At 70.3% G+C, this 44,632-nt stretch carries 42 protein-coding genes; 24 read left to right on the top strand and 18 right to left on the bottom strand.

All coding sequences use genetic code 11. The features are described from left to right. From EJK15_RS37995 to EJK15_RS37975, 4 genes are all read left to right on the top strand, one after another. A partial coding sequence (locus tag EJK15_RS37995; protein WP_138715313.1) for an N-6 DNA methylase occupies positions 1 to 1,598 on the top strand: 1,598 nt, incomplete at its 5' end. Positions 1,599 to 1,636: 38 nt separating this feature from the next. Next, entirely contained in the window at positions 1,637 to 2,524 is an 888-nt protein-coding gene (locus tag EJK15_RS37990; protein ID WP_138715312.1) for a serine/threonine-protein kinase, read from the top strand. Between the two features lie 373 nt (positions 2,525 to 2,897). After that, the gene (locus tag EJK15_RS37980; RefSeq protein ID WP_138715311.1) at positions 2,898 to 3,893 is read left to right on the top strand and encodes a LacI family DNA-binding transcriptional regulator; all 996 of its coding nucleotides are present in this window, start codon (positions 2,898 to 2,900) and stop codon (positions 3,891 to 3,893) included. A gap of 49 nt (positions 3,894 to 3,942) precedes the next feature. Then, complete coding sequence (locus EJK15_RS37975; protein ID WP_138715310.1) at positions 3,943 to 4,581, top strand: hypothetical protein; 639 nt, start codon at positions 3,943 to 3,945, stop codon at positions 4,579 to 4,581. Between the two features lie 210 nt (positions 4,582 to 4,791). Here the strand turns inward: EJK15_RS37975 and EJK15_RS37970 are convergent, their stop codons facing one another. The 5 genes from EJK15_RS37970 to EJK15_RS37950 all read right to left on the bottom strand — a co-directional run bounded on the left by EJK15_RS37970 (position 4,792) and on the right by EJK15_RS37950 (position 10,538). Beyond that, the gene (locus EJK15_RS37970; RefSeq protein ID WP_138715309.1) at positions 4,792 to 6,306 is read right to left on the bottom strand and encodes a glycoside hydrolase family 13 protein; all 1,515 of its coding nucleotides are present in this window, start codon (positions 6,304 to 6,306) and stop codon (positions 4,792 to 4,794) included. Positions 6,307 to 6,310: 4 nt separating this feature from the next. Beyond that, entirely contained in the window at positions 6,311 to 7,219 is a 909-nt protein-coding gene (locus EJK15_RS37965) for a carbohydrate ABC transporter permease (RefSeq protein WP_138715308.1), read from the bottom strand. Further along, positions 7,216 to 8,082 carry a carbohydrate ABC transporter permease gene (locus tag EJK15_RS37960; RefSeq protein ID WP_138715307.1) on the bottom strand — a complete coding sequence of 289 codons (867 nt, stop codon included), beginning with the start codon at positions 8,080 to 8,082 and terminating at the stop codon, positions 7,216 to 7,218. The genes EJK15_RS37965 and EJK15_RS37960 overlap by 4 nt, the downstream gene beginning before the upstream one ends. A 5-nt stretch (positions 8,083 to 8,087) precedes the next feature. Beyond that, the gene (locus EJK15_RS37955; protein ID WP_240777470.1) at positions 8,088 to 9,332 is read right to left on the bottom strand and encodes an extracellular solute-binding protein; all 1,245 of its coding nucleotides are present in this window, start codon (positions 9,330 to 9,332) and stop codon (positions 8,088 to 8,090) included. 189 nt (positions 9,333 to 9,521) lie between these two features. Then, on the bottom strand, positions 9,522 to 10,538 hold the full coding sequence (locus EJK15_RS37950) for a LacI family DNA-binding transcriptional regulator (RefSeq protein ID WP_276615471.1): 1,017 nt from the start codon (positions 10,536 to 10,538) through the stop codon (positions 9,522 to 9,524). Positions 10,539 to 10,750: 212 nt separating this feature from the next. On the opposite strand from EJK15_RS37950, the gene EJK15_RS37945 reads away from it, so the two are divergent. Then, a complete protein-coding gene (locus EJK15_RS37945) occupies positions 10,751 to 14,002 on the top strand; it encodes a discoidin domain-containing protein (RefSeq protein WP_138715304.1) in 3,252 nt (1,083 codons plus the stop codon). Here EJK15_RS37945 and EJK15_RS37940 read toward each other — a convergent pair. Then, positions 13,999 to 14,871: a sugar kinase gene (locus tag EJK15_RS37940; RefSeq protein ID WP_138715303.1), complete on the bottom strand. Its 873-nt coding sequence runs from the start codon at positions 14,869 to 14,871 to the stop codon at positions 13,999 to 14,001. The two genes, EJK15_RS37945 and EJK15_RS37940, sit on opposite strands and share 4 nt — an antisense overlap. 189 nt (positions 14,872 to 15,060) lie before the next feature. Here EJK15_RS37940 and EJK15_RS37935 point away from each other — a divergent pair, with 189 nt between their 5' ends. The 4 genes from EJK15_RS37935 to EJK15_RS37920 all read left to right on the top strand — a co-directional run bounded on the left by EJK15_RS37935 (position 15,061) and on the right by EJK15_RS37920 (position 17,634). Next, entirely contained in the window at positions 15,061 to 15,798 is a 738-nt protein-coding gene (locus EJK15_RS37935; RefSeq protein ID WP_138715302.1) for a hypothetical protein, read from the top strand. A gap of 139 nt (positions 15,799 to 15,937) precedes the next feature. Beyond that, positions 15,938 to 16,642 (top strand): DUF4344 domain-containing metallopeptidase, encoded by a 705-nt coding sequence (locus tag EJK15_RS37930; protein ID WP_138715301.1) that lies wholly within the window; start codon positions 15,938 to 15,940, stop codon positions 16,640 to 16,642. Positions 16,643 to 16,658: 16 nt separating this feature from the next. Then, entirely contained in the window at positions 16,659 to 17,363 is a 705-nt protein-coding gene (locus EJK15_RS37925; RefSeq protein WP_138715300.1) for a maleylpyruvate isomerase family mycothiol-dependent enzyme, read from the top strand. Between the two features lie 13 nt (positions 17,364 to 17,376). After that, complete coding sequence (locus EJK15_RS37920) at positions 17,377 to 17,634, top strand: DUF6343 family protein (protein ID WP_138715299.1); 258 nt, start codon at positions 17,377 to 17,379, stop codon at positions 17,632 to 17,634. Here EJK15_RS37920 and EJK15_RS37915 read toward each other — a convergent pair. After that, positions 17,605 to 17,844: a DUF3040 domain-containing protein gene (locus tag EJK15_RS37915; protein WP_138715298.1), complete on the bottom strand. Its 240-nt coding sequence runs from the start codon at positions 17,842 to 17,844 to the stop codon at positions 17,605 to 17,607. The two genes, EJK15_RS37920 and EJK15_RS37915, sit on opposite strands and share 30 nt — an antisense overlap. Before the next feature lie 197 nt (positions 17,845 to 18,041). On the opposite strand from EJK15_RS37915, the gene EJK15_RS37910 reads away from it, so the two are divergent. Both EJK15_RS37910 and EJK15_RS37905 read left to right on the top strand, forming a co-directional pair. Next, entirely contained in the window at positions 18,042 to 18,509 is a 468-nt protein-coding gene (locus tag EJK15_RS37910) for an SRPBCC family protein (protein ID WP_138715297.1), read from the top strand. A gap of 38 nt (positions 18,510 to 18,547) precedes the next feature. Next, positions 18,548 to 19,228, top strand: a complete 681-nt coding sequence (locus tag EJK15_RS37905; protein ID WP_206061344.1) for a TetR/AcrR family transcriptional regulator — start codon at positions 18,548 to 18,550, stop codon at positions 19,226 to 19,228. On the opposite strand, the gene EJK15_RS37900 is transcribed toward EJK15_RS37905, so the two are convergent. Genes EJK15_RS37900 through EJK15_RS37890 form a run of 3 tightly spaced genes read right to left on the bottom strand, consistent with a single transcriptional unit; the run spans position 19,225 to position 21,052 of the window. After that, entirely contained in the window at positions 19,225 to 19,965 is a 741-nt protein-coding gene (locus tag EJK15_RS37900; RefSeq protein ID WP_138715295.1) for a DUF1152 domain-containing protein, read from the bottom strand. The two genes, EJK15_RS37905 and EJK15_RS37900, sit on opposite strands and share 4 nt — an antisense overlap. Positions 19,966 to 19,995: 30 nt before the next feature. Next, on the bottom strand, positions 19,996 to 20,262 hold the full coding sequence (locus tag EJK15_RS37895) for a type B 50S ribosomal protein L31 (RefSeq protein ID WP_138715294.1): 267 nt from the start codon (positions 20,260 to 20,262) through the stop codon (positions 19,996 to 19,998). A gap of 28 nt (positions 20,263 to 20,290) precedes the next feature. Further along, positions 20,291 to 21,052, bottom strand: a complete 762-nt coding sequence (locus EJK15_RS37890; protein WP_138715293.1) for an SDR family NAD(P)-dependent oxidoreductase — start codon at positions 21,050 to 21,052, stop codon at positions 20,291 to 20,293. 168 nt (positions 21,053 to 21,220) lie between these two features. Here EJK15_RS37890 and EJK15_RS37885 point away from each other — a divergent pair, with 168 nt between their 5' ends. Together EJK15_RS37885 and recQ are read left to right on the top strand one after the other, a co-directional pair. Next, positions 21,221 to 22,378 carry an MFS transporter gene (locus tag EJK15_RS37885; RefSeq protein ID WP_138715292.1) on the top strand — a complete coding sequence of 386 codons (1,158 nt, stop codon included), beginning with the start codon at positions 21,221 to 21,223 and terminating at the stop codon, positions 22,376 to 22,378. A gap of 111 nt (positions 22,379 to 22,489) precedes the next feature. After that, the gene (gene recQ / locus EJK15_RS37880) at positions 22,490 to 24,307 is read left to right on the top strand and encodes a DNA helicase RecQ (protein ID WP_138715291.1); all 1,818 of its coding nucleotides are present in this window, start codon (positions 22,490 to 22,492) and stop codon (positions 24,305 to 24,307) included. A 333-nt stretch (positions 24,308 to 24,640) separates the two neighbouring features. On the opposite strand, the gene EJK15_RS37875 is transcribed toward recQ, so the two are convergent. Next, complete coding sequence (locus EJK15_RS37875; RefSeq protein ID WP_138715290.1) at positions 24,641 to 25,255, bottom strand: TIGR03086 family metal-binding protein; 615 nt, start codon at positions 25,253 to 25,255, stop codon at positions 24,641 to 24,643. Positions 25,256 to 25,415: 160 nt separating this feature from the next. Between EJK15_RS37875 and EJK15_RS37870 the strand changes: the two genes are divergently transcribed. Beyond that, positions 25,416 to 25,940: a hypothetical protein gene (locus EJK15_RS37870; protein ID WP_138715289.1), complete on the top strand. Its 525-nt coding sequence runs from the start codon at positions 25,416 to 25,418 to the stop codon at positions 25,938 to 25,940. A gap of 48 nt (positions 25,941 to 25,988) precedes the next feature. Here the strand turns inward: EJK15_RS37870 and EJK15_RS37865 are convergent, their stop codons facing one another. Then, positions 25,989 to 26,804 carry an alpha/beta hydrolase gene (locus EJK15_RS37865; protein ID WP_138715288.1) on the bottom strand — a complete coding sequence of 272 codons (816 nt, stop codon included), beginning with the start codon at positions 26,802 to 26,804 and terminating at the stop codon, positions 25,989 to 25,991. 108 nt (positions 26,805 to 26,912) lie between these two features. On the opposite strand from EJK15_RS37865, the gene EJK15_RS37860 reads away from it, so the two are divergent. Together EJK15_RS37860 and EJK15_RS37855 are read left to right on the top strand one after the other, a co-directional pair. Further along, the gene (locus EJK15_RS37860) at positions 26,913 to 27,014 is read left to right on the top strand and encodes a 2OG-Fe(II) oxygenase (RefSeq protein ID WP_240777469.1); all 102 of its coding nucleotides are present in this window, start codon (positions 26,913 to 26,915) and stop codon (positions 27,012 to 27,014) included. A 10-nt stretch (positions 27,015 to 27,024) separates the two neighbouring features. Next, complete coding sequence (locus tag EJK15_RS37855; protein WP_138715287.1) at positions 27,025 to 27,666, top strand: alpha-ketoglutarate-dependent dioxygenase AlkB family protein; 642 nt, start codon at positions 27,025 to 27,027, stop codon at positions 27,664 to 27,666. On the opposite strand, the gene EJK15_RS37850 is transcribed toward EJK15_RS37855, so the two are convergent. The 3 genes from EJK15_RS37850 to EJK15_RS37840 are packed head-to-tail and all read right to left on the bottom strand — an operon-like array spanning position 27,650 to position 30,676. Then, positions 27,650 to 28,339: a helix-turn-helix domain-containing protein gene (locus tag EJK15_RS37850; protein WP_240777468.1), complete on the bottom strand. Its 690-nt coding sequence runs from the start codon at positions 28,337 to 28,339 to the stop codon at positions 27,650 to 27,652. The genes EJK15_RS37855 and EJK15_RS37850 overlap by 17 nt on opposite strands. 60 nt (positions 28,340 to 28,399) lie before the next feature. Next, a complete protein-coding gene (locus EJK15_RS37845; RefSeq protein WP_138715286.1) occupies positions 28,400 to 29,443 on the bottom strand; it encodes an alpha/beta hydrolase in 1,044 nt (347 codons plus the stop codon). 18 nt (positions 29,444 to 29,461) lie between these two features. After that, the gene (locus tag EJK15_RS37840; RefSeq protein ID WP_171074753.1) at positions 29,462 to 30,676 is read right to left on the bottom strand and encodes an amidohydrolase family protein; all 1,215 of its coding nucleotides are present in this window, start codon (positions 30,674 to 30,676) and stop codon (positions 29,462 to 29,464) included. Positions 30,677 to 30,862: 186 nt separating this feature from the next. On the opposite strand from EJK15_RS37840, the gene EJK15_RS37835 reads away from it, so the two are divergent. Beyond that, positions 30,863 to 31,330, top strand: a complete 468-nt coding sequence (locus EJK15_RS37835; protein WP_138715284.1) for an SRPBCC family protein — start codon at positions 30,863 to 30,865, stop codon at positions 31,328 to 31,330. Here EJK15_RS37835 and EJK15_RS37830 read toward each other — a convergent pair. Beyond that, on the bottom strand, positions 31,299 to 34,469 hold the full coding sequence (locus tag EJK15_RS37830) for an AfsR/SARP family transcriptional regulator (protein ID WP_138715283.1): 3,171 nt from the start codon (positions 34,467 to 34,469) through the stop codon (positions 31,299 to 31,301). The genes EJK15_RS37835 and EJK15_RS37830 overlap by 32 nt on opposite strands. Positions 34,470 to 34,566: 97 nt before the next feature. After that, on the bottom strand, positions 34,567 to 34,929 hold the full coding sequence (locus tag EJK15_RS37825) for a nucleotide pyrophosphohydrolase (protein WP_138715282.1): 363 nt from the start codon (positions 34,927 to 34,929) through the stop codon (positions 34,567 to 34,569). 147 nt (positions 34,930 to 35,076) lie between these two features. On the opposite strand from EJK15_RS37825, the gene EJK15_RS37820 reads away from it, so the two are divergent. Continuing rightward, positions 35,077 to 36,687 (top strand): serine/threonine-protein kinase, encoded by a 1,611-nt coding sequence (locus EJK15_RS37820; RefSeq protein ID WP_138715281.1) that lies wholly within the window; start codon positions 35,077 to 35,079, stop codon positions 36,685 to 36,687. Between the two features lie 85 nt (positions 36,688 to 36,772). Here the strand turns inward: EJK15_RS37820 and EJK15_RS37815 are convergent, their stop codons facing one another. Next, entirely contained in the window at positions 36,773 to 37,783 is a 1,011-nt protein-coding gene (locus tag EJK15_RS37815; protein WP_138715280.1) for a LacI family DNA-binding transcriptional regulator, read from the bottom strand. 142 nt (positions 37,784 to 37,925) lie between these two features. Between EJK15_RS37815 and EJK15_RS37810 the strand changes: the two genes are divergently transcribed. The 6 genes from EJK15_RS37810 to efeO all read left to right on the top strand — a co-directional run bounded on the left by EJK15_RS37810 (position 37,926) and on the right by efeO (position 44,473). Then, a complete protein-coding gene (locus EJK15_RS37810; protein WP_138715279.1) occupies positions 37,926 to 39,215 on the top strand; it encodes an extracellular solute-binding protein in 1,290 nt (429 codons plus the stop codon). Then, positions 39,212 to 40,171: a carbohydrate ABC transporter permease gene (locus tag EJK15_RS37805; protein ID WP_138715278.1), complete on the top strand. Its 960-nt coding sequence runs from the start codon at positions 39,212 to 39,214 to the stop codon at positions 40,169 to 40,171. Before EJK15_RS37810 ends, EJK15_RS37805 begins: the two co-directional genes overlap by 4 nt. Further along, positions 40,168 to 41,010, top strand: coding sequence for a carbohydrate ABC transporter permease (locus tag EJK15_RS37800; RefSeq protein WP_138715277.1), 843 nt, complete (start codon positions 40,168 to 40,170; stop codon positions 41,008 to 41,010). The genes EJK15_RS37805 and EJK15_RS37800 overlap by 4 nt, the downstream gene beginning before the upstream one ends. Before the next feature lie 4 nt (positions 41,011 to 41,014). Then, the gene (locus tag EJK15_RS37795) at positions 41,015 to 42,382 is read left to right on the top strand and encodes a glycoside hydrolase family 5 protein (protein WP_138715276.1); all 1,368 of its coding nucleotides are present in this window, start codon (positions 41,015 to 41,017) and stop codon (positions 42,380 to 42,382) included. A 103-nt stretch (positions 42,383 to 42,485) separates the two neighbouring features. Then, on the top strand, positions 42,486 to 43,322 hold the full coding sequence (gene efeU, locus EJK15_RS37790; protein WP_138715275.1) for an iron uptake transporter permease EfeU: 837 nt from the start codon (positions 42,486 to 42,488) through the stop codon (positions 43,320 to 43,322). An 11-nt stretch (positions 43,323 to 43,333) separates the two neighbouring features. Next, positions 43,334 to 44,473: an iron uptake system protein EfeO gene (efeO, locus tag EJK15_RS37785; RefSeq protein WP_138715274.1), complete on the top strand. Its 1,140-nt coding sequence runs from the start codon at positions 43,334 to 43,336 to the stop codon at positions 44,471 to 44,473. The last annotated feature ends 159 nt before the right edge of the window (positions 44,474 to 44,632 follow it).

Here is a 44,632-nt window from a genome sequence, read left to right as displayed (position 1 = left end):
GGCTGGAGGCGGGCGGGCCGGGCTTGAGCGGGCTGGACGGCGAGCTGACCGAGCTCCTCCTGGAGCTGGCCGAGCAACTCGGCGCACGGGCCGCGTACGAGTTCCTCTGCGAACGCTACCTCGAGGCCCACTCCCGGCAGCTCTCCGTCACCCGCGAGGACGTGGCCGGGCTGATGATCCAGCTGGTCCGCGCCGACGGCACGACGATTCTCGACCCGGCCTGCGGCGTCGGCACGCTGCTCCTGGCACCGGCCGGAACGTCACAGGACAGCGGCAAGACCCCACTCAGCGCCAGGACCACGCAGGGGACGCCGGCGGGCGACGGCGAGACCACGCGGGCCACGCGAGGCGGCGAGGGGCCGCGCGACGGGGTCCGGGTCCTGGGTCAGGAGCTCAGCGAGACCTCGGCCGCCATCACCGCCTCCCGGCTCCGGCTGCGCGGCGTCGAGGCCGAGATCGTGGCCGGCGACTCGATGCGCCACGACGGCTTCGCCGGGCAGCGGGTCGACGCTGTGCTCTGCGACCCGCCGTTCAACGAGCGGGCCTGGGGCTACGAGGAGCTGACCGGCGACCCGCGCTGGGAGTACGGCCTGCCGCCGCGCGGCGAGCCCGAGCTGGCCTGGGTCCAGCACTGCCTCACCCACGTCAAGCCCGGCGGCCTGGTCGCCATCCTCATGCCCCCGGCCGCCGCGAGCCGCAGGGCGGGCCGGCGCATCCGCGCCAACCTGCTGCGCGCGGGCGCGCTGCGGGCCGTGGTCGCCCTGCCCGGCTCGGATCTGTGGCTGCTGCGCCGCCCGGCCGGGGGCGAGCGGCCGCCGTCCGACGTGCTCATCATCGACGCCACCGCCGACCTGGCGAGCGTGGAGCCGGCCTGGCAGGCGTACCTGGAGGACCGTTCCGACCAGACCGTGCGGATCATCGACCTGCTGGCCGACGAGGTCGACATGACCCCGGCCCGGCACCAGCGCCGCGACGACGTCGGCCGGGCGTTCGCCGAGGTACGCGACCGCTTCCTGGCGGCCGCCGCCGTACCGCCCGACCTGAAGGTCCTGGAGCAGCCGCTCGACCAGCCCGCCACCACGCTGGGCGACCTGATCAAGGAGGGCCTGGTGACCACGTCGCAGGCCCCGCCCAAGATGTCCGCCGACGGCGGCGAGGTCCCGGTCCTCACCTCCGACGACGTGCTCAACGGCACCCCGCCCTCCGGCTCCACGACCACGCAGCAGGGCCTGATCGCGGTCCGTCCCGGCGACGTGGTGGCCTCCTACTCCAGCGTGCGCGTGATGGCCGACGGCGGCGCGGTGCTGGGCCCGCACCTGACGCTCTACCGGGTGGACACGCGCCGGCTCGACCCGGACTTCCTGGCCGGCTACCTGCGGGCCGCCGGTGGCCGGGCGACGACCGGCTCCAGCAGGTTCGACGTGCGCCGCACCCGCCTGCCGCGCCTGTCGCTCAAGGAGCAGAAGGCGTACGGCGAGGCGTTCCGCCAGCTCGCCGTGCTCGAAGACGCCATCCGCGAGACCTCGACGCTGGGGCAGACGCTGATCAGGCTGGGCCTCGACGGCCTCGCTGACGGCCACCTGCACCCGCAGTCCTGACGGTGTAGTTTTTTCCCGAAGACTGCGGGGAGGGGCGAATGGTCATCGGTGACCGCTATGAGCTCGACGACCTCCCTCTAGGCCAGGGCGGCATGGGTGCGGTCTACGCCGGCCACGACCGCCACCTGGACCGCCGGGTCGCGGTGAAGCTGCTCAGGCTGCCCGGCGGCCCCGATCATGAGCTGGAGCGCCGGTTCATCCGCGAGGCCCGCATCCTGGCCAGGCTGGAGCATCCGGGCGCGCCGGTCCTCTACGACTTCGGGACCCATGAGCAGCGGCTCTACCAGGTCATGCAGTTCATCGAGGGCGTCACGGTGGCCGACGTGGTCAGCGAGCACGGCCCGCTGCCGGTGTCGTGGGCGGCCGCCATCGCGGCTCAGGCGTGCGCGGTGCTGTCGGCGGCGCACGCCCTGTCGATCTGCCATCGCGACCTCAAGCCGACGAACCTCATGCTCTGCCCGGACGGCAGCGTGAAGGTGCTCGACTTCGGCCTGGCCATGCTGCGCGACGCGGACGTCACGACGTTCACCAGGATCGGGCAGATCATGGGGACGCCGGCGTACATGGCTCCCGAGCAGATCCAGCACGGCGTGGCCGAGCCGCGCAGCGACCTCTACGCCCTCGGCTGCGTCCTGCACGAGATGCTGACCGGCCGCCAGCTTTTCACCGGGCCGACCGACTACATGGTCTTCGAGAAGCAGGTCAAGAAGCGCCCGCCGGCCGTGCCCGGCATCCCGGGTGAGCTGAGCGCGCTGCTGGCGCAGCTGCTGGAGAAGAAGCCGGACGACCGGCCCGCGGACGCGAACGAGCTGTACGAGCGGCTCGACCCGTTCGCCGTCGAGCTGCCGATGCTGCCCGGCTTCCTGGCGAAGTCCCCGAGCCCCGGCCGCATGTACGCCCGCATGGCGGGCCGCGCCCTCAGCTGACCGTGCCCGCTCCGGGCCTTCCCGCGCCCGCGCCGGTCCGAGAACACGCTCTCTCGGGTAACACGAATCGTTATTTAGATCGTCGAGAACGTCACGCAGTTCAACGACCACCACAGCAACCTGATCAAGCGGCTGGCCACCAACGCGGGCGCGGGGGACATCGAGGCGGTCGAGGTCGGCTACATCGGCGGGCTGCCGTCCGACCGGACCGAGGTGGCGGCGCTCTGGCCGACGTGGGAGCAGTACATCGAGACCGGCAAGAGGTTCGCGGCGGCGGACGGACGCGCGGCGGGACAGCGCTCTCTGGTACCGCGGCGTGATCGGCAGAAACGGCCTGTAGATTTTTTCACGTGCTCTCCCTCTTGGTGCTGTCATGAGACGCCCGACCCTTGAGGCGGTCGCCGCTCGAGCGGGTGTCTCTCGTGCCACCGCCTCCCGCGTCGTCAACGGTCAGACGACCGTGGCGCCGCACATCCGCGACGCCGTGCAGCGCGCGATCGACGAGCTGGGCTACGTGCCCAACTCGGCCGCGCGCAGCCTGGTCACCCAGCGCACCGACTCGATCGCGCTGGTGATCAGCGAGCCCGGCACCAGGGTGTTCTCGGACGACCCGTGGTTCGCCATGGCGATCAGGTCGGCGTCGATGGAGCTGGAGGAGGCCAACAAGCAGGTCGTGCTGATGCTGGCGTCCAGCGCCAAGAGCCACGCCAGGGTGGAGCGTTACATCTCCGGCGGGCACGTGGACGGGGTCATGCTGATCTCCATGCACGGCGCCGACCCGCTGCCGTCCGCGCTGTCCCGCCTGCGCGTCCCCGTGGTCTCGTACGGGCGGCCGGCCGTTCCCGTGGACATCCCGTTCGTCGACAACGACAACGTGGGCGGCGCGGAGGCCGGAGTCCGGCACCTGGTGGAGACGGGGCGGCGCCGGATCGCCACGATCGCGGGGCCGCAGGACATGATCGCCGGCCAGGACCGGCTGACCGGCTACCGCAACGTGCTGCGCGACTCCGACCTCCGCTCGATCGTCGCGGTCGGCGACTTCACCCGCGAGTCGGGCGCGATCGCGATGCGGCAGCTGCTCGGCGACGATCCGTCGCTGGACGCCGTCTTCGTGGCCAACGACCTGATGGCGGTCGGGGCCCTGCAGTCGCTGCGGCAGGCCGGCCGCCGGGTTCCCGACGACGTGGCGGTGGTGGGCTTCGACGACATCGAGGCGGCGAAATACACCGAGCCGCCGCTGACGACGCTGAGGCATCCGGTGGCCGAGCAGGCGGCGGCCATGGTCCGGCTGCTGCTCGGCCTGTTCGAGGGCGGCCCGGCGGAGCCGGTGATCCTGCCCACGGAGCTCGTGATCCGCGAATCCGCCTGACCGCCTCGGCCAAGTCGCCAGGTGGAGACGGCTTGTGGAGGATAGGGGTGTGATCTCCGCCAGCGCCGCCGTGGCCGCCGCCGTCTCCGTCGCCGAGGAGCACGGGGTCCGGGTGCGGGAGCCGGTGGTTCTCAAGGACTCGTTCAATCTGCGGATCCACCTGCGGCCGGCGCCCATCGTGGCGCGGGTGCCGACGGTCACCGCGCTCGGGCGGCCGCGGCCCGCGGACGTGCTGCGGCGGGAGCTTGACGTCGTGTCCTATCTGCATGGGGTCGGCGTGCCGGTGGTGCCGCCGAGCGAGCTGTTGCCGCCCGGACCGCATCTGCGGGACGGGGTCGTGGTGACGTTCTGGGCGTACGTCGAGCACGATCCGGCCTATGAGGTCTCGCCGGAGGAGGCCGGGCGGGCGCTCGCCGAGTTGCACGAGGCCATGCGGGGGTTTCCCGGCGAGCTGCCGTACCTCGGTCCGGTGCTGGACGAGCCCGCGACCATGCTCGACGGGCGGGCAGCCGTGCGCGCCTACGGGGCCGATCCTGACGATCCCGGGTTGCGGGACTTCCTGGCGGCGCGCGGGCTGCAGGGCACGCTGTGGATGCTCGTCAGGGCGCTGCGGTTCCCCGCGGAGGCCGGTACGGCCCGCACGGCGCTCGACGCGTGGCTGCGCGACCCGAGCGGCGCCACCCGCTGACCGTGAATTCGTCCGCGCCGTGTGTTGCTGAATGTTTTATTGAGTGCCCATGACGGCACTGTTCAGCGAACGGCTGGAATTGCGCCCGGCCAGCGTCGAGGACGGGGCGACCGTGGCCTGGGCGGCGCAGTGGGGTACGCCGATGATCTCCGATCCGTGGGGGCGGGTGCTGGCCGAGACCGACACGGAGACCGCTCGGGGCGTGAGCCGTCACCGCTCGGTGAGCCACACCGTGGTGTCGGAGGGCAGGGCGCCGCCCTCCAGCGGCCCGCTGGCCAGGACCACCTCGCCCGCGGGCAGCCGCGCCGGGCCGGGCCCCAGGTTCGCGACGCAGGTCAGGCCGGAGTCGCGGCGGAAGGCCAGGACCTTCTCCCCCAGCGGCAGCCAGGCCAGGGTTCCGTCCCCCAGCGACTCCCGCCGGATGCGCAGGGCCGTGCGGTACAGGCTGAGCATCGAGCCCAGATCCGTGCGCTGGGCCTCGGCCGTCAGCTTGCGCCAGCTCTCCGGCTGGGGCAGCCACGGCGTGCCGGTGCCGAAGCCGTACGGTGGCTCTTCGCCCGACCAGGGCAGCGGGACACGGCAGCCGTCGCGGCCGGGGTTCGTCCCGCCGGATCTGGCATACATCGGGTCCTGGCGGAGCTCGTCCGGGAGGTGCTCGACCTCAGGCAGGCCCAGTTCCTCCCCCTGATAGACGTACACCGAGCCGGGCAGCGCCATCGACAGCAACGCGGCCGCGCGGGCCCGGCGGTAGCCGAGCTCCAGATCGGACGGGGTGCCGTGGAGGCGGCCGCCGTGTGCGAACGACGTGTCCGCGCGTCCGTAGCGGGTGACCGGCCTGGTCACGTCGTGGTTGGACAGCACCCAGGTCGGCGGGGCGCCGATGGGGGTGTGGGTGGCCAGGGTCAGGTCGATCACGCGGCGCAGCTCGGCCGGCTCCCACGGGCAGGACAGGAAGTCGAAGTTGAACGCCGTGTGCAGCTCGTCGGGGCGCAGGTAGCGGGCGAAACGCTCCTGATCGGGGAGCCAGACCTCCCCGATCAGAACGCGCTCGCCGTACTCGCCGGCCACCTCACGCCACCGGCGGTAGACGTCGTGGACCTCGTCGAGGTCTTCGTAGCGGGTGTCCGATTTGTAGAGCAGGGCCGCCGAGTCGATGCGGAAGCCGTCCACACCGCGCTCGAACCAGAAGCGCAGCACGTCCTCGAACTCCTGGTGCACCTCGGGATTGGCCCAGTTGAGGTCCGGCTGCTCGGGGGCGAACAGGTGCAGGTACCACTGGCCGTCCGGGAGCTGGGTCCACGCCGGCCCGCCGAAGATCGACTGCCAGTCGTTCAGCGGCTCGTCGCTGAACCAGAATCGGTCCCGCGCCGCCGGGTTCGCCAGGGCCTCCTGGAACCAGGCGCTCCGCGTGGAGCTGTGGTTCGGGACCACGTCGATGATGACCTTGATGTCGAGCTCGTGCGCCTCCTCGATGAACCGCTCGGCCTCGGCGAGCGTGCCGAAGACCGGCTCGATGTCCCGGTAGTCGGCCACGTCGTAGCCGCCGTCAGCCATCGGCGACGGATACCACGGGTTGAGCCAGATCGCGTCGATCCCGAGGTCCTTCAGGTACGGCAGGCGGGATCGCAGGCCGGCGAGGTCGCCCACGCCGTCGCCGTTCCCGTCGGCGAAGCTACGCAGGTAGACCTGGTAAATCGCGGCCCCCCGCCACCACGTTTGCGACATGCGCTCATCCCTTGATGCTTCCGGCGGTGAGTCCCGCCATGATGTGCCGTTGGAAGACGAAGAAAACGATGATCATGGGGATGCCGGCGATGACGAGGCCGCCCATGACCTGGTTCTGCGTCACCGCCCCTGCGGTCTGCGACAGGCCCACGCTGATCGTCATCTTCTCGCTGTCGGTCATGACCAGCAGCGGCAGGACGAAGTCCTTGAACGCGGTGACGATTGTGAAGATGGACACCACGCCCAGGATCGGCCTGGAGACCGGCAGCACGACCGACCACAGCACCCGCAGCGGGCCCGCGCCGTCGATCTGCGCGGCCTCGATCAGCTCGCGCGGGATGGAGTCGAAGAACCGCTTGAGCAGGAAGATGTTGAAGCCGTTGGCCGCCGCGGGGAACCACAGGCCCCACGGATTGTTGAGCAATCCCAGGTCCACGATCGTGACGTAGAGCGGGATGAGGATCACCATCGGCGGGATCATCAGCGTGGCCAGCATGGCGCCGAGGACCACGTTGCCGAACACGGGCCGCAGCTTCGACAGCGCGTACGCGGCCGTGACGTCGACCGCCATGGAGAACAGCCAGGCGCCCAGCGCGTAGTACGCGGTGTTGGCCAGCAGCGTGCCGATGTCGAACAGGTCCCACGCCTCGAAGAACGCGTCCAGCGCCGGGTCGGCGGGGAAGAGTGACGGCGGCATCTCGGCGATCTCCTCCGGCGTCTTCATGGCGCCGGAGACCATCCAGTAGAGCGGGAAGACGAAGGCGAGGGTGAAGGTCACGATGACCGCGACGAGCACGAGCCAGTAGATCCGCCGCCCCCACCTGCTGTTGAGCTGGTGCGGCGAGACGATCGTGCGGAACTGCACCTCGATCGGCTTCGGCGACCTCTGCCTGCCCCGCTCGCGGGGGATCATGCCTTGTCCTCCCTGGTGGTGCGAAGCTGTAAGGCGGCGAAGAGGAGCAGCGCGAGCATGAGCATCATGCCGAGCGCACCGGCCTGTCCGTAGTTCATCTGCGAGAAGGCGAACTGGTACATCAGGTACGCGACGCTCACGGTCGCGTTCTCCGGGCCGCCCCCGGTCAGCATGTACGGCTCGATGAACACCTGCATGGTCGCCACGATCTGCAGCATCAGCATGAGCAGCAGGATCAGCCGGGTCTGCGGGATCGTGACGTGCCTGATGCGTTTGAAGATCCCGGCTCCGTCGAGCTCGGCGGCCTCGTACAGCTCGGGCGGGATGTTCTGCAGCGCGGCCAGGTAGATCAGGGTCGCGCTGCCCATGTTCATCCAGGTCGAGACGATGACCAGGGAGAGCAGCGCGGTCGAGGAGCTGTCCAGCCAGGCCAGCGGCGGCAGGTGGAAGAAGTGGAGTATCTGGTTGAACAGCCCGGGCCCCGGGTCGTAGAACCACCTGAACAGCAGCACCGCGACGATCGGCGGCAACATGACCGGCAGGTAGACCACGAACCGGAGGTAGGCCCGGGCGTGGCGCAGCTCGTTGAGCACGAGCGCCACGACGAACGGCACGGCATAGCCGCACAGCAGTGCGAGAGCCGTGAACTCCACGGTGTTCAGCCAGGCCTCGCCGAAGGCCGGGTCCTGCACCGCCGCCTTGAAGTTGTCCAGTCCCACCCAGGTGGGCGGGTTGATCAGGTCGGTCTTCTGGAAGCTCAGAACGAACTCCCTGACCATCGGATACCAGGCGAACACCGTGAAGCAGAGCAGCGCCGCGCAGAGAAACCCGTAGGCCGTCAGGTTGCGCCTCAAGACTCCCATCAAGGTCAGCCCTTGGCCGCCAGCATCGCGTTGGCCTTGGTCTCGGCGTCGGCCAGCAGCTGGTCGACGCTCGCCTCCTCGCGGCTCAGCACGCCGGACATGACCACGTCGAGGATGGCGTACAGCTCCTGCGCGTGCACCGGCTCCGCCTTCGGCGGGACGGTGGCCGCGGCCTGCACGTACGGCTCGTAGTTCGTGACCGGCAGCGAGGCGTTCTTCACCCGCTCGGCCTGGATGGCCTTGCCCGTCGCCGAGTCGCCGTAGACGTCGTTGTCGGGCACGCCGACCGGATTGCCGTTGGCCTTGCCACGGGCGAAATCGAAGCGGCCCTTGCCGACGGTGTTGAAGCGGAAGTCGATCCACTCCATGCCGGCCTTGGCCTGCTCGGGCGTGGCCTTCGGGTTGATCATGTACGCCTCGCCGCCGCTCAGCGACGCCTTGGCCTCGGGGAGGCCGGTGATGCCGTAGTCGGCGACGTTGCCCTTGAACTTGTTGACCACGTCGGTGACCACGTCAGGGGCGCCCAGCATCATGCCGACCTTGCCGCTGCCCATCGCCATCATGAGCGACTCCCAGCCGACCAGGAGTTTGTTGCCCATGCTGTTGTCGACCCAGCGCATGTCGTGCAGGTTCTGCAGCACGGCCTTGCCCTCGAGCGAGTTGAACACGGCCTTCTTGCCGTCCTCGGTCAGGATGCTGCCGCCGCGGCCGTAGATGGCCTGGGTGAAGTGCCAGCCGCCGGTGTTGCCGCCGGAGTACTCGCCGTAGCCGACGTAGCCCTGGCCGAGCGCGGAGATCTTCTTGGCCACCTCGCGGACCTCTGCCCACGTCTTGGGCGGGTTGTCCGGGTCGAGGCCGGCCTTGGTGAACAGGGCGCGGTTGTAGACCAGGCCGACGCCGTAGTGGACGTTGGGGACGCCGTACACCTTGCCGTTCTTGGTGACCAGTTCGCGTACGTCGGGGCGCAGGTCGTTCCAGTTCTTGATCGTGCTGGCGTACGGGGTGATGTCGAGCGCCTGGCCCTGGCCGATGACGTCGTTGTAGTTGGTCACGGGCACCACGAAGACGGTCTCCATCTGGCCACCCGCCAGCTTGGGGCCGAACGTCTTGGGGTCGAAGCACGGCTGCTGGTCCGTGCTCTTGACCGTCACGCCGGGGTGCGCCTTCATGAACGCGGCCACGTCGTCGTCCCAGGCCTGCCGCTCCTTGGGCGCGGACTTGGCGGGCTGACAGGCCACCGTGATGATCACGGACGCCGACGACGATGAGGGCGGTTCGCCGGAACCGCAGGCTGTGGCCGAGACGCCGATCACGGATACGACTAAGAGTCCGATGGATCTCCGCATGGTCTGACCCTTCTGATGCGAGATGCCCACACCATAGGATCGCCGACCGAAGTGTGCAATATTTCGACGGAGTATTGCAAGCTAACGACTACGTCACGCCCGAGCGCGCGCGGTTGAGGCCCGTACCACCAGCTCCGGCTCGAACAGCAGCTCGTCCGCCGGCACCACCGCCTTGTCGATCTGCGCGACCAGCAGGTCCACCGCGGCCCTGCCCATGGCGTCGATCGGCTGGCGGACCGTGGTCAGCGGCGGCTCGGTGCAGTTCATCAGCGCGGAGTCGTCGAAGCCGATGACCGAGATGTCGCCGGGCACGGCCAGCCCGGCGCGGCGCGCCGCCCGCACCGTGCCGAGGGCGAGCAGGTCGCTGGCGCAGATCACACCGGTCACCCCGCGCCTGACCAGCCTGGCGGCGGCGGCGTGCCCGCCCTCCAGCGAGAACATGGTGTGCTCGACCAGCTCCGGGTCGCCGCCCTTGGCCAGGAAGGTCTCCAGCTTGCGCCGCGAGGGCATGTGGTCCTTCGGCCCGAGCAGCATGCCGATCCGCTCGTGGCCGAGCGTACGCAGGTGGGCGACGGCGATCTCGGCGGCCACCACGTCGTCGCACGACACCTGCGGGAAGTCGAGGTGCTGGACGGCCGCGTTCACCAGGACCGTGGGCAGCTTCCGCTCGTGCAGCAACTCGTAGTGGCCGTGCGAGGCGTCGGCCTGCGCGTACAGGCCGCCGGCGAAGACCACGCCGCTGACCTGCTGCTGGAGGAGCAGGTCCACGTAGTCCGCCTCGGAGACGCCGCCGACCGTGCGGGTGCACAGCACCGAGGTGAACCCCTGCTGAGCCAGCGCGCCGCCGACCACCTCCGCGAAGGCGGGGAAGATCGGGTTCTGCAGCTCGGGGAGCACCAGGCCGACCAGCCGGGCCCGGTTGCCGCGCAGCTGGGTGGGACGTTCGTAGCCGAGCACGTCGAGGGCGGTCAGCACGGCCTCGCGGGTCGCGTCGGAGACTCCGGGCTTGCCGTTGAGCACACGGCTCACGGTCGCCTCGCTCACCCCGACCTTCTTGGCCACCTCTGCGAGTCGTCGCGTCATGCGCAAACTATACGACCTGGAGCGCAAGTGCTTGCAATGGCTTACGTAGATCCGACGTCGCGGCTTGCACGGCGTCCACGGCGGGCTTCTCGCCGATCTAGCCTCCCTGACCAGCAGGAGGAGGCCTCCTTGGACGGCTTCGGTTAGTCAACTCTTTGCGAAATCTCGTCGAAATATTGCGGCCATCTGCTCGGCATCCTATGGTTCGGCCATCCGCCATACCTGAAGGGCCACCCCCCATGAGAGCACTGTTAGCCGCCCTTTCGTTAGCCATCGGACTTCTGGCCGCGCCCGCACAGGCCGCGGCCGACACGAACCTCGCGGCGGGCAAGACCGCCACCGCGAGCAGCCACAACGACGTCTACTCCGCCTCCAACGTGACCGACGGCAACCAGGCCACCTATTGGGAGTCGGCCAACAATGCCTTCCCGCAGTGGGTCCAGGTCGATCTCGGCACGAGCGCGAGCGTCGGCAAGCTGGTGCTCAAGCTGCCGTCCGGGTGGCCCAGCCGCACCCAGACGCTGACCGTCCAGGGCAGCGCGAACGGCTCCAGCTTCAGCACGATCGCGACCTCGGCCACCTACACCTTCAACCCGACCGCCACCATCACCTTCGCCGCCACCACCGCCCGCTACGTGCGGCTGCAGATCACCGCCAACTCGGGCTGGCCGGCCGGGCAGATCTCAGAGCTCGAGGCATGGGGCAGCGCGCCCGAGAATGGCACCAACCTGGCCATCGGCAAGCCGGTCACCGAGTCCTCCCACACCCACACGTACGTGGCCGCGAACGCCAACGACAACAACGTCCAGACCTACTGGGAAGGCGCCGCCTACCCCAGCACGCTGACCGTGCAGCTCGGCGCGAACGCGGACCTGACCTCGATCACGCTCAAGCTCAACCCCGACCCGGCGTGGGCCAGGCGGACGCAGACGATCCAGGTCCTCGGCCGCGAGCAGAGCGCCACCGCCTTCACCACCCTCGTCGCCCAGGCCGCCTACACCTTCGACCCGGCGACGGGCAACTCGGTGACCATCCCCGCGACCGCCAAGGTCGCCGACGTCCGGCTGCAGATCACTGCCAACACGGGCGCGCCGGGCGGCCAGGTCGCCGAGTTCCAGATCTTCGGGACCCCGGCGGCCAACCCCGACCTGACCGTGTCGAACCTGACCTCGAACCCGGCCGCCCCCGTGGAGACCGACGCGGTCACGCTGTCGGCCACGGTCAGGAACGCCGGCACCGCGGGCTCCGCCGCAACCTCTGTCGCCTTCTATGCGAGCACCACCAAGGTCGGCAGCGCCAGCGTGGGGGCCCTGGCCGCAGGGGCGTCGACCACCGTGTCCGCAGATATCGGGACGAGGGAGGCCGGGACCCACCAGCTCTCCGCCAAGGTCGACGAGGACAACGAGGTCATCGAGCAGAACGAGACCAACAACACCGCCACCGGCACGCTGACCGTGAAGCCGGTCGACACGGCCGACCTGATCGCCTCCCCGGTCGCCTGGACGCCGGGCAACCCCGCCGCGGGCAACACGGTGACGTTCACTGTGGCGATCAAGAACCAGGGCACGGTCGCCTCCAGCGGCGGCGCCCACGGCATCACGCTCACCGTCACGAACGAGTCCGGCGGCGTCGTCCGGACTCTGACCGGCTCGGCCGGCGGCGCGATCGCCCCCGGCGCCACTACGAACCCGGTGACCCTGGGCACCTGGACCGCGGCGAACGGCGACTACACGGTCAAGACCGTGCTCGCCGACGACGCCAGCGAGCTGCCGGTCAGGCGCGCCAACAACACCAGCGAGCTGCCGTTGTTCGTGGGTCGCGGCGCGAACATGCCGTACGACACGTACGAGGCCGAGGACGCCGTGATCGGCGGCGGCGCGGCCCGCGTCGGCCCGAGCAGGGAGATCGGCACGATCGCCGGCGAGGCGTCGGGCAGGCGGGCGGTCACGCTGAACCAAACCGGCGCGTACGTCGAGTTCACCACCAGAGCGCCTGCGAACACCTTGGTCACCCGCTTCTCCATGCCCGACGCCCCGGGCGGCGGCGGCCTCGACTCCACACTGAACGTCTACGTCAACGGCACCTTCCTCAAGGCGATCGACCTGACCTCGCGCTACGCCTGGCTCTACGGCCCCGAGGCCGGCCCGGACAACAACCCCGGCTCGGGCCCGCCCAGGCACATCTACGACGAGGCGAACCTTCTGCTCGGCACCACCGTGCCGGCCGGCAGCAAGATCAGGCTGCAGAAGGACGCGGCCAACACCAGGACGTACGCGATCGACTTCGCCGACTTCGAGCAGGCCGCACCGGTCGCCAACCCCGACCCGGCGAAGTACGCCGTACCGGCCGGCTTCACCCACCAGGACGTCCAGAACGCTCTCGACAAGGCCCGCATGGACGCCGACCTGACCGGCGTCTACCTGCCCGCCGGCGACTACCAGACGTCCAGCAAGTTCCAGGTGTACGGCAAGTCCGTCAAGATCGTCGGCGCCGGTCCCTGGTTCACCCGGTTCCACGCCCCGTCCGGGCAGGAGAACACCGACATCGGGTTCCGTGCGGACGCGACGGCCAACGGCTCGACTTTCGCGAACTTCGCCTACTTCGGCAACTACACCTCGCGCATCGACGGCCCTGGCAAGGTGTTCGACCTGTCGAACGTGGCGAACATGACGATCGACAACATCTGGGCCGAGCACCAGGTATGCATGTACTGGGGCTCGAACACGGACAACATGACGATCAAGAACTCGCGGATCCGCGACGTGTTCGCCGACGGCCTGAACATGACCAACGGCAGCACCGGCAACCACGTCACCAACATCGAGACCAGGTCCACGGGCGACGACAGCTTCGCACTGTTCTCGGCCACCGACAACAACCCCGGCGAGCAGCACAGCAACGTCTATGAGAACCTGACCTCCCTGCTCACCTGGCGAGCCGCGGGCCTGGCCGTGTACGGCGGCTACGACAACACCTTCAGGAACATCTACGTGGCCGACACGCTCGTCTACTCGGGCGTCACGATCAGCTCGCTGGACTTCGGGATCCCGATGCACGGGTTCGGCGCGAGCCCGCCCACGACGTTCGACAACATCTCGCTGGTCAGGGCGGGCGGCCACTTCTGGGGGCAGCAGACGTTCCCGGCGATGTGGCTGTTCTCCTCCTCGAAGGTGTTCCAGAGCATCCGGCTCACCAACCTGGACATCGTGGACCCGACGTACAGCGGGATCATGTTCCAGACCGGCTACTCCGGCGGCACGCCCCTGAACCCGATCAAGGACACGGTCTTCACGAACGTGTCGATCAGCGGCGCGCAGAAGAGCGGTGACGCCTTCGACGCCAAGTCGGGGTTCGGCATCTGGATCAACGAGATGCCCGAGCCCGGCCAGGGCCCGGCGGTCGGGTCGGCTACGTTCAACAACCTCAGGTTCAGCAACAACGCGCAGAACATCAAGAACACGACCTCGACGTTCACCGTCACCGTCAACTAGAGCTCGGCCCTGGTGGGCAGCCCCTGCCAGTCGCTGACGCTGGTCACCGCGGCGGCGCTCAACAGCGCCCCGCGGTACAGGCGTTCCTGGGGGGTGAGGCCGTCCAGGGCGGCGCTGATGTAGCCCGCCGCGAACGCCTCTCCCGCGCCCGACGTGTCCACGACCGGCACCTGCCAGCCCTGCACGTCGTAGCGCATCCGATCGGCCCGCACGCTGGCGCCCTTCGCGCCGCGGTCCACCACGACCTCCCGCTCCGGCGTGAGGGCGGGCTTGACCAGGTCGAGCTCGTCCTGGCGGAGGAAGAGCAGGTGCGACTCGCAGGCCAGCTCACCGAGCACCTCCTCGGCCTCGCGTACCGACGGCCACAGCTCCGGCACGTACTCGACGGAGAAGGAGATCATCACGTCGGCGCTCTTCGCGGCGCTGACGGCGGCGCGCACGGCGTCCTGCGCGTCGATGCCGAGACCGGCCGTGATGCCGGTGACGTGCAGCATCTTCGCCGCGCTGATCCGGTCGATCGGCACGTTGCCGGGCGCGAGCCGCGACCCCGCCGAGCCGGTGCGGTAGTGCGCGACCTTGAGCTCGCGGGCGACGCGGGTCTCCCTGAGCACCAGTCCCGTACGCAGGCCCTCGGACACCCGCATGTCCGCCACGTCCACGCCCTCGCCCCTGAGCACGGTGAGTGCCCGGGCGCCCAGCTCGTCGTCGCCCACCTTGCCTAGGTACGCGCACCGGTGACCGAGCCTGGCCAGCGCCACGGCCAGCGTGAACTCGGGCCCGCAGACGTCCAGCCTGGCCTCGCTCTCGTGGCGTACCCGGCCGCTGGAGACGACGCCGAGCGGCTCACCCAGCGTGTAGACGTCGGTCATGAACCAGACTGTAGTAGGTCAAGTCAACCTAAAACGGATTTTTCCGTATAAGGCCTGGTTAAGACCGTGATCAAATTTTTTCTGTAACTTTAGCCAACCTTTCCCCCATTCGGTGCCTCAAAGTAGTAGAGGGAGTCGGCCACCCCGGGCCGATTCCAACGCGATACGGGGAGAGGAATCAGCACCCTCATGAGAAAGATCGCTCTAGGTATCGTCTCCGCCCTGGTGGGCGGGGCCATGCTGGTGACGGGGGCGGGGGCCGCCTCCGCCACCAAGGTTGACACGCAGCTCAAGATCCGCGACATCACGCCGAACCCGGTCGTGGTGAAGGCCGGCGCGGAGACCACTGCGTACTTCGACATCGGGGCCAGCTCCGATGTCCAGAAGGTCGAGCTCAGCGTCGCGCCCGAGGACAACGGCTTCCGCACCATGCGGGCCAAGGACGTCAAGGACCTCGAGGGCTGGCGCTTCGCGATCGGCTTCAACGAGAACGACCCCGACGGCAAGTGGAAGGCCACTGCCGTGGCGTTCGACGCCGCCGGCAAGAAGCTCGCCGAGGACTCGGCGTTCTTCGCGGTCGAGATCGAGAAGGGCAAGGCGGAGACGCGCATCTCGCGCTTCAGCGCCGACCCCTACAAGGTCCGCAAGGGCAAGTCGATCTACTTCTCCGGCCGTCTCCAGGTCGACGATGACGGCTGGGAGGGCGTCCGCGGCGAGAAGGTGAACATCTACTACCGCGCCAACGGCTCCAGCGGCTGGAAGTGGGTCGCCTCCGACTGGACCGGTAGGAGCGGCAAGTTCTACGCCAAGACGAAGGCGTACCGTAGCGGCACCTTCCGTGCCGTGTACGCCGGCGACGAGGAGCTCGAGGGCGCCACGAGCCGCACGGACTACGTGCGGGTCTACGGCTCCTGGTGGCGTCGTTAATCCATGACCCTGAGGCCCGGTCCCTGGTGGGGCCGGGCCTCCGGCTTTTCCGAACCTATTGCCTTCTCCCAGGTTTATCGATCAGCCGATCGCCGCATGGTCAGTCCCATTGCCGTGATCGCCCTGGAAGGAGCCCCGCATGCCGCATCCCCTCATCGCCCTCGTCCTGAGCATGACGAGCACGCTGGGGGCGGCCCCTTCACCCGAGCTGACCGTGCGGTACGAGCCCGCCGGCTCGCCGCGCGCCGAGCAGGCCAGGAAACTGCTCAAGGAAAGCGACGCGCTGAAGACCGGGATCAAGCTGCCCCGGCCGGTCAAGGTCGTCGCCCGCGACTGCGACGAGGCATCGGCCACCTGGGACGGTGACGAGCGCCGGATCACGATCTGCTACTCCCTGGTCGACAAGGTACGCCGCACGCTGACCGGCATCTCCCAGACCGAGGAGGCCGACAAGCGCACCACGGCCGCCCGCGTCGACGCCGCGCTGACCGTGCTCTTCCACCACCAGCTCGGCCACGCCCTCGGCGCCATGAACGGCCGGCCCGACAGCGAGGGGCAGGCCGACCAGCTCGCCGCGCTGACGCTCGCCGCCGACGCGCCCAAGCGCGTGGTCCGCGCCGCCGAGGCCCGCCACCTGCTCGCCGGGCACGCGGGCATCGGCCACCTCTCCGGGCTCGAGGCGTCCGCCACGTTCGCCTGCCTCCTGTACGGCGCCGACCCCGCCAAGCACGCCGGGATCGCCAAGGGTGGCTGGGTTCCCGCCGAGCGCGCGCCCTTCTGCGCCGGCGAGTACAACCGGGCCAAGTCGGCCCTCGGGACCATGGTCGTGAAAGCCGGCGCATAGGGGGTAGCGTCCGGATATGGCTGAGGATCTGCTCAGAGACTTCGACCCGTTCGACATCTTCGACGCCGAGGCCGCCCGGCTCGACCGGTTCTTCGCCGGGCTCGGCGAGAGCGGCTGGCGGCTGCCCTCCCGTTGCACGGGCTGGTCGGTCCGCGACGTGCTGGCGCACCTCGCGGGCGAGGAGCTGTACAACCACGCCTGCCTGGACGGGACCGTGCAGGAGCTGTTGGGCCGGCTCGCCGACGAGGGCGTGACCGGGTTCAACGACTTCAACGAGTGGTGCGTACGCGAGCGCCGCGGCCTGCCGGTCGAAGAGGTGCTGGAGGAGTGGCGGGCCAAGAACGGCGAGACGCGGCGGCGCATGCGCGAGCTCGGCCGCGACGCGCAGATCGACACGATGGCCGGGCCGTACCCGAACGGGTGGCAGGCCTTCCACTACGACTCCGAGTACGCGACCCACGCCGACGACGTCGGCGCCCCTGTGTCCGACCGGGAGGCCGACGACAGGACGCTGTGGCGGATCGCGGTGAGCCGGTTCGTGCTGGCGGAGCAGGACGCCAAGGTGCAGGTCGAGCAGACGGCCGAGTACATGTGGGTGGCGCTGGACGGCATCACCGCGACGCTGGCGTACCCGGAATTCGTTGAGGCCACCGTGGGGCGCCTGCCCGACTCGCACGGGCTCGACCCGCGCATCGCCGCGGCCCTGAGGTGCCTGGCCTGAGAGGAGGGCGACCATGTGGCTGCGCAACCGCGAGGGCACGGAGCCAGTGAGCGCGCGCAGCCCGTTGCGCGCCCGGCGGATCCTGTCCCTGGTGGCGCTGGTGCTCGGTGTCGCCGCTGCGGTGTTCTTCGTGACGCGCGCGATGAGCACCCGGGAGCCGGTCTGGGCCTGGGAGGCCGCGATCGCGGCCGCGGTGGCCATCATCGCCGCCGTCGACCTGGTCGTGCTGCGGCACCGCCGTTCACGTGGTCAGCACCGCGACCAGCAGTAGCAGGATCACCAGGGCACCGACCGCGAAGATCATCCATACGTGCGCCAGCGCCCACATGCGCAGGCGGGCGCCGTAGGCGTGCTGGAAAGGATCCCCGCCCGCCTCGATCCTGTTGATCGCCGCCACGCGCTTGGCCAGCTCGGGGTCCTCTCGCTCGAGGGCCAGTTCGATCTGAGCGAGGATGCGGCGTTCCCTTGCAGAGAGACCCATCACACCACCACTGCTGCTCTCACGCCGGTGGATGCCTCTTACCCACGGGTAGCCCCCGCATACCCGCCGCTATGGCGCGGCTGCTGTTTCCTGGTTGACACCTTCGCAGTGACAGATGCATACTTTGGTTATAGCTTCTAACTGAAGAGAGAAGCTATCGCGATTTCTGAATCATCCACCACAAGTGAGGACCTGTCATGGACATCGATCTGACCGCCCCCGTCATCGTCGAGCTCGAGACCACCGTGCGCGCCTCTCTGGAGCGGGTGTGGGCGCTGCACACCGGCGTCGACGCCTGGCCCGGCTGGAACGCCGCCATCTCCACCGCACGGCTGCGTGAGCCGCTGGCCGTCGGCGCGGTCTTCGACTGGGAGACCCACGGCCTGGTCATCGCCTCCACGATCGCCGAGATCGCGCCGCTGCGCCGGATCGTCTGGGGCGGCCCCGCCCACGGCATCGACGGCGTACACGTGTGGACCTTCGAGCAGGTGGACGGAGCCGTGGTGGTGCGCACCCGGGAGTCGTGGGCGGGCGCGCCCGTCGAGGGCGACCCGGAGGGGATGCGGGCGGCCCTCGACGCCTCGCTCCGCTCCTGGCTGGACGCGCTCAAGGCGGCCGCCGAGTCGCCCGAGACGGCCGCCGCCCATACGGCGACGAGCCGATGACGCGACGTGCCGGACTCGGGACTCACGATAATGAGAGGATGTCGACTCCACGCCAACGCTACCGGGAGCAGGTCAGAAACGAGATCAAGCAGGCCGCGCTCGCCCAGATCGGCGACGGCGGGGCCGCGGCCCTGAGCCTGAACGCGGTGGCCAAGCAGCTGGGGATGACCGGGCCCGCCATCTACAAATACTTCGGCAGCCGCGACGATCTGCTGACCGAGCTGATCCTCGACGGATTCGACGAGGTGGCGGCGGCCGTACGCGCCGGGATGCGCGAGGGCGAGCCGCGTGCCCGCCTGCACGCGCTGGCCGGGGCCTTCTTCGCGTGGGCCGTGGCCAACCCGCACCTCTTCCAGCTGCTGGCCGGGACGCCGTCGCCCGGCTACCAGGCGCCGGCGGAGAGCGTACGGCGGGCCAGGGAGGTGCTCGGCCCGTTCCTGCCCGTCTTCGGGCAGGGCAGGTGCGGGCCCGCGGCCGAGCCGCTGCGTGAGGAGATGCGGCGGTGGGTGGAGGAGACGCCGGCGGTGGCCGAGTGGGTGCGCGCCTTCGCGCCCGAGGGCGACCCCGCCACGGCGCTGGCCGGGACCATCATGGTCTGGTCGCTGTTGCAGGGGATCGTGAGCCTCGAGGTGCAGGGGCAGTTCGCCGGGATGGGGCATCGCGCGGCCACGCTGCTGACCGTCCAGCTGGACTCACTGGCCGGGACCATGGGCTTCTAGTGCGGAAACGCCCTGGGGAGGCGGGGCGTGACCTCTTCCCGGTACACCTCGATGACCGCGGCGATCTGCCGGGCCAGCACGGTGTCCTCGATGCGGTCGAGATAGAGCGACCGCTGGGCCAGCCCGTCGAGGTCCACGGCGAAATAGATGGCCATGAGGGGATTGATGAACAGCTCGCTGCCGCGCGTCCGCTCAGTGAAGCGCACGTCGCCGAACTCGCCGCGCACCGCCGCCGCGATCGAGCCGTTCACGATGCTGGGATAGCCCGGCATCTCGGCCTGGGCGTGGGCGACCGCGTCAAGGTACAGCGAGCCCGGCTTCGTGGCCCGCGACAGCGAGAACGCGCCCAGGTAGGCGCCGTCGCGCTCCAGCGCCGCGAGGTTCTCCAGGACCTGCGCGTGGTTGACGCCGTGGTAGGCGTCGATGCCGAAGCCGAGGCAGGCGACGATCTTCTCCGGCAGGTCGAGCCCGTGGACGGCGGCGAGGCTGGCCATGTCCTCGACCGGCGTGCCGAGACCGGACTCGTCGCCGCGCATGAGGATGTCGGTGCCGCCGTCGACCAGCACGATCGCGTCCAGGCGGCTGAACGACAGGTTCGCCAGGTGGACCTCCTTGCCCTGCTCGCGGAGGGCCAGGGCGAGCGGTAACCCGGCGTACACGTCGAAGCCCCCGCCCGCTCCCGCGACGAGGATCCGGCTGGATGCCTCGAGGCGGGCGGACAGGGGCGAATCAAGCATGCGTCACATCTTGCCGTAGGTAGGGCTCCGTTAGCTGCGGTGAGCCGCTGAACGCGGATCACCGTAGCGCTGCTTGAAGCGCTCGACGCGACCGGCGGTGTCGAGGATGCGGCCGCGGCCGGTGTAGAAGGGGTGACTGGCCGACGACACGTCCACGTCGACGACCGGATACGTCTTGCCGTCCTCCCACTCGATCGTCCTGTCGCTGGCCAGGGTCGAACGGGTGAGGAAGGCGTAGCCGACGCTCGGGTCACGGAAGACGACCGGACGGTACGCGGGGTGCAGGTTCTTCTTCATGCCCCCCTCAACCCTGCGACAACGGTTTTCATTCCCTGGATTCGGGATCGAGCCCGAGCACCGTACGGCCGCCGTCGACGGGGATCGTGGCGCCGTTGACGAACCCGGCGTCGTCCGACAGGAGGTACGCCACGACGGAGGCCACCTCGGCGGGCGCGGCGACGCGGCCCAGCGGATGGAGCGTGGCGAGCTGCTGCTCGACGGCCGCCGCCTCCTCCGGGGTGCGCGAGGCGAGGAAGGACTCGTAGCGCTCGGTGGCCACCGTCCCGGGGGCGACGGCGTTGACCCGGATGCCGCGCCTGCCGTACTCGACGGCCAGCGCCCTGGTCAGGCCCTCGGTGGCGGCCTTCGCCGTCGCGTACGGGAGGCTGCCGGGCACCGCCCTGGCGGCCTGGTGGGAGGTGATGTTCACGATGGCGCCCGGGGTGCCGGCGGCGAGGAAGTGGCGCACGGCGGTGGCGCAGCCCACGACGGCCAGGTCCAGGTTGGCCGCGATCAGCGCTCTGACCTCGGCGATCGGCGACGAGTGGACGGAGGCGTCCCGGAACACGGCGGCGTTGTTGACCCAGCCGCTCAGCGTGCCCGACTCCTGGGCCAGGTCGGCGGCCCAGGCGGCGATCTCCTCGTCTGCCGCGTCGCCGATCACGGGCACCACGCGGGGGCCGGCCCAGGCGAGGGCGTCGGGGTCGCGCTCGATGGCGACCACGGTGTCCTTCTCGCCGAGGAGCCGCTCGACCACGGCCTTGCCGATGCCGCGCCCGCCGCCGGTCACCACGTACGAAAGACTCATGACCCGACGCTAGTCGGCTTTCCTGCCGGAGAGGTGCGCCGACGGTCCGGTGCCGCGGGACCTCTGGGTGCCTGCGGATGACGTGACGCTAATCACCGTATTTCCGGCTGATGAACGGGAACGACAGGTGATGTGATCGCCACACCCGGCCTGAAATCGCCCGCGCGCATGGTCGGTGCACTCGCGATCACCCAGACCGCCGGATATGGCGTGCTCTATTACGCGTTCTCGGTGTTCATCCCGCCGATGTCGCGTGACCTGGATGCCGGGGTCGCACAGCTCACCGGGGCGATCACGCTGGCCGTCCTGGTGTCGGGGGTGCTGGCGCCGGTCATCGGGCGCTGGCTGGACCGGCACGGCGGGCGCGGGCTGATGACGGTGGGCTCCGCGCTGGGCGCGGCCGCGGTGCTGGCGTGGTCGCAGGTGGAGTCCGTGGCGCAGCTCTACCTCGTGTGCGCAGTGCTGGGCGTGGCGTCGGCGATGGTGCTGTACGAGGCCGCGTTCGCGGTGATCGTGGCCTGGTTCGACGCGGCGCGGCGGGCACGGGCGCTGCTGGCGGTGACCGTGGTCGCCGGGTTCGCCTCCAGCATCTTCCTGCCGCTGACCGGGTTCCTCGTCGACCGGTACGGGTGGCGGCAGGCGCTGGTCATGCTGGCCGCCGGGTACGCCCTGACCGCCGTACCCCTGCACGGGCTGGCGGTGCGGAGCCGGCGGGCGCCTCCCCACGCGAACCGGGGCGAGATCGTCGGCGCCGCGCTGCGCGAGCGGGCCTTCTGGCTGCTGGCGGCCGGGTTCCTGACCCACACCGGGGCGGTGGCGGTCATGGGGGTGCTGCTGGTCACGTACCTGATCACACTCGGGCATCCGCCGGTGTTCGCGGCGAGCGTGGCGGGGCTGCTCGGGGTGCTGTCGGTGACGGGCCGGCTGGTCAGCACGGGGCTGCAGGCGCGCTGGCGGGTGGCGCTGATCACGGCGGTGATGTTCGGGCTGCAGGGGCTGGCGGCGGTGCTGCTGCCGCTCGCCGGGCGGAGCGTGCCGGGGGCCGTCGCGGCGGTGGTGCTGTTCGGGCTGGGGTTCGGGGTGGCGACGATCGCCCGGCCCGCGCTGCTCGCCGACCGGTACGGCACCGCCGCGTACGCGTCCTTGAGCGGTACGCTCCACCTGCCGATCACCGTTGCCAAGGCGATCGCGCCGCTGGCGGCGGCCGGGGTCGCGCAGTTCGCCGGATACCCCGCGGTGATGGGGCTGGTGGCGGCCGCCTGCGCGCTCGGAGCGCTGTCGCTGGTGGCTTACGATAGGTCGCGTTCAGCGCCCGATCGCGGGTAGCGGTGTCCGCGCCTACGATCGGCTTGGGAGGGTCGGCGGGACGCCCGCCTGAGCGCGATCGCCCTCCGCGAACTCACGCAACGTCCGCCCGCGAACACGTAAGGTAGCCGCATGGATACTCCCTCCGAGGCTCTGCACCGCGTGTTCGGCTATGACTCGTTCAGGGCGGGTCAGCAGGAGATCATCGATCATGTCGTGACCGGCGGCGACGCGCTCGTCCTCATGCCCACCGGCGGCGGCAAATCGCTCTGCTATCAGATCCCTGCCTTGGTGCGCCCCGGCGTGGGGGTGGTCATCTCGCCCCTGATCGCGCTGATGCAGGACCAGGTCGACGCGCTGCGGGCGCTCGGCGTGCGCGCCGGGTTCCTCAACTCGACGCAGGACTTCGACGAGCGCCAGATGGTGGAGGCCGCGTTCCTGGCAGGCGAGCTCGATCTGCTCTACCTCGCCCCCGAGCGGCTGCGCGTGGAGGCCACGACGCGGCTGCTGGCCAAGGGCGACATCGCGGTGTTCGCCATCGACGAGGCGCACTGCGTGGCGCAGTGGGGGCACGATTTCCGCCCCGACTACCTCGCCCTCTCCGAGCTGCGCGAGCGCTGGCCCGAGGTGCCGCGCATCGCGCTGACCGCGACCGCCACCCCGGCCACCCACGCGGAGATCTCCTCCAGGCTCGGCCTCGACCAGGCCCGCCACTTCGTCGCCAGCTTCGACCGGCCCAACATCCACTACCGCATCACGCCCAAGAGCGAGCCCAAGCGGCAGCTGCTGGAGTTCCTGCGCACCGAGCATCCTGACGAGTCCGGCATCGTCTACTGCCTGTCGCGCTCCTCGGTCGAGAAGATCGCCGAGTTCCTGGTGGACAACGGCATCGCGGCGGTGCCGTACCACGCGGGGCTCGACGCTCGCACCCGAGCCACGCACCAGGCCCGCTTCCTGCGGGAGGAGGGGCTGATCGTGGTGGCCACGATCGCGTTCGGCATGGGCATCGACAAGCCGGACGTGCGCTTCGTCGCCCACCTCGACCTGCCCAAGTCGGTGGAGGGCTACTACCAGGAGACCGGGCGGGCCGGGCGCGACGGGCTGCCGGCGACGGCGTGGATGGCGTACGGCCTGCAGGACGTGGTCCAGCACCGGCGGATGGCCATGGAGGGCGACGAGGCGCACCGCCGCCGCCAGGTCCACCACCTGGACGCCATGCTGGCGCTCTGCGAGACCGTGGGGTGCCGCCGGGTGATGCTGCTCGACTACTTCGGGCAGAAGGGCTCCGAGCCCTGCGGCAACTGCGACACCTGCCAGACCCCTCCCGAGTCGTGGGACGGCACGATCCCCGCCCAGAAGGTGCTGTCGACGGTGCTGCGGCTGGCGCGGGAGAGGCGGCAGAAGTTCGGGGTGGGACAGGTGGTGGACATCCTGCTCGGCAAGAAGACCGCCAAGGTGCTGCAGCACGGGCACGAGACGCTGACCGTGTTCGGGGTGGGGACCGAGCTGGGCAACGCGGAGTGGCACGGAGTGGTGCGGCAACTGCTGGCGCAGGACCTGCTGGCGGTGGAGCCGGCCCATGGGGCGCTGGTGCTCACGGACGCCAGCGCGACGGTGCTGCGCGGGCAGCGCGAGGTCCTGCTGCGCCGCGAAACCCCGCGCCCGGCCCGCGCCAAGGTCGCCGCCTCGGCCAAGGCTCAGCCCGTGGCGGCCGAGCTGCCCGCGGAGGCCGCCCCGGTGTTCGAGAGCCTGCGGGCGTGGCGGGGGGCCACCGCGAAGGAGCAGGGGGTTCCCGCGTACGTCATCTTCCACGACGCCACGCTGCGGGAGATCGCCACCCGGTCGCCGTCGTCGCTGGCGGAGCTGGGCACGGTGAACGGGGTCGGTGAGAACAAGCTGGCGAAATACGGGGAGCAGGTCCTCCAGGTCCTCGCCGACGACGAAGGCTGAGCATGACCAGTGATCGAGTCTTGGACACCTTCGGCGGGTGTGGTGGTGGCGACGGCCGCACGAAGAACGGTCGTCGCCACCACGTTGGTCGGCCCGGTCTCGGCGATCAGATGCCGCCGCGCCGCCGATCGACCGGCCGGACGTGTTGTCGGCCCCCTGGCCCGGTGGGAGCGGGTGCCCGCTTACGATCTTCTCACCGTCTCGGCCGGGCCGTGGCGGGTTCGCGGGATCACGGAGAGCCATGCCCCGAATGGGTGGTCTTTGCGTACAGGGTGATCGTACGGTGTCCGCGCGGAAAGTGCGGGGCCGGGTAGGGGGTGCTGACCACTGAGGTTAGGTCCCCAGGTCAGGACAGGACGGCCAGGTCGGGTCGCGGCCGAGGTAGGCGAGCAGGTGGTCCTGCGCGGGCGCGTGCGACGGGACGGTCACCTGCGCGGCGAAACGGTCCGGCCGGTCGGCCTGCGTGACGAAGAGCTGGGCCAGGTCGAGCAGTTCCTCGGCCATGAGGGGCGGGATGGGGCGGTGCTCGCCACAGGTCCTGGCCACGTCCCAGCCATGGACGGCGAGCTCGATCGCGCCCACCGCGGCCACGATCGGGCTCGTCAGGTGACGGTCGTGAATGGAGATCACGTCGTCGGTGAGCGTGCCTGCCCAGATGCCGAGGACCTCGGTCGCGTCGTCTCTGAGGAGGAGCGCCGGATTTCCGCCGCAGGCGGCTCTTTTGCGGGCGAGTCTGCCCAGGCTGATGTCGCCCGACGCGGCCTCGTTGAGCATTCTGAGTGCGTCGTTCACGTGGTCGAGCAGCGTCTCCAGGCTCCAGCCCGCGCATGGGGTGGGGCGGCAGAGGGCGCCCGGGGTTACGACGCGCAGGCTGCCTAGCGTGTAGTTGATCGCCCGCTCCAGCAACGCCACACCCGCCGTCAGCGCCATTCCCGGCCCGCCGCCCATATCGCCTCCTTTGTAGGTGCAGACCCGGCTGTGGCGGAAAAATCATCGGCGAGGCGGTGAATTCTCCGTCGGCGCTCGGCCTGCCCGCCCTCGGCCGCCCGTGGCGGGATGGCCGGAACCTTCTGCCGGTGTCCGGAGTAGGCAGGGACGAGGAGGTTCGATGAGGTGGATAGTGGTGGCGCCGCTCCTGCTGGGTGTGGTGGCGGTTGCCGGGTGTGGTGCCGCGGCCGGTGAGCGCCCTGCGGCGGGGACGGTCCCGTCGAAGGCTCCGGCCACGAACGCGACTTCGGCGCCAAGCCCCAGCCTGAGTCCTGTCGCAACCGGTGCCGGGTGCAACGGGACCTCGGTGCTCCTGGGTGACGGGTTTCCGGAGGTGCAGGGGACGGCCGAGGACGCCGAGCTGTGGGGGCTGCTCTTCGCCAAGGCCCCGCCGCCGCTCCCCCGCGGCGAGGAGATCAAGATCGTGTGGCGGATGACGGGCGAAGGGCCGCTCCAGGTCAGGGGCGTGCTTCCGGACGGCACCCGGGCCACGCTCATCTGGGGACCGGAGGCGCATGGCGGGTCGAGCTGGAAACGGCCCGGTGAGGAATGGGGCACCGGGTTCGTCTTCCCGAAGCGTGGCTGCTGGAAGATCGAGCTGACGCGGACGCGCGGTTCGGGGCACGTCTGGCTCCCCGTCCGCTGAACGCAAGGTCGGGGTGGTCCCGCGAAAGCCGGCGGCCGTCCGGGGACGCTAGGGCCGGTCGGCCAGGGCGCGGTCCACGAAGGCCGTGACGTCGTCCAGCACCTCGTCCCTGTTGGTCTCGTTGAACACCTCGTGCCTGGCCCCCGGGTAGATCCGCTCGGTCAGGTCCGTGCCGCGCACCGCCTCGATCCCGGTACGGCTCGGCCCCAGCGGCACGAGCTGGTCGTCTTCCCCATGCACCCACAGCGTGGGCAGCGCCCCGAACGTCCCACCCTTGGCGATCGCGCTCAGCGACGCGGCGAACGCCTCCACTGTGGCCCGCTTGAACGGCCCGTGCCAGACCAGCGGGTCGGCGGCGTACGCGACGCCCACGGACGGGTCGCGGGAGAGCGTGGCCGGGTCGATGGGGATGTCGGGCAGCTCGTCGAGCGCCAGCAGCGCGGGGACGACCTCCCACTCACCGATCACAGGACCGGACAGCACGAGCGCGGCCAGGCCGGCGCCGTAGCGCTGGGCGTACCGGGCGGCGATCATGCCGCCCATCGAGTGGCCGATCGCCACGACGGGCACGCCGGGGTGGTCGGCCCGGGCGCGTTCCTCGACCGTGTGCACGTCGGTGACCACGTCCTCGAAGTCCTCGATCAGCACCCGGTCGCCCTCCGACTTGCCGTGGCCGACGTGGTCGAGGCCGTAGACGGTGGCGCCGTGCCGGACGAGCCGGTCGGCCACGTACTCGTAGCGGCCGAGGTGCTCGCCGTACCCGTGGATCAGGATGGCGACGTATCGTGGCCGGTCGTTGGGCCATTCTCGGACCGCGTTGAGTCCTCGTACGCCGGCGAAGGTGTGCTCTCGCGACTCGGCCATGCTCACTCCTCGATCGAGATTGCGGTGAGCGTACGCCGGGGGCGCGGCGGTCGACAACCACGTCCGATTCCCGCGCGATTCGGGCGGCCCGGCGGTGTTGTCAGGAGTATGGACATCTACACCACGGCCTCGCCCGTGCGGCACGGGGTGAGCACCGTGCGGTCGGGGCTCCGGCATACGCTGGGGCTGGTCCTCCACGACGCCGTATAAGGGAAGTTTCATGATCCCACTGCCGATGCGGGAGATCGCGCCCGGCGCGGTGCACGTGCCGGGCTGGCTCACGCTGGACGAGCAGCGGCACCTCGTCCAGGCCTGCCGCGCCTGGGCCACGGGCCCGGTGCCGATCCGGCACACCGAGCTGCCCGGGGGCGGCGTCATGTCCGTGCAGACCGTATGCGTCGGGTGGCACTGGCAGCCCTACCGGTATACGCGCCTCGCCCACGACGTGAACGGCCGCAAGGTGGCCGACTTCCCCGGCTGGCTGGGCGAGCTGGGCCGCCGCGCCCTGGCCGCCGCGTACGGCCGCCCCGACGACACCTACGAGCCCGACACCGCGCTGATCAACTTCTACGACGGCCAGGCCAGGATGGGCATGCACCAGGACAAGGACGAGAAGTCCGACGCCCCGGTGGTGTCGCTGAGCATCGGCGACACGTGCCTGTTCCGGTTCGGCAACACCGAGACGCGCGGCAAGCCGTACATGGACGTCGAGCTGGCCTCCGGTGACCTGTTCGTGTTCGGCGGCCCGTCGCGGCTCGCCTACCACGGCGTGCCGAAGGTCTATCCGGGGACGGGCGACCCCGCCACCGGGCTGGCCTCCGGCCGCCTGAACATCACGATGCGGGTCACCGGCCTCCGATGACGTAGTCGAAGTCGTCGTCGGAGAGCGTGCGCCGCAGGGTCCGCAGCACCTTGCCGGGATCGTCGTGCGGCCCCTCCATGTAGAAGGGCTTGCCGTTGCGCCCGAAGGTGATCGCCGAGTCGCCCTCCCACTTGCCGAGCGCCTCGGCGGCGGGCGCGTAGTCCTCGTGCGGCTCGAACCCGAGCGTGCGAGCGTAGTCGACCGCCCCGAACACCAGGTGCTGGGCCAGCTCGATCGGGGCCTCCTGCCAGCCGGCGTACTCGCCGAAGAAGTATTCGCGGAAGCGCCGCAGCTCGCGATCGTCGAGCACGTCGGGGCCGATGGCGTTCTTCACGCCCAGGCAGAAGACGTCGACCAGGTAGCCGCAGACCGTCATCCGGTCCCAGTTGTGACGCCGGGCGACCAGCACGCACACCATGCCGTCGGCGCCCGCATCCGGGGCCTCGTCGACCCACCCGCGGGCGGGGTCCACGCCGAGCCCGGCGCTCCAGCCGACATTGATCCAGCACCCGACCACCTCGGGCTCGCCGGTCTCCACCGTCTCCGCGGCGATCTGCCGCACCAGCGGCGCCACGACGGACGGCGGCACCTTGAGCGCGCGCGCGATCTCCTTGGGGGAGCGGCCCTGGGCGCGCAGCTCGCGTACCCGTTCCTTCAATTCCGCAGTGTCCACCGAGGCAGCCTAGCGGGGGCACGCGTCGAGCCACCATCGCCTGCCCCCACCGAGGCCCTGTCAGCCCCCTGACGGGTCCAGGCGGCGGGCGAGCCAGGCGAGAGCGAGCGGGTAGCGGTATTCGATGGCGCCGTGCCCGGCATCGAACAGCTCGAAATAGACTCGCTCGTCCGGTACGCCCGCCGCCTCCAGCGCCCGGCGGAACGCGACGGCGCCGAAGTCCAGGTAGTACTCGTCCTTGTTGCCGGCGTCCACCCAGATGGCCCGCATCGACCGCAACGCCTCGGCGTGTTTCGGCTCCCGGGCCATCATGACGGGGTCCCAGGCCAGCCAGCGCCGCCACACCTCCGGCACGAGCGCGCCGGTGTCGTCGAACGGCAGGTGCACGGTGCCGTCCTCGTCGGCGGAGTACGCGGCCGCGTAGGCGTACATCTCCAGCAGGTCCAGGTCGCCCTCCTTGGTGCCGGCGAGCCGGCCGCGGAAGTCGGCGAGGAACTTGTCGTACGAGCCGTCGTACATGTCGCGCAGCCTGCGCGCCAGCCCCGGGAACGACACCTGCGCGCTGACCTCGAACAACGCGTCACCGGCGTGCGTGGCCAGCGCTCCGAACACGTCCGGCGCCAGCATGGCGGTCACCATGGCGCCGTAGCCGCCGCTCGACTTGCCGGTGACCGCGCGGTGGTCGCGGTCGGCGATCGTCCGGTAGTGCGCGTCCACCCACGGCACGACCTCGTCACGCAGGTAGGAGTGGTAGCGGCCGGTGCCGGGCGAGTCGACGTACTGGCTGCCGCCGAGCGCGGTCCACGCGTCCACGTACACGACGATCGCGGGCGGGGCCTCGCCGGTGGCGAACACGGCGTCGGCCAGCTCCGGGTACGGCCGGCGGAACGGCGACCGGTTCAGCCACATGGTGACGTGGCCGGTGTAGCCGAGCAGCACGTAGACGGAGGGGTAGCGGCGGTCGGGCGCGTCGTCGTAACCCGGCGGGACGTACACCAGCAGCGGCCGCTCGTGCGGATCCCCCAGGGGGTTGCCGCGCAGCAGGGCACTGTCGATCACGTTGTGGTCCAGACGGCCGGCCAGATCGGCGGACCAGGGCAGCATGGGATGTTCCTCCAGAGTTCAGCCGACGGACGTGGTCACGGTGTCCACGCCCGTCTGGGTGACGGCGCGTCCGGAAACGAGGACGAGTGTGAGGTTGCGCAGGTCGGCGATGCGGACGAGCGGGTCGCCCCGGACCGCGATCAGGTCGGCCCGCTTGCCCGCCTCCAAAGTGCCGGTCACCTCGCCCACCCCGCAGGCGTCGGCCGCCCGCGCGGTGGCCATCTCGACGATCTCCGCGTTGCCGAACCCGGCGTGGGCGAACACCTCCAGGCCGGCGACGTATCCGTTGGTGGGGTTGTCCACGCCCGCCGCGCCGAACCCGGAGTCGGTGCCCGCGATGAGGCGCACCCCGGCCTCCCGCATGGCCACGACCCCGGCCAGCCAGGCGTCGATCATCTCGGGCCCGAACGTGTCGCGCAGCCGCCAGAAGACGCCGTGCACGGTTGGGCAGACGTACGTGCCGCTCGTCGCGACCACGTCGGCCAGCTCGGCGTCGTAGCGGTGCCCGGAGGAGGTGAAGAACGAGCAGTGCTCGATGGTGGCGACGCCCGCCTCGACGGCGCTGCGGATCGCGTTGTGCGCGTGGGCGTGGGCCGCGACGCCCTTGCCACGCGTGGCCGCCTCCTCCACGATGGCGCGGATCTGCTCGGTGGTGTACTGCGGCACCCAGCTCGGCGGGGCGCCCGGCGTCATCTGGCCGCCCGAGGCCATCACCTTCAGGCAGTCGGCGCCGGCCCGCAGGTTCTCCCTGGCCACGCGGCGGATGGCGGGCTCGTCGTCGGCCTCGCCGCCCATGTACCAGCAGTGGCCGCCGGTGATCGTGATGGGCCTGGTCGCGGCCAGGAGGTGCGGGCCGACGGCCAAGCCCTCCTCGATCGCGTTCCGTAACGCCAGGTCGAGGAAGCCGCGACCGCCGAGGTCCCGGGCGGTGGTGACACCGGCGGACACGAGCTTGCGCGCGTTCTCCGCCATGCGCAGCAGCAGGTGGTGGTCGCTCTCGGCGCTGCGCCGCGTCACCGGGTCCACCTTGTCGTCGAACCCCAGGTGCACGTGCGCGTCGATCAGCCCCGGCAGCACGGTGTGGCCGGGCAGATCGAGCACCTCTTCGGCGTCGCCGGCGCTGCCGCGCGGCCCTGCGGAGACGATCGTGGCGCCGTCGATGGCGACCTCGCCGTCCCGGATCACCTCTCCGGGGCGCCCGGTGAGCACCCTGGCGGCGCGAATGATCCGCATGGCCCCAGCCTGCCACACCGGCATGGACCGCGCCCGCCTCCCGCCCGCCCGGCGTGCGACGCTCCGGCGGTGCTTCCGCGACTCGGGACAAGGCGTCGTGGGGCCCTTAAGGGCACGGGAAGTGGACCTTAAGCACGGCACGGCACCTTGGGAGCATCGAAACCGCCGTGCCAGGAGGACAAAGCGATGGCCCAGACCGCCGAATACGAGATCATCCGTGTCTTCGACGCCCCCCGCGAGCTGGTGTGGGCCGCCTGGACCGAGCCCGAGCGCTTCTCCCGCTGGTTCGGGCCCCGGATGATGGCCACGCCGATCGGCCGGCTCACCCTGGACGCGTGGCCCGGCGGGATCTGGCGGGCCACGCTGGTGGGCGACGAAGGGTTCGAGGTGACGCTCGACGGCACGTACCGCGAGGTGACGGAGCCCGAGCGGCTGGTGTTCACGACCGGCGACCCCGACGATCCGGGCGACGGGCCCGCGTCCGTGGTGACGGTCGGCTTCGCGGACGTGGACGGCAAGACCGAGATGCGCTTCCACCAGTACGGCGTCAACACCGACCAGGCGCACGCCGAGCAGGCCAGAGAGGGCTGGGTCGAGTTCTTCGACCGCCTGACCGAGCACGTCACAGCAGATGCGGAGCATCATCCAGTTTGAGGTTGGTCCCTTCCTCGTACGCGGCCGCGAACGCCTCCGCTCCGAGCGCGTCACGCACCCGGGCCGCCACCCGCTCGATCTCGGCCAGCTCCCACGGCCCGGCGGGCGTCTGGTGGTGCTCCCTGGCCGCGGCCGCCAGCCCCAGCAGCCTGGCGGCCTTCTCGCTCGCCCCTGACGCCGAGGCCGCGGCCTCCACCACGGACGCGGCCGACCTGGGATCGCCGATCCTCTGCGAGGCCGCCAGCGCCTCCGCGTGCAGCGCCAGGGCCGCGGCCGGATCGCCGCGCAGCTCCACCAGGTAGCCCAGCTCGCTGAGCACGTCCGGCAGGAACATGACCGGCTCGACCTCCGGGCCTCGTGGCACCCCTTCCAGCAGGCGGAGCAGGTGCGTCTCGGCCAGCTCTATCCGCCCCGCCCGGCGCGCGGCGAAGGCCAGGCCCATCTCCGCCTGGATCTCGCCGTCCTTGTAGCCCTGGTCGGCGGCCAGCTTCATGGCCCGCTCGGAGATTTCGATGGCGCGGTCGTAGTCGCCGCTCTGCATCGCGATCCAGCCGAGCCAGGCGGTGCGCGTGGCGACCTCGGGCCACAGGCCGAGGTCCTCCGCCATCCGCAGTCCCTCGCCGAACAGCCGGTTGGCCCGCTCGGTGTCGTTGGCCATCTCGGCCACCGACGCCAGCCATTCCGTGGCCCGCAGCAGCCCCCAGCGGTCGCCGAGCTCGGTGAACAGCCGGACGCTCTCCCCTGCCAGGCGCTCCAGCGCCTCGACGTCGCGCTGGGTGAAGGCGTCCATGGCCTGTCTGGCGAGCGCGGCGGCCACGCCCCACCGATCGCCGACGGCCCGGAACGTGGTCAGCGCCCGGCGCATCAGCTCCTGCCCCGTCGCCATGTCCCCGACGTGCATGCTGAGGAACATCTCGGCCCTGGCCCGCTGGCCGGGATCCGCGACGGCCTCCAGCGCGGGCCCCCATTCGACCTGCTCGCCGAGCGTGAGCGCGAAGCCGGCGTGCCAGGCCGCCGCCCTTGCTCTGGACGCGGAGGGCTCCCCCGCCACGGACAGGGCCGCCGCCAGCGACCGCCGGCCCTCGGCCAGCCTTCCGCGCAGGTACCAGTACCAGGTCAGGGCGTTCACCAGTCGCGCCGCGCTGCCGGCGTCCGCTCGGGCGATCGCGGTGTCGAGCGCCGTACGCATGTTGGCGGCCTCGTTGTCCAGGCGCAGCAGCCACTCGCGCTGTTCGTGCCCGTACAGCTTCGGCTCGGCCTGTTCGGCCAGCGCCAGGTAGTGGCGCAGGTGCGCGAGGCGTACCGGCTCCAGCTCGCCTTCGTCGGCCAGCCGGGCCACGCAGTACGCCGACACCGACTCCAGCAGCCGGTACCTGACGCCCGCCGGGGCGTCGACGACGACCACGAGCGAGCGGTCGACCAGCCGGGCCAGCAGGTCGAGCACGTCGACGCCGGGGTTGTCGATGCCGGGACCGGGCTCCGCGCAGACGGACTCGGCGGCCTCCAGCGTGCACCCGTCGGCGTGCACGGCCAGGCGGCGCAGGACGCGGCGCTCCTCGTCGGACAGCAGATCCCAGCTCCAGTCGATCACCGCGGTCAGCGTCTGCTGGCGGGCGGGGGCGCCGCGCTGCCCGGAGGCCAGCAGCCGGAACCGGTCGTCCAGCCTGGCCACCACGCCGTGCACGCCGAGCGCCCGCACCCGGGTCGCGGCCAGCTCCAGCGCCAGCGGCATGCCGTCCAGCCGCCGGCACAGCTGCGCGACCGCCTGTGCGTTTCCGGCGTCGAGCGCGAAGCCGCGGGCGGAGGCGGCGGCGCGGGTCACGAACAGCCGGACGGCGTGGGAGCGGGCCATGGCCGCCAGGTCGGTGGTCGCGGGCACGTCGAGCGGCGGCACGCTCCACAGCACCTCGCCGTCCACGGACAGCGGCTCCCTGCTGGTGGCCAGGATGCGCAGGCCGGGGCAGGCCCGCAGGAGCAGCTCGGCCAGCTCGGCGACCGGCTCGACCACGTGCTCGCAGTTGTCCAGCACCAGCAGCATCCGGCGCTGTCTGAGCGCGCCCGCCAGCTGCCCGAGGAGGCCGGCTGAGTCGGCGCCCTCTCTGATGTCCAGCGCCGCCATGACGGCCTCCGCCGGGGACCGCGACGCCTGGTCCAGCTCGGCTCGGGAGGCCGGGTCCAGCTCGACCAGCCACGCGCCGTCCTCGAATCCCTCCAGCAGCCGATTCGCCGCCTCCAGCGCGAGCCGGGTCTTCCCGACCCCGCCGCTGCCGGTGAGCGTCACCAGCCGCTCCTCCCCGACCAGCGCGCACACCTCGGCCAGGGCCTCGTCCCGGCCGATCAGCTTGCTGACGGCGGCGGGCAGGTTCGTCCGGGGCCGGTCGGCGGGCATGCTCAGCGACGGGTCCTGGCCCAGTATCGCCTGGTGGAGCGCGACGATCTCCGGCCCTGGGTCCAGGCCCAGCTCGTCGGCCAGCCGCTCGCGCAGCTCGCCGTAGCTGGCCAGCGCCTCGCTCTGGCGTCCCGCCCGGTAGAGGGCCCGCATGTGCACGGCACGCAGCCGCTCCCTGAGCGGGTGTCTGGCCACCAGGTCGCCCAGCTCTCCTACGAGCAGCCCGTGCTCGCCCAGCTCCAGCCGTACCTCGGCGTGCTGCTCCAGCGCCGACAGCCGCTGCTCCTCCAACCGGAGGATGGCCGACCTGGTGAACTCCTCGTCGGCGAAGTCGGCGTACGCGGGCCCCCGCCACAGCGCCAGCGCGTCGCCCAGCAGCACCGCCCTGGTCCTCGGGCTGTCGGCGGCCTCGGCCCGCGCCAGCAGATCGGCGAAGCGCGCGGCGTCCACGGCTCCGGGGTCCGGGCGCAGCAGGTAGCCGGGGGCGCGGGAGACCACGAGGTTCTTGCCCCCGGCCTCGGCGTCCTCGAACGCCTTGCGCAGCTGCGAGACGCGTACCTGGAGCGCGCCCCCCGGATTGCCCGGCGGCTCCTCCCCCCACAGGTCGTCGACGAGCCGGTCCACGGACACCGGGTGCCCCTCGTGGACGAGCAGGTCGACGAGCAACGCCCGGACCTTGAGGCCCGGGATCGTGACGACTTCGCCGGCGTCGGTCCACACGGCCAGCGGTCCCAGCACCCCAAAACGCATGCTCGTCACCTTATGCGCGGCCTCAAGCCCACGAAAAGCACACCGCGCTCCCGCACCTCAGCGCCACCGCCCGTTCCAGAGGTGTCGTGCGCCCGGCTCAACCGTCGCGTGGTGAGGGCGGCGCCTTCCTGGCCGAGCCCCGATAGAGCTCGGCGTCGTAGCGGCGCTCGTTGTCATCGAGCTTCGCCCGCGCCGCCTCCACCAGGTCCACCCCGAGGACGTCGGCCAGCCGCACCAGGTAGAGCGTCACATCCCCCAGCTCGGTCCGCATCCTGGCGAGCGCGTCGGGATCGGGACTCTCGGACTCGTCGGCGGTGAGCCACTGGAACTCCGCCACCAGCTCCCCCACCTCGCCCGCCAGCGCCATCACGAGGTTCTTCGGCGTGTGGAACTGCTCCCAGTCCCTGGCCCGGGCAAACTCGCGCAGGCGTACGGCAAGGTGTTCCAGCTCCGTCGTCACGTCGCACGACCCTATCGATCCCCGCCGGTATGGTGCCGAACGAGGCCCTGGAGGAACTGGCGGACCGCCTGGTCCCGGGCCTGAGACGGTAGTCCATCGACTTCAAACACAAGATCGAGTGATTCCGCACCGTGTACGCTTCCGCGCGTGTCCGAATTATCCGTGCCCGGCTACGAGATCAAGGGCGTGCTCGGGCAGGGCGGCTTCGGGGTGGTGTATCTCGCCCTGCAGTCGACCGTCGGCCGCGAGGTCGCGCTCAAGGTCGACAACCGGGTCCTGCTGTCCGACCGCGACAGACGCCGCTTCCTCCGCGAGGTCACGGCGGCCGGCGCCCTGTCCGGCCATCCCCACGTGGTGCCGGTCTACGACGCGGGGCTGCTGCCCGACGGGCGGCCGTACATGGTGCTCGAACTGTGTCCCGGCGGCTCACTGTCCGGCCGGATGCTCTCCCCCGACGAGGCCCGCGACGTGGGCGTCCGCATCGCCGACGCGCTGGCGGCCGCGCACGCACAGGGTGTCCTGCACCGCGACGTCAAGCCGGGCAACATCCTCCTCAACCGGTACGGCCAGGTGGCGCTGTCGGACTTCGGCCTGGCCACCATGCCCGCCTCCGGCCCCGAGGCCTCGGTCACCCGCGAGTCTCTGACGCCCTCGTACGCGCCGCCCGAGGCCTTCGAACTGGCCGAACCGAGCCCGGCCGGCGACGTGTACGCCCTGGCGGCCACCGTTTACGCCCTGCTGTCCGGCCGCCCGCCGCGTTTCCCCGAGAGCGGCGTACCGAACCTGGCCATGATCCTGGCCCTGCACCGCCTGCCGATCCCGGAGATCCCGGGCGTCCCGCCGGAGCTTACCGCCGTACTCCGGCAAGCACTGGCCACCGACCCCCGCGAGCGCATCCCCAGCGCCGCCGCGCTCCGCGACGCCCTCGCCGCCGTCCCCCTTGGCCCGTCTTCAGGCCGCCCCGCTGGGCCTCAGCGCCCGGAAGCGGGCCACCATGGCGGACCGCTCAGCTCGCCCTCCGTGCCGTTCACCCCGTCCGTGCCCACGCCCATGAGTCGGCCGGGGTCCCCGCAGGCTCCAGGCCCCCAGCAGGCCCCGGTCATGCGACAACCCACCGACGCGCCGCCGGGCGGCCAGCCGGACACCAGACCGTCCGCACCCCACGGTCTCAACAAGGCGCTGGTCGCGGTAATCGCCGCCCTGTCCCTGGTGATCGCGGTCGGCGCCGGAGTGATCGTCTATACCCAGGTCATCCAGCAGCCGGAAACCCGGCGGCAGGCCGAGCCCGGCAGCACGGCCACCACGGAGAAGGCCACGTCAGAGGCGGCCAAGGTGTTCACCGGCCTCGACACGTACACGCAGAACTGCCCGGCCGCCAAGGTGCGCGGCGCCGGAGCGGCCTGCGTACGGGAGTCGGAGTGCTGGGGCGGTCTGGTGATCATCACGGGCGACACCAAGGCCAGGCGGCTCGGCTGCGAGGAGACCCACTCGTGGGAGACGTTCGCGGTCGCCCCGATCCCCAAGGACTCCGACACCTACGTGCAGCAGGACCTCGCCAAGCACCCGAAAGTGAAAAGGGTCTGCAGCCGCACGGTCCTCCTGGCCAGCCGGGTCGGCACGGCCAGGAACATCGCGGCGCTCAGATGGCAGGCCGACGTCATGCCGCCGTCCCAGGCGCAGTTCGAGGACGGGGTGCGCTTCTACCGCTGCATCGGCAGCGTGATCGGCCAGGAGCCGCGCAGATCGTTCTTCCGCTGACTGCTCATCGCCGCTCCGGAGCGCCGCGAAGAACTGCCGGATATCGCCGGCTGACCGAGGTTCGTCTCACTGCGCGCCGGGCAAGCTACGCGTACCGGGCGGTGCTTTCGCGGACGATCAAATCCGTGGCCAGTTCCACGCGCTTGCTCTCCGGCACCTCGCCCCGCCCCATCGCCAGCACCGTACGAGTGGCCAGCGCGGCCATCTCCTGCAGCGGTTGGCGCACCGTGGTCAGCGGTGGCCAGGCCGACTTGGCCAGGGGCAGATCGTCGAAGCCGACCACGCTCAGATCCTCCGGCACGCGAAGCCCCCGCTGTCTGGCCGCCTCGAACACGCCGAACGCCATCAGATCACTACCGGCGAAGATCGCCGTCGGAGGTTTCGGCAAGGACAGCAGCGCATGCCCCTCGTCGTGCCCCGAGTCCACCAGGAACGTGCCACGCCTGACCAACTCCGGCGAAAGCGGCACCCCCGCCGTCTCCAGCGCCGCCCGGTAACCGTCTATCCGAGCCTGGCTGCACAGCATGTCCGCCGGGCCGCTGATCATCCCGATGCGCCGGTGACCGAGCTCCAGCAGGTGACGCGTCGCGGCCAGGCCGCCGTTCCAGTTCGTCGCCCCGACCGAGACGACGCCGGGCGCCGGCTCGCCCTCCGGGTCCACCACCGCGAACGGCAGCGAACGTGCGCTGAGCTGGGACTGGATGCCGCTCGACAGCTTCGAGGCGACGATCACCACGCCGTCCGTCCTGCGGGCGGCCAGCCGTTCCAGCCAGTCGCGGCCAGGCCCGGCGTGGGTGTGCAGGACCGAGACGACGACGCTGGCCCCGGCCTCGTGGGCGGCGCTCTCCGCGCCGCGCACGATCTCCATGGCCCATGGCGACTCGATCTCGGCGAAGACCAGGTCGACCAGCCCCGCGGGCGTGTCGTCCTGGCTGACGCGCCGCTGGTAGCCGTGCTCCTGGAGGAGCCGTTCGACCCGGTGGCGGGTCGCCGGGGCGACCTCCGGGCGCCCGTTGATGACCTTCGAGACCGTGGGGATGGAGACCCCGGCCTCTTCCGCGATCAGTGCGATCGTGACCCGCCTCTTCGCTGACACGATCGGGAGTGTATCCGAAAGTTTCGGTTTGGCGTCGCTCTCTCCCGAGGTGTTGACGCTTTACACGGCGTTTACCTAAGCTCCGGTCAAAGAAATTATCGGGGGGTTCACGAAACTTTCGCCACGCCGAGAAGGGGCCCCTATGAAACGCAGTCTGGTGTTGATCGCCACCGCGGTGCTCGTGACTGGATGTGGGGGTGGCGGTGGAGGAACCGCGACCTCCTCGCCCGGCCAGGGCGGCGGCGCGCCCGCGAAGGTCACGCTCGAGTGGTGGCACCTGTCGACCTCCGAGCCGCTCAAGTCCCTGTGGGCCCAGCGGGCCAAGGAGTTCATGGCCAAGAACCCCAACGTCACCATCAAGGCCACCGTCCTGGAGAACGACGCCTACAAGGCGAAGCTCACCACGATCACGCAGTCGGGCAAGGCGCCCGACCTGTTCGCGACGTGGGGCGGCGGCGTGCTGAAGCAGCAGGTCGACGCGGGGCTGGTCAAGGACATCTCCGACGACGTCGCCGACGTCCTGCCGACCTTCACGCCGGCGGCGCTGAGCGCGTACCAGATCGACGGCAAGACGTACGGGCTGCCCACCGACATCGGGATGGTCGGTTTCTGGTACAACAAGAAACTTTTCGAGAAGGCGGGCATAACCCAGCCTCCGGCCACCTGGTCGGCGCTCCTTGAGGACGTCAAGAAGCTCAAGGCGGCCGGCGTCACCCCGATCGCCCTGGCCGGCAAGGAGAAGTGGCCCGGCCACTACTACTGGGCCTACCTAGCCATGCGCATCGCCGGCCTGGACGCGCTCAAGCAGGCGGCCGTGGACAAGGACTTCACCAAGCCCGACTTCATCGCCGCGGGACAACAGGTCAAGGCGCTCGCCGACCTGCAGCCGTTCCAGAAGGGCTACCTCGGAGCGGGCTACGGCACCCCTGACGGGCAGGCCGCCACGATGGGCAACGGCAAGGCCGCCATGGAGCTGATGGGCCAGTGGGCGCCCGTCGTGCAGGCCGACGCGGGCAAGGGCCTGGGCGACGACCTCGGCTTCTTCCCCTTCCCGGCCGTCGAGGGCGGCAAGGGATCGGCCACGGACGCGTTCGGCGGGGGCGGCGGCCTGGCCGTGGGCGCGGACGCGCCGAAGGAGGCCGTGGAGTTCGTGAAGTTCATGACGGAGATGGGCAACCACTCCAAGGCCGTGGAGTCCGGCGGCGTGCTGCCGGTGCTCAAGGGCGAGGAAAGCGCGGTCAAGGACGCGAACCTCAAGCAGGTGGCGACCATGCTGGCGAGCGCCGGCGGCTACCAGCTCTACCTGGACCAGGCGTACCCGCCCGCCGTCGGCCAGCAGGTCAACGACAGCGTGGCCGAGCTGATCGGCGGCACCAAGACGCCGGACGAAGTCGGCAAGGACATCACCGAAGTGGCGAAGACAGAAGAATGACGACACTCATCCGAGGGCCGGAGGCGGTCATGCTTCCGGTCCCCGCCCCTGCCGCCAAGCGGCGCGGCCGGTGGCTGACGATCACTCTGTTCCTGCTGCCCGCCCTCGTGCTGTTCCTCCTGCTGGTGGTGGCCCCGATCCTCGTGGCGATCTACTCCAGCGCGTTCCGGTGGAACGGGTTCGGGGGCCTGCCCACCAACTTCATCGGTTTCGACAACTTCACCCGGCTGTTCGGCACGGAGATCTTCCGGCAGGACCTGTGGCACCTGCTGGTGCTGGTCCTGCTGTCGGTGTGCATCCAGCTGCCGTTCTCGCTGGCCCTCGCCATGCTGCTGAACCAGCGCATCCGCGGGCGGGCGCTGTACCGGGTGGTGTTCTTCGCGCCGTACGTGCTCTCCGAAGTGATCACGGGCGTGCTGTTCTCGCTGATCCTCTCGCCCGGCTCGGGCATTGCCAACGAGCTGCTGTCGGTGTTCGGGATCGAATCGGAGTTCCTGGCCGATCCCGACACCGTGATGCCCTCGTTGTTCCTGGTCATGACGTGGAAGTACTTCGGCTTCCACATGATGATCTATCTGGCCGGCCGGCAGAACATCCCGAACGAGCTCATCGAGGCCGCACAGATCGACGGCGCCTCGACCTGGAAGACGTTCCGGCACATCACGCTGCCGCTGCTCGGGCCGACGATCAGGATCAGCATCTTCCTGACCGTCATCTACACGATCCAGCTGTTCGACCTGGTCTGGATCCTCACCCAGGGCGGGCCGTCGCACTCCTCCGAGACGATGGCCGTGACCATGATGGAGTACGGCTTCAAGCGCTCCCAGGTCGGCTACGCCAGCGCGATCAGCGTCGTGATGTTCGTGCTCAGCCTCGTTTTCGCCCTCGTCTACCAGCGTTTCGTGATGCGCCGCGATCTGGCGGGCGCGACCACCACCATGGGAGGCCGCCGGTGATCCATCGGAAGAAGTCCCAGGCCGGGAAGAACACGCTGCCCCTGCACGCGATCGCGTGGATCGTCGGCGCGTTCATCCTCATCCCCGTGGTCTACGCGTTCCTCGGCGGGTTCAAGGAGAACAGCGAGCTGTCCGCCAACCCCTTCGGCCTGCCGGAAGCGTGGGTGACCGCGAACTACACCGAAGTGCTCGGCTCTGGCTCGTTCTGGCTGCAGATGTGGAACAGCACGTTCATCGCCGTCATCACGACCGTGCTGACCGTCGGGTTCGCGGCGCTGGCGGGGTTCATCTTCGCCAGGTACGCCTTCCGCGGCAGGGAGGTGCTGTTCACGCTGTTCACAGCGGGGCTGATGTTCCCGTTCGCGGTGGCGATCCTGCCGATCTTCGTGCTGCTGCGCACGTTCGGCCTGCTCGGCAACCCGCTCGGCGTCATCCTGACGCAGGCGGCGTTCGGCCTGCCGCTGACGATCATCATCCTGCGCGGCTTCTTCAGGAGCATCCCGGGCGAGATCGAGGAGGCCGCCATCATCGACGGCTGCAGCCCGTTCGGGTTCTTCTGGCGGATCCTGCTGCCCATGGCCCGGCCCGCCATCGCCACCGTCTCGGTCCTGGCCATCGTGGGCAGCTGGAACAACTTCATGCTCCCGCTCGTGGTCTTCAGCGAGGAGGCGAACTGGACGCTGCCGCTCGGCATCCAGCAGTTCCAGGGCCAGTACGCCTCCGACACCGCCCGCATCCTCGCCTACCTCGTCCTGGCCATGGTGCCGGCGCTCGGGTTCTACGCCATCGCGGAACGTCACCTGGTCGGTGGTATCACCGCAGGTGCTACGAAGGGGTAACCACATGCTGCATGTGTCCGGAGCCCAGCTCGTGACGGACGACAACACGCCGGTACGGCTCCGCGGGGTGGGACTCGGGGGCTGGATGAACATGGAGAACTTCATCACCGGCTACCCGGCCAACGAGAGCTCGATGCGGTACGCCGTCCGCACCGTGCTCGGCGAGGAGCGGGCGGAGCTGTTCTTCGACCGGCTGCTGACCTCGTTCTTCACCGAGGCGGACGCGGCGCTGCTGGCCGGGCTGGGCATGAACTGCGTGCGCATCCCGGTCAACTACCACCACTGGGAGTCCGACGACCGGCCCTTCGAGATCGACCAGCGCGGCTTCCGCCACCTCGACCGGGTGATCGGTCTGCTCGGCGAGCACGGCATCTACAGCGTGATCGACCTGCACGCCCTGCCCGGCTCCCAGAACCAGCACTGGCACTCCGACAACCCCACGCACGTGGCCGCGTTCTGGCAGCACCGGCACTTCCAGGATCGCGCGGTGCACCTGTGGGAGATCATCGCCGACCACTACCGCGACAATCCCTGGGTGGCCGGTTACAACCCGGTCAACGAGCCGGGCGACGTGACCGGCAAGGTGATCGGGCCGTTCTACGACCGCCTGGTGAAGGCCGTGCGGGCGGCCGACCCGGACCACATCCTGTTCCTGGACGGCAACACGTACTCCACCGATTTCTCGATATTTCGGGAGATGTACGAGAACACGGTCTTCGTCCTCCACGACTACGCCCTTGCCGGTTTCGCCCACGGCGGGCCCTATCCCGGGTACACCCGCGGCGAGTGGTGCGACCGGGCCGAGCTGGAGCGGAGCTTCGCCAAGCGCTCCCGCTTCCAGCGCGAGACCGGCACGCCGTTGTGGGTGGGCGAGTTCGGGCCCGTCTACACCGGGGACCCGGAGGTGGACGCGCAGCGGTACCAGGTCCTGCGCGACCAGTTGGAGATCTACGACGGCCAGAACGTGGGCTGGTCGCTGTGGACGTACAAGGACGTGGGGTTGCAGGGGCTGGTGCACACTGCGGGGCCGTACCTGGACAGGTTCGGGGGCTTCATCGCCAAGAAGCAGCGGCTCGGTGCGGACCGCTGGGGCTCCACCATGGAGGAGTCCGCGGACGTGCTCGCTCCCGTGCACGCGCTGATCGAGACGGAGTTCCCCACCTGGGAGCCGTATCCGTGGGGCGCCCGCTACCAGAGCGACGACCTGATCAGGCACATCCTGATCGCGCAGGCGCTGCTGCCCGAGTACGCGGAGCTGTTCCGCGGGCTGGGCGACGACGACCTGATCGCCCTGGCGGACTCGTTCCTGCTGGAGCAGTGCGTGCGCCGCCTGCCCCTGCTCGATCTGCTGGCGGACAACCTCGCAGGGTGACAAGTCACACACCGTCATCCCATAACCAGACTGTCGCTTTCGGCTTGCGCTGAGTATGCTTCGGCTGCCCTAATTTAGGTAAGCCTTTCCTCAGCGTGCGGGAGTGACGGTGTTCGCCAGCTACCTCATAGGACTGCGCGAAGGACTCGAGGCGGCGCTCGTCGTCTCGGTCCTCGTCGCGTTCCTCGTCAAGAGCGACCGAAAAGACAAACTCCCCCACGTCTGGGGCGGCGTCGGCGTGGCCGTCGCGCTGTCCGTCGGGTTCGGGGCGCTGCTGACGTTCACCGCGGCGCACCTGGACTACACCGGGCAGGAGCTGTTCGACGCGATCACCTCGCTGCTGGCCGTCGCGTTCGTCACCTGGATGATCTTCTGGATGCGGCGGGCGGCCCGCGCGCTCTCCGGCGAGCTGCGGGGCAAGCTCTCCGAGGCGCTCGAGCTGGGCTCGTTCGCCGTGGTCGTGATGGCGTTCCTCGCCGTCGCCCGCGAGGGGCTGGAGACCGCGCTGCTGTTCTTCGCCTCCGTGCAGGGTGTCACCATCACGCCGGAGCCGCTGATCGGCATCACGCTGGGGGTGCTCAGCTCCGTTCTCATCGGCTGGGGGATCTACCGCAGCGCCATCACGATCAACCTGACCAGGTTCTTCACCTGGACGGGGCTGCTCCTGATCCTGGTGGCCGCCGGGATCTTCAAGTACGGCGTGCACGACCTGCAGGAGGCCGGCGTCGTGCCGGGCCTCAGCACGTACGCCTTCGACATCAGCACCGTGCTCCCCGCCGACTCCTGGTACGGCGCCCTGCTGTCGGGCATGTTGAACATCACCCCGCAGCCGAGCGTCGCCGAGGTCGTGGCCTGGGCCGCCTACCTCGTCCCCACCCTCTTCCTCTTCCTCCGCCCGCAGCGGACCAAGCCCACGCCGGCGCCCGCGCCCGCGGCCTGAACAGGAGCATCATGCCTACCGCCATCCGTCTTTCCTTCGGCGCGCTCGCCCTTGCAGGCCTGACCGCCTGCGGCTCGGGCACCACCGCCTCCGCCCCCGCCTCGCCGGAGGCCGCCAAGCCCGGAAAGATCGCCGTCGCCGCGTCCGACACCGAGTGCAAGGTCGCCACGTCCGAGATCGCCGCGGGGACCACGACGTTCGCGATCACCAACGGCGGCAACAAGGTGACCGAGTTCTACGTGTACGCCCCCGGCGACCGCGTCATGGCCGAGGTCGAGAACATCGTGCCCGGCCTGACCAGGGAGCTCATCGCCGAGCTGCCCGCGGGCGCGTACGAGACCGCGTGCAAGCCCGGCATGGTCGGCAAGGGCATCCGCAACCCGCTCAAGGTGACCGGCGAGCACAAGAAGCTCACTGCGGACGCCAAGCTCGCCGAGGCCGTCGCCAGCTACAAGCGCTACGTCAAGTCGCAGAGCGACACGCTGCTGGTCAAGACGCAGGAGTTCGTGGACGCGGTCAAGGCCGGCAAGATCGACGAGGCCAAGGCGCTGTTCCCGGTGTCGCGGACGTACTGGGAGCGCATCGAGCCGGTCGCGGAGATCTTCGGCGACCTCGACCCGGCCATCGACGGCCGCGAGGCGGACCTGGCCGAGGGCGACGAGTGGACCGGCTTCCACAAGATCGAGAAGGACCTGTGGATCCACAAGGACGTCAGCAAGAGCGGCCCGATGGCCGACAAGCTGATGACCGACGTCAAGACCATCGTCGAGAAGGCGAACGCCGCCGAGCTGACCCCGCTGAACCTGGCCAACGGCGCCAAGGAGCTGCTCGACGAGGTGGCCACCGGGAAGATCACCGGCGAGGAGGACATCTGGTCGCACACCGACCTGTGGGACTTCGCGGCCAACCTTGAAGGGTCCGAGGCCGCGGTGCAGTCGCTCCGGCCGGTGTTGGAGGAGCGGGCTCCTGACCTGGTCAAGACGCTGGACGAGAAGTTCGCCGCGGCCGAGGCGGCGCTGGCCGTGCACCAGAAGGGCGACGGCTGGAAGCTGCACAACGAGCTGTCCAAGGCCGATCTGAAGACGCTGTCGGACGCGATCAACGCGCTGGCCGAGCCGATCAGCAAGATCGCCCCGGTCGTCGCGAAGTAGCGGGAGGTAGGGCGCGATGTCGAAGGACACGGAGAGCGGCGCTGTGGACGAGGCCGCGGAAGGCCGGGCTTCGAAGAGGGCCACGGACAGCGGGGCTTCGGGCGGGCGGATGAGCCGCAGGGGCCTGTTCGGCTTGGGCGTTGTCACTTATACACATCT

This window comes from Nonomuraea basaltis, from assembly GCF_005893125.1.
Taxonomy (GTDB): Bacteria; Actinomycetota; Actinomycetes; order Streptosporangiales; family Streptosporangiaceae; genus Nonomuraea; species Nonomuraea basaltis.
The sequence above is the reverse complement of the archived record's forward strand: the minus strand, read 5'-3'. Positions and strand labels throughout refer to the sequence as shown.

Bases quoted from the DNA above. Each gene is read 5' to 3' on its own strand.
- EJK15_RS37990 (WP_138715312.1), top strand. From the start codon at position 1,637: ATGGTCATCGGTGACCGCTATGAGCTCGACGACCTCCCTCTAGGCCAG.
- EJK15_RS37980 (WP_138715311.1), top strand. From the start codon at position 2,898: ATGAGACGCCCGACCCTTGAGGCGGTCGCCGCTCGAGCGGGTGTCTCT.
- EJK15_RS37970 (WP_138715309.1), bottom strand. From the start codon at position 6,306: ATGTCGCAAACGTGGTGGCGGGGGGCCGCGATTTACCAGGTCTACCTG.
- EJK15_RS37965 (WP_138715308.1), bottom strand. From the start codon at position 7,219: ATGATCCCCCGCGAGCGGGGCAGGCAGAGGTCGCCGAAGCCGATCGAG.
- EJK15_RS37960 (WP_138715307.1), bottom strand. From the start codon at position 8,082: ATGGGAGTCTTGAGGCGCAACCTGACGGCCTACGGGTTTCTCTGCGCG.
- EJK15_RS37945 (WP_138715304.1), top strand. From the start codon at position 10,751: ATGAGAGCACTGTTAGCCGCCCTTTCGTTAGCCATCGGACTTCTGGCC.
- EJK15_RS37940 (WP_138715303.1), bottom strand. From the start codon at position 14,871: ATGACCGACGTCTACACGCTGGGTGAGCCGCTCGGCGTCGTCTCCAGC.
- EJK15_RS37935 (WP_138715302.1), top strand. From the start codon at position 15,061: ATGAGAAAGATCGCTCTAGGTATCGTCTCCGCCCTGGTGGGCGGGGCC.
- EJK15_RS37930 (WP_138715301.1), top strand. From the start codon at position 15,938: ATGCCGCATCCCCTCATCGCCCTCGTCCTGAGCATGACGAGCACGCTG.
- EJK15_RS37925 (WP_138715300.1), top strand. From the start codon at position 16,659: ATGGCTGAGGATCTGCTCAGAGACTTCGACCCGTTCGACATCTTCGAC.
- EJK15_RS37920 (WP_138715299.1), top strand. From the start codon at position 17,377: ATGTGGCTGCGCAACCGCGAGGGCACGGAGCCAGTGAGCGCGCGCAGC.
- EJK15_RS37915 (WP_138715298.1), bottom strand. From the start codon at position 17,844: ATGGGTCTCTCTGCAAGGGAACGCCGCATCCTCGCTCAGATCGAACTG.
- EJK15_RS37910 (WP_138715297.1), top strand. From the start codon at position 18,042: ATGGACATCGATCTGACCGCCCCCGTCATCGTCGAGCTCGAGACCACC.
- EJK15_RS37905 (WP_206061344.1), top strand. From the start codon at position 18,548: ATGTCGACTCCACGCCAACGCTACCGGGAGCAGGTCAGAAACGAGATC.
- EJK15_RS37900 (WP_138715295.1), bottom strand. From the start codon at position 19,965: ATGCTTGATTCGCCCCTGTCCGCCCGCCTCGAGGCATCCAGCCGGATC.
- EJK15_RS37895 (WP_138715294.1), bottom strand. From the start codon at position 20,262: ATGAAGAAGAACCTGCACCCCGCGTACCGTCCGGTCGTCTTCCGTGAC.
- EJK15_RS37890 (WP_138715293.1), bottom strand. From the start codon at position 21,052: ATGAGTCTTTCGTACGTGGTGACCGGCGGCGGGCGCGGCATCGGCAAG.
- EJK15_RS37885 (WP_138715292.1), top strand. From the start codon at position 21,221: ATGGTCGGTGCACTCGCGATCACCCAGACCGCCGGATATGGCGTGCTC.
- recQ (WP_138715291.1), top strand. From the start codon at position 22,490: ATGGATACTCCCTCCGAGGCTCTGCACCGCGTGTTCGGCTATGACTCG.
- EJK15_RS37875 (WP_138715290.1), bottom strand. From the start codon at position 25,255: ATGGGCGGCGGGCCGGGAATGGCGCTGACGGCGGGTGTGGCGTTGCTG.
- EJK15_RS37870 (WP_138715289.1), top strand. From the start codon at position 25,416: ATGAGGTGGATAGTGGTGGCGCCGCTCCTGCTGGGTGTGGTGGCGGTT.
- EJK15_RS37865 (WP_138715288.1), bottom strand. From the start codon at position 26,804: ATGGCCGAGTCGCGAGAGCACACCTTCGCCGGCGTACGAGGACTCAAC.
- EJK15_RS37860 (WP_240777469.1), top strand. From the start codon at position 26,913: ATGGACATCTACACCACGGCCTCGCCCGTGCGGCACGGGGTGAGCACC.
- EJK15_RS37855 (WP_138715287.1), top strand. From the start codon at position 27,025: ATGATCCCACTGCCGATGCGGGAGATCGCGCCCGGCGCGGTGCACGTG.
- EJK15_RS37845 (WP_138715286.1), bottom strand. From the start codon at position 29,443: ATGCTGCCCTGGTCCGCCGATCTGGCCGGCCGTCTGGACCACAACGTG.
- EJK15_RS37840 (WP_171074753.1), bottom strand. From the start codon at position 30,676: ATGCGGATCATTCGCGCCGCCAGGGTGCTCACCGGGCGCCCCGGAGAG.
- EJK15_RS37835 (WP_138715284.1), top strand. From the start codon at position 30,863: ATGGCCCAGACCGCCGAATACGAGATCATCCGTGTCTTCGACGCCCCC.
- EJK15_RS37830 (WP_138715283.1), bottom strand. From the start codon at position 34,469: ATGCGTTTTGGGGTGCTGGGACCGCTGGCCGTGTGGACCGACGCCGGC.
- EJK15_RS37810 (WP_138715279.1), top strand. From the start codon at position 37,926: ATGAAACGCAGTCTGGTGTTGATCGCCACCGCGGTGCTCGTGACTGGA.
- EJK15_RS37805 (WP_138715278.1), top strand. From the start codon at position 39,212: ATGACGACACTCATCCGAGGGCCGGAGGCGGTCATGCTTCCGGTCCCC.
- EJK15_RS37795 (WP_138715276.1), top strand. From the start codon at position 41,015: ATGCTGCATGTGTCCGGAGCCCAGCTCGTGACGGACGACAACACGCCG.
- efeO (WP_138715274.1), top strand. From the start codon at position 43,334: ATGCCTACCGCCATCCGTCTTTCCTTCGGCGCGCTCGCCCTTGCAGGC.